Source organism: Acinetobacter sp. UBA3461 (genome assembly GCF_002381195.1).
Classification (GTDB): domain Bacteria; phylum Pseudomonadota; class Gammaproteobacteria; order Pseudomonadales; family Moraxellaceae; genus Acinetobacter; species Acinetobacter schindleri.
The window spans coordinates 18,356-76,026 of record NZ_DFRO01000022.1; the positions used below are offsets into that span (position 1 = coordinate 18,356).

Annotated in this window: 55 protein-coding genes and 1 riboswitch (1 of these 56 cut by a window edge); of the genes, 30 read left to right on the forward strand and 25 right to left on the reverse strand. The window is 44.1% G+C overall.

Annotated elements, in window-relative coordinates; genetic code table 11:
• Positions 1–1,881 (forward strand): DNA topoisomerase IV subunit A (parC, locus tag B3D47_RS04410; RefSeq protein ID WP_286860156.1); only part of this gene is annotated, 1,881 nt, incomplete at its 5' end.
• Positions 1,882–2,030: 149 nt separating this feature from the next.
• On the forward strand, positions 2,031–3,707 hold the full coding sequence (locus B3D47_RS04415) for an AMP-binding protein (protein WP_103799957.1): 1,677 nt from the start codon (positions 2,031–2,033) through the stop codon (positions 3,705–3,707).
• A gap of 51 nt (positions 3,708–3,758) precedes the next feature.
• Here the strand turns inward: B3D47_RS04415 and B3D47_RS04420 are convergent, their stop codons facing one another.
• Positions 3,759–4,157, reverse strand: a complete 399-nt coding sequence (locus B3D47_RS04420; RefSeq protein WP_286860158.1) for a hypothetical protein — start codon at positions 4,155–4,157, stop codon at positions 3,759–3,761.
• 99 nt (positions 4,158–4,256) lie between these two features.
• Between B3D47_RS04420 and B3D47_RS04425 the strand changes: the two genes are divergently transcribed.
• Positions 4,257–4,655 (forward strand): MAPEG family protein, encoded by a 399-nt coding sequence (locus B3D47_RS04425; protein ID WP_286860159.1) that lies wholly within the window; start codon positions 4,257–4,259, stop codon positions 4,653–4,655.
• A 120-nt stretch (positions 4,656–4,775) separates the two neighbouring features.
• A complete protein-coding gene (gene ppa, locus B3D47_RS04430; protein WP_004896422.1) occupies positions 4,776–5,312 on the forward strand; it encodes an inorganic diphosphatase in 537 nt (178 codons plus the stop codon).
• A 99-nt stretch (positions 5,313–5,411) separates the two neighbouring features.
• On the opposite strand, the gene B3D47_RS04435 is transcribed toward ppa, so the two are convergent.
• Entirely contained in the window at positions 5,412–6,737 is a 1,326-nt protein-coding gene (locus tag B3D47_RS04435) for an OprD family outer membrane porin (RefSeq protein WP_286860162.1), read from the reverse strand.
• A gap of 506 nt (positions 6,738–7,243) precedes the next feature.
• On the opposite strand from B3D47_RS04435, the gene B3D47_RS04440 reads away from it, so the two are divergent.
• From B3D47_RS04440 to B3D47_RS04450, 3 genes are all read left to right on the forward strand, one after another.
• A complete protein-coding gene (locus tag B3D47_RS04440; RefSeq protein ID WP_253170152.1) occupies positions 7,244–7,561 on the forward strand; it encodes a TorF family putative porin in 318 nt (105 codons plus the stop codon).
• Between the two features lie 143 nt (positions 7,562–7,704).
• The gene (locus B3D47_RS04445) at positions 7,705–8,007 is read left to right on the forward strand and encodes a hypothetical protein (RefSeq protein ID WP_286860165.1); all 303 of its coding nucleotides are present in this window, start codon (positions 7,705–7,707) and stop codon (positions 8,005–8,007) included.
• 372 nt (positions 8,008–8,379) lie between these two features.
• A complete protein-coding gene (locus B3D47_RS04450; RefSeq protein ID WP_286860167.1) occupies positions 8,380–9,159 on the forward strand; it encodes a TorF family putative porin in 780 nt (259 codons plus the stop codon).
• A 59-nt stretch (positions 9,160–9,218) separates the two neighbouring features.
• On the opposite strand, the gene B3D47_RS04455 is transcribed toward B3D47_RS04450, so the two are convergent.
• Together B3D47_RS04455 and B3D47_RS04460 are read right to left on the reverse strand one after the other, a co-directional pair.
• Positions 9,219–10,706 carry a YifB family Mg chelatase-like AAA ATPase gene (locus B3D47_RS04455; RefSeq protein ID WP_286860168.1) on the reverse strand — a complete coding sequence of 496 codons (1,488 nt, stop codon included), beginning with the start codon at positions 10,704–10,706 and terminating at the stop codon, positions 9,219–9,221.
• A gap of 64 nt (positions 10,707–10,770) precedes the next feature.
• Entirely contained in the window at positions 10,771–10,998 is a 228-nt protein-coding gene (locus B3D47_RS04460; RefSeq protein ID WP_004810171.1) for an accessory factor UbiK family protein, read from the reverse strand.
• 276 nt (positions 10,999–11,274) lie between these two features.
• Here B3D47_RS04460 and glnK point away from each other — a divergent pair, with 276 nt between their 5' ends.
• The 7 genes from glnK to B3D47_RS04495 all read left to right on the forward strand — a co-directional run bounded on the left by glnK (position 11,275) and on the right by B3D47_RS04495 (position 17,406).
• The gene (gene glnK, locus B3D47_RS04465) at positions 11,275–11,613 is read left to right on the forward strand and encodes a P-II family nitrogen regulator (protein WP_004281042.1); all 339 of its coding nucleotides are present in this window, start codon (positions 11,275–11,277) and stop codon (positions 11,611–11,613) included.
• A 59-nt stretch (positions 11,614–11,672) separates the two neighbouring features.
• On the forward strand, positions 11,673–13,082 hold the full coding sequence (locus tag B3D47_RS04470) for an ammonium transporter (RefSeq protein WP_286860170.1): 1,410 nt from the start codon (positions 11,673–11,675) through the stop codon (positions 13,080–13,082).
• Positions 13,083–13,221: 139 nt separating this feature from the next.
• Positions 13,222–13,689, forward strand: coding sequence for a transcriptional regulator NrdR (nrdR, locus tag B3D47_RS04475; RefSeq protein WP_004810168.1), 468 nt, complete (start codon positions 13,222–13,224; stop codon positions 13,687–13,689).
• Between the two features lie 2 nt (positions 13,690–13,691).
• Positions 13,692–14,780, forward strand: a complete 1,089-nt coding sequence (gene ribD / locus B3D47_RS04480; protein ID WP_286860172.1) for a bifunctional diaminohydroxyphosphoribosylaminopyrimidine deaminase/5-amino-6-(5-phosphoribosylamino)uracil reductase RibD — start codon at positions 13,692–13,694, stop codon at positions 14,778–14,780.
• The gene (locus B3D47_RS04485) at positions 14,777–16,069 is read left to right on the forward strand and encodes a DNA adenine methylase (protein ID WP_005223533.1); all 1,293 of its coding nucleotides are present in this window, start codon (positions 14,777–14,779) and stop codon (positions 16,067–16,069) included. The genes ribD and B3D47_RS04485 overlap by 4 nt, the downstream gene beginning before the upstream one ends.
• A gap of 22 nt (positions 16,070–16,091) precedes the next feature.
• Positions 16,092–16,751: a riboflavin synthase gene (locus B3D47_RS04490; RefSeq protein ID WP_286860174.1), complete on the forward strand. Its 660-nt coding sequence runs from the start codon at positions 16,092–16,094 to the stop codon at positions 16,749–16,751.
• Between the two features lie 109 nt (positions 16,752–16,860).
• Entirely contained in the window at positions 16,861–17,406 is a 546-nt protein-coding gene (locus B3D47_RS04495; RefSeq protein ID WP_286860176.1) for a VTT domain-containing protein, read from the forward strand.
• A 60-nt stretch (positions 17,407–17,466) separates the two neighbouring features.
• On the opposite strand, the gene blhA is transcribed toward B3D47_RS04495, so the two are convergent.
• The 3 genes from blhA to B3D47_RS04510 are packed head-to-tail and all read right to left on the reverse strand — an operon-like array spanning position 17,467 to position 19,935.
• Positions 17,467–18,057 (reverse strand): cell division protein BlhA, encoded by a 591-nt coding sequence (blhA, locus tag B3D47_RS04500; protein WP_286860178.1) that lies wholly within the window; start codon positions 18,055–18,057, stop codon positions 17,467–17,469.
• Between the two features lie 29 nt (positions 18,058–18,086).
• Positions 18,087–18,494: a DNA polymerase III subunit chi gene (locus B3D47_RS04505; RefSeq protein ID WP_005223527.1), complete on the reverse strand. Its 408-nt coding sequence runs from the start codon at positions 18,492–18,494 to the stop codon at positions 18,087–18,089.
• Positions 18,487–19,935: a leucyl aminopeptidase gene (locus tag B3D47_RS04510; RefSeq protein WP_286860181.1), complete on the reverse strand. Its 1,449-nt coding sequence runs from the start codon at positions 19,933–19,935 to the stop codon at positions 18,487–18,489. The genes B3D47_RS04505 and B3D47_RS04510 overlap by 8 nt, the downstream gene beginning before the upstream one ends.
• A gap of 162 nt (positions 19,936–20,097) precedes the next feature.
• Here B3D47_RS04510 and lptF point away from each other — a divergent pair, with 162 nt between their 5' ends.
• The 4 genes from lptF to B3D47_RS04530 all read left to right on the forward strand — a co-directional run bounded on the left by lptF (position 20,098) and on the right by B3D47_RS04530 (position 25,140).
• Positions 20,098–21,198, forward strand: coding sequence for an LPS export ABC transporter permease LptF (lptF, locus tag B3D47_RS04515; RefSeq protein ID WP_163164647.1), 1,101 nt, complete (start codon positions 20,098–20,100; stop codon positions 21,196–21,198).
• Positions 21,199–21,200: 2 nt separating this feature from the next.
• Entirely contained in the window at positions 21,201–22,271 is a 1,071-nt protein-coding gene (lptG, locus tag B3D47_RS04520; RefSeq protein WP_004810149.1) for an LPS export ABC transporter permease LptG, read from the forward strand.
• Between the two features lie 124 nt (positions 22,272–22,395).
• Positions 22,396–23,946 (forward strand): 2,3-bisphosphoglycerate-independent phosphoglycerate mutase, encoded by a 1,551-nt coding sequence (gpmI, locus tag B3D47_RS04525; protein ID WP_008306856.1) that lies wholly within the window; start codon positions 22,396–22,398, stop codon positions 23,944–23,946.
• A gap of 21 nt (positions 23,947–23,967) precedes the next feature.
• Positions 23,968–25,140, forward strand: a complete 1,173-nt coding sequence (locus B3D47_RS04530; protein WP_286860184.1) for a S41 family peptidase — start codon at positions 23,968–23,970, stop codon at positions 25,138–25,140.
• A 26-nt stretch (positions 25,141–25,166) separates the two neighbouring features.
• Here the strand turns inward: B3D47_RS04530 and B3D47_RS04535 are convergent, their stop codons facing one another.
• Genes B3D47_RS04535 through B3D47_RS04545 form a run of 3 tightly spaced genes read right to left on the reverse strand, consistent with a single transcriptional unit; the run spans position 25,167 to position 28,860 of the window.
• Positions 25,167–26,585 carry a sigma-54-dependent transcriptional regulator gene (locus B3D47_RS04535; protein WP_286860186.1) on the reverse strand — a complete coding sequence of 473 codons (1,419 nt, stop codon included), beginning with the start codon at positions 26,583–26,585 and terminating at the stop codon, positions 25,167–25,169.
• 24 nt (positions 26,586–26,609) lie between these two features.
• A complete protein-coding gene (locus B3D47_RS04540) occupies positions 26,610–28,175 on the reverse strand; it encodes a two-component system sensor histidine kinase NtrB (RefSeq protein WP_004896392.1) in 1,566 nt (521 codons plus the stop codon).
• A gap of 49 nt (positions 28,176–28,224) precedes the next feature.
• Positions 28,225–28,860 (reverse strand): response regulator transcription factor GacA, encoded by a 636-nt coding sequence (locus B3D47_RS04545; protein WP_004896390.1) that lies wholly within the window; start codon positions 28,858–28,860, stop codon positions 28,225–28,227.
• Positions 28,861–29,080: 220 nt separating this feature from the next.
• On the opposite strand from B3D47_RS04545, the gene B3D47_RS04550 reads away from it, so the two are divergent.
• Positions 29,081–30,136 carry a serine hydrolase gene (locus tag B3D47_RS04550; protein WP_286860189.1) on the forward strand — a complete coding sequence of 352 codons (1,056 nt, stop codon included), beginning with the start codon at positions 29,081–29,083 and terminating at the stop codon, positions 30,134–30,136.
• A 64-nt stretch (positions 30,137–30,200) separates the two neighbouring features.
• Here the strand turns inward: B3D47_RS04550 and thrC are convergent, their stop codons facing one another.
• From thrC to xerD, 4 genes are all read right to left on the reverse strand, one after another.
• On the reverse strand, positions 30,201–31,340 hold the full coding sequence (thrC, locus tag B3D47_RS04555) for a threonine synthase (RefSeq protein WP_004810136.1): 1,140 nt from the start codon (positions 31,338–31,340) through the stop codon (positions 30,201–30,203).
• 56 nt (positions 31,341–31,396) lie between these two features.
• Positions 31,397–32,701, reverse strand: a complete 1,305-nt coding sequence (locus tag B3D47_RS04560) for a homoserine dehydrogenase (protein WP_004810134.1) — start codon at positions 32,699–32,701, stop codon at positions 31,397–31,399.
• Positions 32,702–32,828: 127 nt separating this feature from the next.
• A complete protein-coding gene (locus B3D47_RS04565) occupies positions 32,829–33,644 on the reverse strand; it encodes a DsbC family protein (protein WP_004810132.1) in 816 nt (271 codons plus the stop codon).
• A 121-nt stretch (positions 33,645–33,765) separates the two neighbouring features.
• Positions 33,766–34,683, reverse strand: a complete 918-nt coding sequence (gene xerD, locus B3D47_RS04570; protein ID WP_286860191.1) for a site-specific tyrosine recombinase XerD — start codon at positions 34,681–34,683, stop codon at positions 33,766–33,768.
• Between the two features lie 174 nt (positions 34,684–34,857).
• On the opposite strand from xerD, the gene B3D47_RS04575 reads away from it, so the two are divergent.
• From B3D47_RS04575 to ftsW, 5 genes are all read left to right on the forward strand, one after another.
• The gene (locus B3D47_RS04575) at positions 34,858–35,118 is read left to right on the forward strand and encodes a FeoA family protein (protein ID WP_004810128.1); all 261 of its coding nucleotides are present in this window, start codon (positions 34,858–34,860) and stop codon (positions 35,116–35,118) included.
• Positions 35,115–36,971: a ferrous iron transporter B gene (feoB, locus tag B3D47_RS04580; protein WP_273798366.1), complete on the forward strand. Its 1,857-nt coding sequence runs from the start codon at positions 35,115–35,117 to the stop codon at positions 36,969–36,971. Before B3D47_RS04575 ends, feoB begins: the two co-directional genes overlap by 4 nt.
• Before the next feature lie 36 nt (positions 36,972–37,007).
• Positions 37,008–37,259 carry a DUF6587 family protein gene (locus B3D47_RS04585; protein ID WP_004896377.1) on the forward strand — a complete coding sequence of 84 codons (252 nt, stop codon included), beginning with the start codon at positions 37,008–37,010 and terminating at the stop codon, positions 37,257–37,259.
• Positions 37,260–37,422: 163 nt separating this feature from the next.
• Entirely contained in the window at positions 37,423–38,769 is a 1,347-nt protein-coding gene (gene murD / locus B3D47_RS04590; RefSeq protein WP_286860195.1) for a UDP-N-acetylmuramoyl-L-alanine--D-glutamate ligase, read from the forward strand.
• Between the two features lie 20 nt (positions 38,770–38,789).
• The gene (gene ftsW, locus B3D47_RS04595) at positions 38,790–39,986 is read left to right on the forward strand and encodes a putative lipid II flippase FtsW (protein WP_004810120.1); all 1,197 of its coding nucleotides are present in this window, start codon (positions 38,790–38,792) and stop codon (positions 39,984–39,986) included.
• Here ftsW and B3D47_RS04600 read toward each other — a convergent pair.
• From B3D47_RS04600 to B3D47_RS04630, 7 genes are all read right to left on the reverse strand, one after another.
• Positions 39,975–40,235 (reverse strand): zinc ribbon domain-containing protein, encoded by a 261-nt coding sequence (locus tag B3D47_RS04600; protein ID WP_163164661.1) that lies wholly within the window; start codon positions 40,233–40,235, stop codon positions 39,975–39,977. The genes ftsW and B3D47_RS04600 overlap by 12 nt on opposite strands.
• Positions 40,236–40,284: 49 nt before the next feature.
• The gene (gene gluQRS, locus B3D47_RS04605; RefSeq protein ID WP_286860201.1) at positions 40,285–41,232 is read right to left on the reverse strand and encodes a tRNA glutamyl-Q(34) synthetase GluQRS; all 948 of its coding nucleotides are present in this window, start codon (positions 41,230–41,232) and stop codon (positions 40,285–40,287) included.
• A gap of 2 nt (positions 41,233–41,234) precedes the next feature.
• Entirely contained in the window at positions 41,235–41,762 is a 528-nt protein-coding gene (gene dksA / locus B3D47_RS04610) for an RNA polymerase-binding protein DksA (RefSeq protein WP_004810113.1), read from the reverse strand.
• Positions 41,763–41,972: 210 nt separating this feature from the next.
• Positions 41,973–42,785, reverse strand: a complete 813-nt coding sequence (gene cpdA / locus B3D47_RS04615) for a 3',5'-cyclic-AMP phosphodiesterase (protein WP_286860203.1) — start codon at positions 42,783–42,785, stop codon at positions 41,973–41,975.
• A gap of 5 nt (positions 42,786–42,790) precedes the next feature.
• Positions 42,791–43,414 carry an NUDIX domain-containing protein gene (locus B3D47_RS04620; RefSeq protein WP_071319769.1) on the reverse strand — a complete coding sequence of 208 codons (624 nt, stop codon included), beginning with the start codon at positions 43,412–43,414 and terminating at the stop codon, positions 42,791–42,793.
• A gap of 75 nt (positions 43,415–43,489) precedes the next feature.
• On the reverse strand, positions 43,490–45,385 hold the full coding sequence (gene thiC / locus B3D47_RS04625; protein ID WP_286860206.1) for a phosphomethylpyrimidine synthase ThiC: 1,896 nt from the start codon (positions 45,383–45,385) through the stop codon (positions 43,490–43,492).
• 86 nt (positions 45,386–45,471) lie between these two features.
• Positions 45,472–45,602, reverse strand: a riboswitch (TPP riboswitch).
• A 92-nt stretch (positions 45,603–45,694) separates the two neighbouring features.
• Positions 45,695–46,735: a hypothetical protein gene (locus tag B3D47_RS04630; RefSeq protein ID WP_004896362.1), complete on the reverse strand. Its 1,041-nt coding sequence runs from the start codon at positions 46,733–46,735 to the stop codon at positions 45,695–45,697.
• A gap of 292 nt (positions 46,736–47,027) precedes the next feature.
• Here B3D47_RS04630 and B3D47_RS04635 point away from each other — a divergent pair, with 292 nt between their 5' ends.
• The 3 genes from B3D47_RS04635 to B3D47_RS04645 all read left to right on the forward strand — a co-directional run bounded on the left by B3D47_RS04635 (position 47,028) and on the right by B3D47_RS04645 (position 51,151).
• Positions 47,028–48,371: a TolC family outer membrane protein gene (locus B3D47_RS04635; RefSeq protein WP_286860210.1), complete on the forward strand. Its 1,344-nt coding sequence runs from the start codon at positions 47,028–47,030 to the stop codon at positions 48,369–48,371.
• A gap of 484 nt (positions 48,372–48,855) precedes the next feature.
• Positions 48,856–50,193 carry a glycosyltransferase gene (locus B3D47_RS04640; protein WP_286860212.1) on the forward strand — a complete coding sequence of 446 codons (1,338 nt, stop codon included), beginning with the start codon at positions 48,856–48,858 and terminating at the stop codon, positions 50,191–50,193.
• A gap of 1 nt (position 50,194) precedes the next feature.
• Positions 50,195–51,151, forward strand: a complete 957-nt coding sequence (locus B3D47_RS04645; RefSeq protein ID WP_286860214.1) for a hypothetical protein — start codon at positions 50,195–50,197, stop codon at positions 51,149–51,151.
• Positions 51,152–51,238: 87 nt separating this feature from the next.
• Here B3D47_RS04645 and B3D47_RS04650 read toward each other — a convergent pair whose 3' ends face one another.
• Positions 51,239–53,041, reverse strand: a complete 1,803-nt coding sequence (locus B3D47_RS04650) for an ABC transporter ATP-binding protein (RefSeq protein ID WP_180184945.1) — start codon at positions 53,039–53,041, stop codon at positions 51,239–51,241.
• A gap of 150 nt (positions 53,042–53,191) precedes the next feature.
• Here B3D47_RS04650 and B3D47_RS04655 point away from each other — a divergent pair, with 150 nt between their 5' ends.
• Complete coding sequence (locus B3D47_RS04655) at positions 53,192–53,815, forward strand: alpha-ketoglutarate-dependent dioxygenase AlkB family protein (protein WP_286860216.1); 624 nt, start codon at positions 53,192–53,194, stop codon at positions 53,813–53,815.
• A gap of 94 nt (positions 53,816–53,909) precedes the next feature.
• Here the strand turns inward: B3D47_RS04655 and ruvX are convergent, their stop codons facing one another.
• From ruvX to recN, 3 genes are all read right to left on the reverse strand, one after another.
• Positions 53,910–54,353 carry a Holliday junction resolvase RuvX gene (ruvX, locus tag B3D47_RS04660; protein ID WP_004810094.1) on the reverse strand — a complete coding sequence of 148 codons (444 nt, stop codon included), beginning with the start codon at positions 54,351–54,353 and terminating at the stop codon, positions 53,910–53,912.
• Positions 54,346–54,900, reverse strand: a complete 555-nt coding sequence (locus B3D47_RS04665) for a YqgE/AlgH family protein (protein WP_004810091.1) — start codon at positions 54,898–54,900, stop codon at positions 54,346–54,348. The genes ruvX and B3D47_RS04665 overlap by 8 nt, the downstream gene beginning before the upstream one ends.
• A gap of 115 nt (positions 54,901–55,015) precedes the next feature.
• The gene (gene recN, locus B3D47_RS04670) at positions 55,016–56,677 is read right to left on the reverse strand and encodes a DNA repair protein RecN (RefSeq protein ID WP_286860218.1); all 1,662 of its coding nucleotides are present in this window, start codon (positions 56,675–56,677) and stop codon (positions 55,016–55,018) included.
• Positions 56,678–57,095: 418 nt separating this feature from the next.
• Between recN and B3D47_RS04675 the strand changes: the two genes are divergently transcribed.
• Together B3D47_RS04675 and rlmB are read left to right on the forward strand one after the other, a co-directional pair.
• Positions 57,096–57,419 (forward strand): pyrimidine/purine nucleoside phosphorylase, encoded by a 324-nt coding sequence (locus tag B3D47_RS04675; RefSeq protein WP_004810087.1) that lies wholly within the window; start codon positions 57,096–57,098, stop codon positions 57,417–57,419.
• 152 nt (positions 57,420–57,571) lie between these two features.
• A protein-coding gene (rlmB, locus tag B3D47_RS04680; protein ID WP_004810085.1) for a 23S rRNA (guanosine(2251)-2'-O)-methyltransferase RlmB crosses the window boundary here: on the forward strand, positions 57,572–57,671 show its start. 650 nt of this gene lie beyond the right edge of the window; only the first 100 of its 750 coding nucleotides appear in the window; its start codon is at positions 57,572–57,574; its stop codon lies beyond the right edge, outside the window.

Below are 57,671 nucleotides of genomic sequence, written 5' to 3' on the forward strand. Positions count from 1 at the left end.
GATGATCCAAAGTCTTTCGCGGCGATGCGATATACCGAAGCCAAACTGTCACAATATAGTGAATTACTGCTTTCCGAGTTGGGTCAAGGCACCTGTGACTGGCAGGACAACTTCGACGGTTCGATGAAAGAGCCAGTCAATCTGCCGGCACGCGTACCGAACATCTTGTTGAATGGTACCACGGGTATTGCTGTGGGTATGGCAACCGATATTCCACCACATAACCTGCGTGAAGTGGTCAAAGGTACAATTGCACTGATTCGCAATCCGAACCTGACCGATGTCAAAGTAGCTGAATATATTCCGGGACCGGACTTACCAACCAAAGCAGAAATTATTACTCCACCGACTGAATTGCTGAAAATGCAAACGACAGGTCGTGGTAGTTACCGTATGCGTGCCGTATATACGGTTGAAAAAAACGAGATCGTGATTACTGAATTGCCCTATCAGGTGTCTGGTTCCAAAATCATTACCCAGATTGCAGACCAGATGCAGGCGAAGAAACTGCCTTTAGTCACAGATGTGCGTGATGAATCCGATCATGAAAATCCGACCCGTCTGGTCATTGTGTTGCGTTCAAATCGTATCGATGCTGAATCGGTAATGAGTCATCTGTTCGCAACCACCGATCTTGAATCCAGCTATCGCGTCAATATGAATATGATTGGTGCGGATGGTCGACCGCAGGTGAAATCGATCCGTCGTATTTTGCTGGAATGGATTGAAATCCGTAAGACCACTGTGACCCGTCGTCTGCAATTCCATCTGAATAAAATCGAGAAACGCTTACATATTTTGGGTGGCTTGATCATTGCCTACTTGAATATTGATGAAGTGATTCAGATCATCCGTGAAGAAGATCAGCCTAAACCGGTACTGATGCAACGATTTGGTATTGATGAAATTCAGGCAGAAGCCATTTTAGAACTCAAGTTGCGTCATTTGGCCAAGCTTGAAGAAATGGAAATGCGCCGTGAGCAGGAAGAGTTAGAAGCCAAGGCAGCTGAAATCCGTGAGCAACTGGCCAATCCAGAATCTTTAAAGAATTTGATCATCAATGAACTCAAAGATGATGCCAAGAAATTTGGCGATGATCGCCGTTCTCCAATCGTAGAGCGTGCCGAAGCTGCGGCAATTGATGAAACTGAAATGCTGCCTGCTGATCCGGTGACCGTGGTCTTATCTGAAGCTGGCTGGATCCGCTGTGCCAAAGGTCATGAAGTGGATGCCGAAAACCTGAACTTCCGTGCAGGGGATCAGTACTTGAGTCATGCCCAAGGCAAATCTAATCAGCGTGTTTATGTACTGGATGATACGGGGCGCAGTTATGCCTTGGCCATCAACAGTCTGCCGTCTGCGCGAGGATTAGGTGAACCACTGAGTTCAAAACTTTCTCCTGCAAGTGGCGTCGGCTTTAAACAGGTTCTGGTTGCCGAAGATGAGGCAGAAATCCTGGCAATCAGCAGCAAAGGTTATGGTTTCAAGACTCAAGCCAAGCAGCTGGATACCAATGCCAAGGCGGGCAAGGCATTCCTGACTGTGCCGGAAGGTGCGCATGCAATGAATCTGCAGCCACTTGAAGACAAAACTCATCTGGCATTGCTCAGTTCTGCAGGTCGTCTATTAATTGTTGATTTGACTGAATTACCTGTGTTGAATAAAGGCAAAGGTAATAAATTGATACAACTTGAAGATAAAGATCAAATTTTATCCATGACAGTCTTGAGTTTAGATGAAATAATTCAAGTGCTTGCAGGACAACAGCAAATAAAATTAAAAGGGGATGATCTGCAAAAGTACATCGGCAAACGCGGTTCGAAAGGACAGCTTTTACCACGCGGATATCAAAAAGCAAATAAACTGTTGATTCAAAGATAAGACTAGCATCCATCAATCGAAATACGTTATATATGAACAACGATTCGACAAGATGGATGCATTATTGCGCATAAACAAGTTAAAAAATTAGCGCAATATTGAAAAAAACAGTTGAGATTCTAAGGATTATGATTGGAGAGAATGGCATTATGGAAAAGATTTGGTTCGCTGAATACGAGAAAACAGGGATTCCACACACTGTAGAACTGCCACCAGAAAACACTTCATTAGTTGATATTTTTGAGCGTAATTTCCAGAAGTTTGGCTCACGTGATGCCTTTATCTTTATGGATAAAGTAATGACGTTTAATGAGCTGGAAGAAGCTAGTCGTAAATTTGCAACATATTTACAGAGCTTGGGGCTTGCAAAAGGTACACGCGTGGCAGTCATGATGCCAAACGTGTTGCAATATCCGGTCGTGGCATTGGGCGTATTCCGTGCTGGTCTGGTATTGGTCAATGTAAATCCACTTTATACTTCACGTGAACTTGAGCATCAGTTAAATGACTCTGGTACAGAAGTACTGGTTATCATTGAAAACTTCGCTTCTGTATACCAGGCAATTATTGGCAAAACCCCAGTCAAGCACGTCGTTGTTGCTTCTGTAGGTGATATGCTGGGTGCACTGAAAGGTACGCTAGTTAATTTTGTGCTACGTTCTGTACGTAAACAGATTCCAGCATGGGATATTCCAGGTCACATCAAGTTCAATGCTGCGCTGAACAAAGTCAGCCCAACGAACTATAAACGTCCTGAACTGACTTTAAGTGATACTGCTGTACTGCAATATACTGGTGGTACGACAGGTGTTTCTAAAGGTGCTGAACTGACACATCGCAACCTGGTTGCAAACATGCTGCAATGTGATGGTATTTTCCAGAGCAAATTCGGTGCACAAGACGGCCAGCCAGATGACCGTATTTTCTGTGCTCTACCGTTGTACCATATCTTTGCATTCATGGTGTGTGCACTGTACGGTATGTATAAAGGTCAAGCCAACGTTCTGATTCCAAATCCGCGTGATCTGCCTGCGGTAATTAAAGAATTACGTAAATACCAGCCAACGTTCTTCCCTGCAGTGAATACTTTATTCAATGCATTGATCAATAATGAAGACTTCAAACAGCTAGATCACAGTCGTCTGAAAATGGCGATGGGTGGTGGTATGGCGGTGCTGCCTTCTACTGCAGAAGCATGGAAGAAAGTTACAGGCACTAACATCATCGAAGGCTATGGTTTGTCAGAAACTTCTCCGGTTGCAACTGCAAACCCGCCTGCATCTGAAGAATTTAGCGGCACCATTGGTATTCCATTGCCGTTGACTGAAGTTGCAATTTTAGATGACGATGGCAATGAAGTACCATTGGGCGAGCAGGGCGAGATTTCGATCCGTGGTCCTCAGGTGATGAAGGGTTACTGGAACCGTCAGGATGAAACTGACAAAGTCATGATTAATGGTTACTTTCGTACCGGTGATATCGGTGTGATGAACGATCGTGGTTATGTGAAGATTGTAGACCGTAAAAAAGACATGATTCTGGTATCTGGTTTCAACGTTTATCCTTCAGAGATTGAAGAAATCGTTGCGAAACATCCAAAAGTGCTGGAAGTGGCTGCTATTGGTGTACCAGATGAGAAATCAGGTGAAGTGCCTAAACTGTTCGTGGTGAAAAAAGATCCATCTTTAACAACTGAAGAAGTTCTGGCATTCGCAAAAGAAAATCTGACAGGTTACAAGCGTCCGCGTTATGTAGAATTCCTGGATGAATTGCCAAAATCTAACGTAGGTAAAATCCTGCGTAAAGATCTACGTAAAACAGCTTAAAAGCTGTGTAAAAAAAGCGCCTTTGATAGGCGCTTTTTTTATGGAATCTTTTTAAAGTTGGGCAGATTTATTCTTTTCCATCCACCAGCGGTCGAAGTAGCGACGACCAACGCCTACAATCCCGACGAAGATAAACAGGCTAATGAAGTGACGGTTGAAGCCAGGGCGGTAGAACTCGCCATAGCTGAGCACATTATCAATCAGGCAATATACTAAAATAATCGTCAGCCAATGCCACAGGGTATAGCGCTTGATGCCCACTGCATAAAAGGCAATCCATAACATCACAAAGGTGAACAGAGCTGACCAGATATTCATATTGGCAGCGATGACACTGAGTAAAAATGCCACGATCGGCAATACAATTTTCAGGACGCGATCCACTTGCAGCTGATGTTGACGCTGGCGTTCCAGTACATCCAACATTTCTTTTTGATCGGGACTGATCATCGTGAATCCTTATGTGGTTGCTAAAACACCCTATTTAACAAAATTTATTCACGAAATGCCATGCTATGATACAGATAAAATTTTCATGAGAAAAATCAGATGCAGAGCATTAGTGGGATCATTTATCTCATTTTAGCGGCTTGTCTGCTACCTTATGTGTTTACCATGATTGCTAAAAAAGCTGGAGGCTTTAAGGCTAAAGATAACCAGAATCCGCGTGATTTTTTAGAACAGTCTACCGGTGTTGCAAAACGTGCTAATGCTGTTCAGCAGAACAGTTTTGAAAGCTTGCCGCTGTTTATTGCAGCTGTCCTGATGGCTGAATATCTGGTCATGCCGCAAAGTCTGATTATGACTTTTGGTATTGGTTATCTGATTTTCCGGGTGCTGTACGGTATTTGCTATCTGGCAAACTGGGCGACATTGCGTTCCATCATGTGGTTGCTTTCCATGTTGTGTCCGATTGCGTTATTGCTACTGATCATCAAATTAATTTAGGTCAGTCCAGCCATCAATCGCCTGATTGATTGTTCGATATTTTTAAACCGAAAAAAATCTGCAAAAACCGTTATAATTGTCGCGGTTTTTAAAAGATTTAACTTGTTAAAGAGTGATGCTATGAGCTACAGCAATATCCCAGCGGGTAAAGATGCACCAAATGACATCTATGTAATTATTGAAATTCCTGCAAACGCAGCACCAATCAAATACGAAATCGACAAAGATTCTGATGCGCTATTTGTAGACCGTTTCATGGGTACAGCAATGTTCTACCCAGCGAACTATGGTTATGTTCCAAATACTTTATCTCTAGATGGCGACCCTTTAGACGTATTGGTTGTGACGCCACACCCAGTAGAGCCGGGTTCTGTTATTCGCTGCCGTCCTGTGGGCAAACTGAACATGGAAGATGACGGTGGTGTTGATGCGAAACTGGTTGCGGTTCCACATGAAAAATTGACACCGATCTATAAAGATGTTCAAGAATATACTGATCTTCCTCCATTATTGATCAGCCAGATCGAACACTTCTTCCAGCACTACAAAGACTTGGAACCAGGTAAATGGGTTAAGTTAAGTGGTTGGGAAGGTGCAGATGTTGCGAAACAAGAAGTACTAGACTCAATTGCTGCTTATGCAGAAGCAAACAAATAATTGCTTTGCTTTTCCATTTAAGTCTTTAAACTTTTAAAGCTTAAATAAAAAAACCTGCACAATGTGCAGGTTTTTTTGATTTAAAGCATCGTCAGGACATTAGAATAATTTCACCGGGATGTCTAACCAGATACGCCATTCATTTGTTGAGCTGATAGCATTACTTACATAGTTGCCAGAAGCATTATTGTAAGTATCACTTGCGCGCAAGTATGAGTGACGTAAGCGTAAGTTTGCATCTTTGAATGCACCAGATTGAACCGTATATTTCACTTGGTTAAAGAATTCATGTTCTTCAGCTTGGTCGATAATTTGTGCTGGATTATTTATTTCGGCTACATCAATATCCCAACCATAAACGAATGCTGTTGTCCAGTTTAGACCTGGAAGACCATGGTTTTTAAAATTATAGTTGTACTGTAAGCCAACAGATTTTTCATCGTTACCCTTAAAGTCGGATAAGTATGAGTTTGGTACATAAATGCTTTGTAGACCATCTGCGTTGTAAGCATAGTCGTAACCTATGTTGCCCGCATTATCTTGGTATGCAAGCATCAAATTGTGTGCATCTCTGTTATAGCTTGCAGATACACCCCAAATTGAGTTAGTCAATTCTTCAGTTGCACTGCGTGGATCAGTGGTTGCTGCTCCAACTTTCCATTTAGTATTGTAACCCATTGCCTCTAAAGTTACGGTCGCACCATTTGCTGTAGGAAAGCTGTAATTTACATTCCCATAGTGACGATCTAATTTATCTTTAACGTCTACCCCATAATAAGAGGCATTAACTTGGTCGTTAAACTTGTATTTCGCGCCCCAGAAAATAGCACTGTCCAAATTTTGTTGGTCTGAGCTGATATCATTAGACCATTGATTTTTAGTGAATTTACCACCGATTAACGTCAAGTCTTTAATTTCGTTACTTTCAATATAAAGACCAGTGTAGTACTCAGGGGTTAAACGAGCAGTATTACTTGCAATTACTGGAATTTCAGATACTTGCGTACCATATTTAGCCGTTGTGTTTGATACGCGTGCTTTGACATAAGCACCTCCACGTGCCCAATGATCATAGGCATCTTTAGTTCCATCGGCATTATCTTGACTATGCGTTGGGATCATTTGGTTACCAGTATGCCCATTTTTACCGAGTTTAAATGAAGCATCACCAATGATACCTGCACCAAAACCAACAATACCTTTGGTAAAGCCAGAATCTAGATTAATTATTGCTGTTTGAGCTGCAGAGCTTGTATCATCAACACCATTTTTTTTATCACGGCTTAAGTAACCCGTACGGAATAGAACTGTGCCTTCAGCATCTTCTACAAAGCCTTTTGCTTCACTTTGTTCGCTTGCATAAGCTGTAGAGATCAGAGCAGCTTGTACCAATACTGCTAATGTAACTTTCTTTGCGTTTAACATGGGGAGAGAGCCTCATATATGTTTTTTTGTACTGCATCTGCCTAAAGCACACGCAGAAATTAACCAAATTGTATAATTAATCTGATAAAAAATATCGTTTTTATGACATTCTTTAAACTAAAGTTGAGTTTTTTTAACCTATTATTCACAATCACGCTATAGTTTTTAATACTATTTTTTCCCATAAGGTAAAATTAATATTGAAAACAATAAGATAAAAATAAAGTTTTTATAATGTAATATTTTTAATAATGAAGAGCATGTTTCAGAGCTCATATTGATTTTTTTTAATTTGATGTTATGTAAGGTTAAAACTGATTAAAAGATTCTATAAGCTGTTTTGTCCACTTTAACAATGCTTTAAATTTTTCCTTTATACTGCAATTTACTATTTAGAATAGTTCACAGTCATCCATTTTCATTTTTAAACCTTTTGGTAAAACTTTATTATTCACGTTTTTCATATTCTTGCCCCCTTTATTTAAACGTGGTAAATGAGAACGTATATGTCTCAGCTGCCGAAACTCGGTTTGCTTGTGCTGCTTGTTAGCATGACTTCAGATACTTTTGCTGAAGATACCCAAAATCTATCTAGGGGTGAACTTAGCGCAATTATTGGTGTCGTGAACAAGTATATTTATCGTGGTGGTGAGAAAAGTGATGATCCATCGGTACAGTTTGGACTGGAATATACACACAACAGCGGGATATTCCTGGGCTATTGGGGCTCAACCTTAAATTATGATTCTTCTGATGCAAATCAGGATCATGGTTTTGAGCATGACTTTTATATTGGTTATGGCCGAGCGCTGAATGAGAACTGAAGCTACTAATCCTAGATCGTATCTTATTACTATCAAAATGATGGGACAGTTTATAGTAAAGATGGCCCAGATAAGCGCGTACTACTGATTTTGAGATACTGAATGACGTGTTTTATAACGACCTGAGCTTAGATTTAGATGTTATGCTGACAGATGTTAACTATGCAAATGCAGAAGATGTTTATCTCAGTGCAGCTTATAGCTATCCATTACCGCAAAACTTTAACCTGAATACGTCAGTAGGTGCTTCCCTGTATAACGCTAGCGGTGATGATCAACTGATTCAGACCACAGAAAGCTTTATTTTTAATGAAACACGGATTGGACTAAGTAAAACAGTCGCAAAACGAATTGAATTAAGTCTGGACTATGTCTATGGCGGCAAAGGTTGTGATGAAATAGATTTTGATAATCATATTGTCGTAGGTGCAAACTTTAATTTCTAGGTTTTGCTGAAATAGTGATTGCAAGGTGTGTCATATTGATTAAATATTATGCACCTTTTTTATGCATAAAAATTTATCTATATAAAATATAGCTTCAAAAAGTAGCAAGTTGTAAGCGAATATTTAGACATGCAGTGGAATAGCGCAAGTACTTTATTTTTCAGTTTTTTCTTAATTTTATCGTTTAACCTAAACCAATTTAAATTTTAATTTTTAATATATATGATTGAAATCAAATATTTATATAAATAAAAAAACTTTTATAGCTAATTTGAATTTTCCTTTTTATGGGTTGGCATAGCTATTGCAAAGCCTAAGTTGAGTTTAAAAACACAACTAAAAACGTCTGCGGACGGTTGGGGGAATCTAACAATGAAATTCACTTTAAAAGCTTTAGCAGTTGCAGCAGTAGCTTCAGCATCCAGTTTTACTTTTGCAGATGAGCCTACATCTCCGCACTCAGTATCTGGCAATATCGGTGTGTTATCGAGCTATAACTTGCGTGGTATTACAAATACACCTGAAAATAAAAATGCCACAATTAATGGTGGTATAGATTATAACCATGCTTCAGGTTTTTATGCTGGATGGTGGGGATCAACTTTAAGATATTCTGCAGGTACAGATCTTTTTGAAAATGCAGCAGGTGAATTAGTAGAAGTTGAAACAGGGGAAGTCACTAATGCTTTCGAAAATGATTTCTATGCAGGCTATAGCGGTTCAATCAATGATGACTGGGGTTATACAGCAGGTTTAACGTACTATTATTACTATGATATTGGTAATTCTGGATCAAACGGTTTTGAAACCATGTTGGGTTTGACCTATAAAGATTTAGGTATCACTGCGCAAACATTACTTGAAGATCTTGATTGGGGTAATGCAGGTGATACTTATCTAAAAGCATCTTATAGCTATGCTTTACCTAAAGATTTTAGTTTAGATACAGCACTTGGTTTATATCTATATGATAAGAATGGACCAATTGAAGCTGCTGATACATTTAGTTTCCGCCACTTTGATATCGGTTTGAGTAAAGCACTTGCTGATACTGGCGTGACTGCAAGCATGAACTATATTTTAGGTGGTTATGACCGTAATGATATAAAACAAAAAAATAAAGTTGTCCTAGGTCTAGGTTACAGCTTCTAATTATTTAATAGAAAAAAGGCGACAAATGTCGCCTTTTTTTATTTTTATTGTCCAATCGTTTAGCTTTGCTGACCTCGATAAGATAAAGCTTCCGATAAATGCTGAGGCTGAATTTCTGAATTCTCAGCTAAATCAGCTATGCTTCGTGCTACTCGTAATACCCGATGATAAGCACGGGCAGATAAATTTAACTTTTGTTGGGCAAGTTCAAACATTTTACTGGTCTGAGCATTTAGTGGCGCAAATTGCTCTAATTCTTTTGGGGTTAATGCCATATTCAGCTTGTTCTGTCTTTGTATTTGCAGTTCGTAGGCAGTTATCACACGCTCCCTAACGGTTGCAGAAGCTTCCACCGGTTGTGTAGATTGTAATTCATGAGCTTGCAGAGGAGGCACATCGATATGCAGGTCAATCCGATCCAGTAATGGCCCAGAAATCCGGTTCTGATAACGCTTGATCATTTCTGGAGAACACTGGCAGCGAATATCCTGATTAAAGGCATAACCACAAGGGCAGGGATTCATCGCTGCAACCAGCTGAAAGTTGGCTGGGAAAGTAATTTGTCGAGAGGCACGCGAAATCACAATTTCCTTGGATTCCAAAGGTTGACGCAATACTTCAAGAACTTTCCTGTCAAATTCCGGCAGTTCGTCGAGAAATAACACACCTAGATGTGCCAGCGTAATTTCACCTGGTTTAGGATGCGATCCTCCACCGACCAGGGCAACTGCAGACGCGGTATGATGTGGCGCGCGGAAAGGACGCTGTCCAAAAGTATGACTATTATTGGCAATAGAATAAATACTGGCGACTTCAAGATTTTCTTCAGTATTGAGAGGCGGCAAGATACTGGCTAGCCGCGAAGCCAGTAAAGTTTTACCGGTTCCAGGAGGTCCTCTAAATAATAAAGAATGTCCACCTGCAGCAGCAATTTCCAAAGCCCGTCTTGGGCGCAGCTGGCCTTTGACATCGGCTAAATCAAAGCGAGAATCTGAGTGATTCACCTGTGGTCGGGCTTGCATCTGGGCTAAAGGTGCGAGTCTATTTAAATGATCACAAACTTCTTTTAGATAAGCAGCGGCAAATACCCGAAAATCAGGTAACTGACAGGCTTCCTGAGCATTTTCTTTAGGTAGAATCAGTTCATGCTGCGATTGTTGACAGGCAATCGCAATACTAAGCGTACCAGTGATGGGGCGGAGTTGACCATCTAAAGCAAGTTCACCAATGAATTCCATTCCATCAGTACAGTTTTCAGGTAATTGCCCTGATGCCATCAGAATCCCTAAAGCAATTGGCAGATCTAAACGTGAACCGTCTTTGGGCAGGTCAGCAGGAGCCAGGTTAATAGTTAAGCGTTTGGTCGGGAACTGGTAGCCACTATTCAAAATAGCAGAACGAACCCGATCCTTACTTTCCCGAACCGCCGCTTCGGGCAGTCCAACAATAGTTAAGGAGGGCATTCCCTGACTAACATGAACTTCAACTTCTATTAAAGGGGCATGTAGTCCCAGCAATCCCCGGGTATGAATTTTAGCAAAAGACATTTATTGTTCCATTTTGGTGCGTTATTATTGTTCATTATTTGTCTTTTATGCACTTCACTGGTGCTTATTTTTTGTTCGATATCTTTTCTTCAAGTGATTCGACTTGTTTGAGCAACTCATTTAAACGCTGATTGGCCTGATTTAAGGCTGTACGCTGACGTTCAATTTCCTCTTTTGAAACTAGATCCATTTTACTTACTGCTTCGTTTAATAAAGCCCGAAGATTATGTTCCAGATCTTTTTTTGGTTCTTCGATTTGCTGCAAGATGGCTTGTAATAAAGTTTCAATCATTGTGTGGTCCATAGAGATGGAAATAAGCGCACAGTTTAACACCGCAGGAATCAAGACTATAGTATTTCAGACAAAATATGGGATTAATCGATAATTATTATCATAAAAGACCACATAAAAATGACTAAAATTTGAAGATTCAAAAGATTTATAAGTATAAAATAATGTTCAGGGAAACCGCATGTCGAGCTTTCTAATTTCCCCCGACCTTAGAAATCTTGGCATGAAATTTGAACATAAAACCTTACTGGTGAAATAAGCCGAAGGAAAACAAACATGAAGCTCGTAACTGCAATTGTAAAACCTTTCAAATTAGACGATGTACGTGAAGCATTGTCTGAAATTGGCGTTCAAGGCATCACTGTGACTGAAGTCAAAGGCTTCGGTCGTCAAAAAGGCCATACTGAACTTTATCGTGGCGCTGAATATGTTGTTGATTTTTTGCCAAAAGTCAAAATTGAAATCGCGATCAGCGACGAAATGGTTGACGCGGTAATCGAGTCAATTACGCGTGTAGCAAGCACAGGCAAAATTGGTGACGGAAAAATTTTCGTAACAAATCTGGAACAGGTCATCCGTATTCGTACAGGTGAAACAGGTGCAGACGCCGTTTAATTTGGCACAAAGTTTGCTGAGTAGCGAATAACTCACAAAAACTTGGTTGGGGGATACGAATGAAAAAAATACTACTCGCGTTGGGTCTGTCCAGCGCACTTTTGGGCGGTTCTGTTGCCTGGGCTGAAGAAGCCGCATCAGCAGCCGTTCCTACCGAGGAAGTTGCTTTGGTTGATGCAACTGCAACTCCAGATACTACAGAAGTTACTGCTGTGGAAGCAGTAGAAACAGCGCCGGTTGAAGAAGCGGCAGCTGCAGAAGAAGAAGCCACACTCGATACAGGTGACTCTGCCTGGATTTTAACGTCAACAGCCCTAGTTTTACTCATGACCATTCCAGGTTTAGCCCTGTTCTATGGTGGTATGGTACGTAAGAAAAACGTACTGAGTACTATGGCACATAGCTTTGTAGCAGCCGCAGTAGTCAGTATTGTCTGGGTCGTGATTGGTTATACCCTGGCATTTAGTGAAGGTAATGCCTTTATCGGTAGCCTGGATAAATTTATGCTGTCCGGTATTACGACTGAAGCGCTGTCAGGCACCATTCCCGAAATCCTGTTCGTCATTTTCCAAATGACTTTTGCGATTATTACGGTTGCCATCATTAGCGGTTCTATTGCTGAACGTATGAAGTTTGGTGCTTTCATCGCATTCATCACACTTTGGGTGATTCTAGTTTATGCGCCAATTACTCACTGGGTATGGGGCGGCGGCTGGTTAGGCAGTGATGGTGCACTGGACTTCGCTGGTGGTACAGTCGTACACATTAACTCAGGTGTTGCAGGTCTGGTTGCAGCTTACATGCTGGGTTCGCGTATGGGGCTAGGACGCGAATCTATGGCACCACACAATCTGACACTTACTGTAGTCGGTGCAAGCTTACTATGGGTGGGCTGGTTCGGTTTCAACGGTGGTTCAGCATTGGGTGCAAACGGTTCAGCAGGTTATGCACTCGTGGTTACACAAGTGGCAGCAGCAGCAGCAACAATCTCTTGGTTAATTACTGAAAAAATTGCACGTGGTAAAGCATCTGTATTAGGTGGTGCATCGGGTGCGGTTGCAGGTCTGGTGGTGATTACTCCAGCAGCTGGTTTCGTGACTGTAGGTGGTGCCTTAGCGATGGGTCTCATCGGTGGTGTAGTATGTTTCTGGGGTATTACTGCACTGAAACGTATGCTTAAGGCTGATGACTCTCTAGATGCTTTTGGTCTGCATGGTGTAGGTGGTATTGTCGGTGCGATTCTGACTGCATTCTTTGCCAGCGAATTTATCATGGGCGACGGTGCACCAACCAATGTAATGCATCAATTATGGGTACAAATTGAAGGGGTACTGGCAACAATCGCTTACTCTGCAATCTTGACCTTTATTATCCTGAAAGTGATCGATCTGATCATTGGTATCCGTGTTTCTTCTGATGATGAACGCATGGGTCTGGACTTGAGCCAACACGGCGAACGTGTCGAATAATCTGCTAAAACAATAATCAATATATTGTGTGAAACAGCCCGTCAGGGCTGTTTTTTTTCTATATATTGCGTAAAACTCTACAAACTTCAGAATTTTTGCTACACTCGGAAATCATCAGGATTTGTTCAATTAAACCGCTATGCATTGCCCATTTTGCAATACACCAGACAGTAAAGTGATCGATTCACGCCTGGCCGCTGAAGGTTGCCAGATTCGCCGTCGTCGTGAATGTGTCAGTTGTAATGAACGCTTTACCACCTTTGAAAGTTATGAAGTGGTGATGCCGCGGGTCATCAAATCCGATGGCAAGAATGAACCCTTTGATGAAGCCAAATTACGCCGCTCACTGATGCATGCCTTACAGAAACGTCCAGTGACACAAGAACAGATTGAAACGGTGCTCAGTGATATTCAGCTTCAAATTCGCCGTCTGGGTGAACGTGATGTCAAGTCACGTACCATTGGTGAAATCGTGATGCAATCTCTATTCGCATTGGATCATGTGGCTTATGTGCGTTTTGCTTCGGTCTATCAGGACTTTCAGGATGTTGAAGCCTTTCGTCGTCAGATCGAACAGATGCAGCAACGCGGCGAATTACAAGAATAAGCATGATTGAAATAACTCAAGATCAAATCTGGATGCGCCGTGCCATCGAACTGGCACGTCAGGGCCAGTATTCCACCAAACCGAATCCAAACGTTGGCTGTGTCATAGTTAAAGATGGCGTAGTAGTGGGCGAAGGTTTTCATCCCAAAGCGGGTCAGCCACATGCTGAAGTCTTTGCAATGCGTCAGGCCGGTGAGCAGGCCCAAGGTGCAACCGCTTATGTGACTTTGGAACCCTGTGCGCATTATGGGCGGACCCCGCCTTGTGCCAAAGGTCTGGTTGAAGCTGGCGTAGTTAAAGTCGTCGTGGCTTGTCCTGATCCAAATCCACTGGTCGCCGGAAAAGGTGTACAGATCCTGAAAGATGCTGGTATCGACGTTGAAGTGGGCATCTGTGAAGATGAAGCATATCCACTCAATTATGGTTTTCTGAAAGCTATGGCGACTGGGATGCCTTATGTACGTGTGAAAATTGCATCGAGTTTAGATGGTCGTACAGCCATGGCTTCGGGTGAATCGAAATGGATTACCGGTATAGAGGCTCGACAAGATGTCCAGCACTGGCGTGCGATTTCTGGCGCAGTGATTACCGGGATTGAAACAGTATTAGCCGATGATTGCCAGCTCAATGTCCGTAGCCTGAAAGGCGTTGATGACATCAGCAGGATTGTTCAGCCAAAACGGATTATTCTGGATCGCCAAGGTCGTTTGCCACTTACTGCCAAGATTTTGGAAAATCCAGAAACGGTGATGGTGATGGGACCTTATCGTCAGGAACTGGCCGATCTCGGTGTGATCCAGCTTGAGATTCAGCCTTTAAAAGAATTATTACAGTACCTGGTTCAGCAGCATCAGATTTATGACGTGCTGGTTGAGGCAGGAGCGACTTTATCTAGCGCATTTTTACAGGAAAAATTGGTGGATGAACTCATCAGTTATGTTGCACCGACTCTATTGGGGCAAACTGCGCGTAGTATGTTTAATGCAGAATTCAGCCAAATGGCAGAACAACTTCGATTCAAATTGCAGGACGTGACCCGTTTGGGTGATGACGTGCGCTTCAGGTTAATTCCTTCTCAAGAGACACTATGAATCCAGAGTCTACGGTTTACCACAAACGTCGCCATGCGGCACGTACCACAGATGAATATCTTTTCCATCAGCTGGTTCCTTATCTGGGGAACAAACGCCGTTTACTACATTTAATTCTGGAAGCACTTGAGAGCACGGGAACCCTAAAACGTGAAGATGGCCGTGCGCCGATTTTTGCCGATTTTTTTGCAGGTTCGGGGGTGGTTTCACGTCTGGCCCGTCAGAATGGCTATCGGGTGATTGCCAATGACTGGGAACCGTATAGTCATGCACTCAATCATGCAGTTTTAGCTTGTACTGAAGCACCTGCCTTTAAAGAGCTCGGTGGCTATCAGAAAGCGATTGATTATCTGAACCGTTTACCAGAAGTCAAAGGCTGGGTGACACATAATCTGTGTCCGCGCAATGATGAAATTTATGATCCGACCCGTGACCGTTTATTCTTCAAACGCCGTAATGGCATGCGTATTGATGCGATACGCCAGCAGATTGCCACTTGGCAAGCCCAAGGCGCAATTGATGATGTGGAAATGAGTGCTTTATTGGCACCACTTCTATATTCAGCCAGTTTTGTCAGCAATACTTCAGGCGTATTTAAGAGCTTTCATCATGGCTGGGGCGGTAAAACCCAGACCGCGCTGGAACGCATTGAATCGCTGCTTTGGTTAACACCAAGCCGTTTCTGTGAGGATAACAAGCATAAAGGTCCTGCAGCTGAAATGTGGTGTGTCGATGCCCAACATCTGGCGAATCAGATGAGTGGCTTTGAAGTGGATGTTGCTTATCTCGATCCACCATATAACCAGCATGCCTATAGCAGTAACTATCATGTGTTGAATGCTTTAACCCTCTGGGATCAGGTGGATCTGCCGACACCCGATACCAAAGGTTTTAAGAGCGGGATTGACCGTGCTTGGCGTAAAGAGCGCCCAAGTCAGTACAACTCGTCCAAGCATGCCAAGGAAGCCTATGAAACCTTGTTGGCAACCATCAATGCACGTTTTATTCTGACCAGTTATTCAACCGATGGTAATATCAGTGCGACAGATCTGTTACAAGCCAATCTGAAACGTGGCCGTGTGACCTTGCTAACTCAAGATGTGCCACGTTACCGTGTCAGCAAACAGCGCCAGTCCGAGCGTGCACGTGTACTGGAATTTATTGTGATTACCGACACGCATGCCAAGTCTGGGCCACCGATCCGTCAATTGTTAGGTCAGTTACACCATTATGCAGAACTGGGTGGTGTCGATACGACCAGTGTGAGCACGCAGCTAGCTCTCTGGTAAAAGCATAAAAAAGGAATAGAAAATGTTTACAGGTATTATTGAAAGCCTCGGTAAGGTCGAAAGCCTGCAAAATGTCGGCGGCGATGTACGCTTACGTATTCAGACTGATCTGGATATGACCGATGTCCATCTGGGCGATTCAATTGCCACCAATGGTATTTGCCTGACTGTAATTGACTGGGGCGATAACTGGTATGCTGCAGACGTGTCTCGAGAAAGTTTAAATCGAACCACACTCGGTAACTGGAAAGCGGGTCAACCTGTAAATGTTGAAAAAGCCATGCTGCCAACCACACGCTTTGGCGGGCATATTGTTTCTGGTCATGTCGACGCGGTGGGCGAAATCACGGTAGTGCGTTCCGATGCCCGTTCCATCTATTTTGAAGTGACAGCACCTGCTGAAATTGCCAAGTATCTGGCAGAGAAAGGTTCAGTCACAGTAGATGGTATCAGCCTGACCATTAACCATCTGCGTGGCAATATTCTCAGTTTAAACCTGATTCCGCATACCGCTGAACGAACCAATATTGAGACCTGGAAAGTCGGGACCAGAGTCAATCTGGAAGTCGATGTGCTGGCACGTTATATCGAGCGTTTGTTGCTGGGTGACAAGGCAGCTGAAACCACACCACAGTCGAAAATCAGTATGGATTTTTTAGCTGAAAATGGCTTTTTAAAATAACCAAACTGCTTAAATACTCAACAGTCTAATTGAAAAATTAGACTGTTTTTTTATTTTTCGGGATAATCCTGACTTCACTTTACGATTTTAACCCCAGCGGACAGGTCGAATGCTTGATTTCTTACTAAACCTGGAACAGTCTTTGCCGATATTGCTTGAGCAATATGGGGTGTGGATCTATGCCATTTTATTCCTGGTGATTTTTGCAGAAACGGGATCTGTATTTTGCTTTTTCCTGCCGGGAGATAGCCTGTTAATCGCAGTTGGTGCGCTCTGTTCTAGTAGCGATTTGATTACGCTGCATTCTATGGGATTACTGCTATTTACTGCGGCAGTGCTGGGCTATACCGTCAATTATTACACTGGCAAAGTGTTAGGCTTAAAATATTTCAATCAACATTCGCGTTTCTTCAAACCCGAATATTTGACCAAGACCAATCATTATTTTATGAAGCATGGCGGCAAAACCATCTTGATGGCACGTTTCATTCCTTTTGTACGTTCTTTTGCTCCATTTGCTGCCGGTTCGGGCCATATGAGTTTTATGACTTTTACGCTTTATAATCTGGCTGGAGGCGTATTGTGGATTGTAAGCTTACTGGGCATAGGTTATATGGCAGGTAATGCCGCCTTTATGCTGGCAGATTTTTTCTAGATGTGAATAAATAGAAAAGCCCACTTTTGTGGGCTTTTCTAGGCTTATTTTTTAAGTGAATTAACGCTTTTGCAGAATGTAATCAATTTCTTCACGGGCTGCAGCACGTAAGCGGTTACGCAGCTGTACCAAAGTTTCCTCGATCGCAGTTTCGGCTTCAAGTTCCAGACGTAATCGGGTACTTTCCAGTTCTGACAGAATCTCAGTATCATCAATTTTGATTTGGGCGGAATTTAAAATCCGATTTTGCTCAAAACGTGCCGCATAATTCAGGACTTCAGCATTCAGGCTGTCCCGTAATAGTTCTAGGGTACGTGTCTGCTCTGCATATTTACGTTCTTCATCCAGCTTCATCTGCTCGATATACGCCTGCTCCTGAGCACGCTTATCAGCCAGCGCTTTTTCAAGGGCCTGCTGTTTACGAATCCGTGCTTCTTCAATCAGTTCCGCTTTGCGTTGTACATAGGCAGCCTCAATTTTACGCTCGGATTCTTTTTGCAATTGCTGGTCATGTGCCAGCCATTCCTGCAATGACGTCTCTGGCTGAAGTACGTCGCAGATACGCGCGAGGTCATCAATAAAGGTCTGACGCACAGCTTCAGGCACATTTAACCAGCGCTGTTTGAAATCTGGACCAACATTTAATGCCACGGGCATCTCCTTATGAGGTTTAAGTAAGGCTACAGTTTATAAGTTTTCGGCTCAATACCCAGTCGACGGTATTGCTTAAACTTCTCGCGGCCGAGTTGCTTGGCCGTTTCGTTGTTTTCAATAATCTCAATAATGTGACTAAATTTAGCGTAAGGTTCAAGTGCTTCAGGATTAAAATTAAAGATAATCCAGTCTTGTTGCTCAGGCAAGCTTGCAGAGATACAGACACTGGCCTGTGGCTGGTCAATACCATGCGGGATGAAAGCGGTAGGATCAAACGTCCACAGATGTTCATCCAGCTGTTGCTGCAAGTCAGCATCGCCACAGAGTAACCAGATCCGTTCCGGCTGGCGCAGAATCTTGCGGCATAAACGGCAGGTACTTTCGACCTGCCGTTCAGGGCTTTTTTCAAATAAATAAAAGCTGACTTTAGCCATTCTTTTGAACACGGTTCGCCAGGAATTGCATTAATAATGGCACTGGACGACCTGTTGCACCTTTATTGGTGCCTGAATTCCAGGCTGTACCTGCGATATCTAGGTGTGCCCAGCGGTAGTCACGGGTGAAACGCTGCAGGAAGCAAGCTGCAGTCACAGAGCCGGCCTTAGGACCACCAATGTTGGCAATATCTGCAAATGGAGAATCCAGCTGCTCCTGATAGTCATCCAATACTGGCATACGCCATACACGGTCAAATGAAGTTTGACCAGCAGCTTCGAGTTCAGCGGCCAGTTCATCATCCGGCGTGAACATGCCAGTCAGGACTGAACCCAGTGCAACCACACAGGCCCCGGTCAAAGTTGCAATATCAATCACGAGAGCAGGGTTAAAGCGTTTTACGTAAGTTAAAGTATCGCAAAGTACCAGACGACCTTCTGCATCAGTATTCAGAATTTCAACCGTTTGACCGCTCATCGTGGTGACAATATCGCCTGGACGGGTTGCTTTGCCAGATGGCATGTTTTCAGCAGCGGCAATGGTACCCACAACATGAATATCTAAACCAGATTCGCATAATGCACGCATGGTACCCAGCACTGAAGCTGCACCACACATATCGTATTTCATTTCGTCCATGCCAGCACCTGGTTTCAGGGAAATACCGCCGGTATCAAAGGTAATCCCTTTACCGACTAAAACGACGGGTGCTTCACTACGTTCTGCATGATATTCGATGGTAATGATACGTCCTGGACGGTCTGAACCTTTGCTCACTGCCAGGAAAGAGTGCATTCCCAGATCAGCCATTTGCTGTTCATCCAGTACATTCACTTTAAGCAGTTTTGGATATTCAGCCGCTAAAGCCAGGGCCTGTTCCGCCAGGTATTCCGGGAAACAAATATTGCCTGGACGGTTACCCAAGTCACGTGCTAAGTTTTGGCCGGTTTGCACTGCCTGAAGCAATTGCAGCTGTTCTGCAGTTACTGGACTGTCAGTTGCAATCAGGTTGATTTGCTCAAGTACAAATTCATTTTTCTTGGATTTGAATTCATCAAAGGCATACGCAGCCTGGGTCAGCAATAGTGCAAAAACGTTATGAAATTGGGCTGGCAGAGCAGAAATGTCTACGCTGATCTGCTGGAATTTTTTCTGTGCTGCTTTTACGATAGTTTGCGCAACTTTCGCCAGTTTGCCCGGCTGTAGTTCAGCAGTCTTGCCCAAGCCAACCAGACAGGCGTTGGCACTCGCTGGAACATTACCAACTAATGCCAGGGTTTCATTTAAACCTGCTTTATATTGTGTCGCTGTGGTGATTTCTTCGAACTTGTTAATCTGATAAGTGGCAGCTGACTGCTGAAGTTGCTCAGAATCCACAAGAATTAACAGATATTGGCTGGATGCATTCTCTTGGAATGACGTATTAATTGTCAGTTTCATATGCGTTTATTTAAGCCTTATAAAATTTGCAACCATTAAACCATTGAAACAATTTCCTGAACAGGGTTTCAATGTTCAACTCAAGTATCGGTTTTATATTTTTAAGCTTAACATTCGGGTAAACTATGACAAGTTTTTACCCTGTATTCTGGAAGATTTAATTTGATTATTCGGCGTTATCTGGTCAAGCAAGTTGTATCAACATCCTTGGTTGTGATTGCCTTATTGACCTTGATCATGATGGGTGGTCGACTGATCAAGTACTTCGGTGTGGCAGCACAAGGACGTCTGGATGCAGGCATTCTGTTCAGTATTATTGGTTATCGTTTGCCTGAATTCCTGACCCTGATTTTACCTTTAGGTTTCTTTATTGGTCTGATGCTGGTATTTGGCCGGCTCTATGTCGATCATGAAATGGCAGTCATGAATGGTAGCGGGGTCAGTCGCAATCAGCTGGCACGATTACTCATTCCGATGACTTTGGTATTTCTAGTCGTTCAGGCATTTTTAATGCTCTGGGCGGCACCGTGGGGTATTCGTCAGTTTGAAGCATTGACCAATGAGCAGGCAGTACGGACGGGTTTTGATCTGGTAAGGCCGAAAGAATTTATTTCCTCGGGACCCTATACCATCTATGCAGGTGATCTGTCGGAAGACCGTAAAAACCTGAAAGATATCTTTTTCTATCAACGTGCAGAACGTGAAGGCAAACCAGATGTCATGATTCTGGCGCAAGAAGCGACCCGTGTAGAAGTGGCAGGGGACACCGCCAATGTGGTGGATCTGGTCAATGGTCGGCGTTATGAAATTTTTGCCGGCATGCCGAAATATACCCAAGCGGAATTCGAGACTTATCGTCTGCGTCTGGAAAATGATAAAGAAGCCAAGTTTGAAAGTGCTGAGGTTGAAGCGTTGCCGACTTCGAAACTCTGGGAAAACCGCGATGATCCTGTGGTCGCCAGTGAGCTCGGTTGGCGAGTATTTGTACCATTTGCGATTATTGCGGCGCTGATGCTGGCCAATGCCTTGTCTGAAGTGAGTCCACGTCAGGGGCGCTATCTTAAACTGTTTCCAGCACTCTTGATCTTTGCCAGCCTGATTGTGGCTTTAATGGCAGTAAAAACGCGCGTCAGTAAAGAGGAAATGGGGATCTGGGCTTATCCAATGGTCCTGATTTTCTATGGTATTGCTGCGGCTCTATTTGCACGTAAGCAAAAGCTGGCGCCGAAAATCAAGAAACAGATTCAACGAGCGAGGTTTTAATCATGCTGGCACGTCGTATCGTTGCAAAACATGTGACCGGAACCACTGCACTTGCTATGCTCGGTGCAACAGCCGTATTGGCCGGTCTACAGGTATTATTTACTTACTTGGGTGAACTGGGTTCATTAAAAGAAGGCTACGGTGCCTGGCAGGCATTAAAATATGTGCTATGGGGCGCGCCAAATTATCTGTATGAAATCCTACCAATCTCTGCACTGATTGGTGCTGTTCTCGGCTTAGGTACACTCGCTTCTAACAGTGAGTTGATTGTGATGCGTTCGGTTGGGGTCAGCCTGTGGCGGATTGTCGGCTGGGTAATTCGTTCGGCATTACTCCTGGTGATTTTATCTTTTGCTTTAAGTGAATGGGTAATTCCGTATACCAATGAGCAGGCCAAAGCGGTAAAGAGCTACAACAAGCCTGTAAAAATTGGTGAGGTTAAAGGCTACTGGACCCGTGAAGGTCAGCGTTTTATCTATATTGACTATGCTAATGCCAAAGGCGAGCTAAAAAATGTACAGATGCTGGACTTTGATGAAGATTATCGTCTGCGCGGTACGCTAAAAGCCGAGCAGGGTGATTTTATCAAGGATGGTGCATGGACTCTACAGAATACGCAGGAAATGAATATTCTGCAGAATGGTAATGCCACGCTGATAACACATTCCGAACAGCCGCTGGCCTTAGCGCTGCAACCGAAGTATGTGCATATGGTGACCATTGACCCGGAGGATCTATCGCCTAGTCAACTGGTCAGTTTCATGAGCTATATGCATGAGTATAGCCAGGTACCAAAGACCTATGAACTGGCTTTCTGGCAGAAAGTCGGCTCGCCATTTGCTCTGATTGCATTGGTGGTGATTGCCTGTTCCTTTATTTTTGGACCGCTACGTCAACAATCCATGGGCTTTCGCCTGGTGATTGCATTATTTGCAGGTTTAGGCTTCTTCTATCTGCAGGACTTCTTGGGTTATGCGAGTTTAGTCTATGCACCGTCGCCAGCATGGTTTGTGTTTATTCCAATTATCATCATGTTTGCAATTGGTGGTTATCTACTGCATCGGGCACGCTAAGCCACAAGAAAATAGAAGAAATCAATCGCAGTGAGAGGCTTAAACCATGGTGTAGTCATGGCCTCTCACTGCAAAATTAGTTAAAATAGAACGATTAATTCGTAAACGAACAAGAGTATTCATTATGACGGATGCAACTGCTGGCAAAATCCCTCACGTATTGGTAATTATGGATGGTGTGGGTCATCGCGAAGCGGTCGAAGACAATGCGTTTTTAGCGGCTAAACGACCTCATTTAACTGCTATGCAGGAAAAGCATCCGCATGGTTTGATCTCTGGTTCTGGTGAAGATGTCGGCCTGCCTGATGGTCAGATGGGTAACTCTGAAGTCGGTCATATGAACCTGGGTGCTGGCCGTGTGTTATATCAGGACTTCACTCGTATTACCAAAGACATCCGTACCGGTGCGTTCTTTGAGCATGAAGTACTGATTGATGCGGTAGAAAAAGCCAAAGCATCAAATGGTGCCGTACACATTCTGGGCCTGTTATCTGAAGGTGGTGTGCACTCACATGAAGACCATATCGTCGCGATGGCAGAGCTGGCATTAAAACGTGGTGCCAAAGTCTATCTGCATGCTTTCCTGGATGGCCGTGATACGCCGCCGAAAAGTGCACAACCATCATTGGAAAAATTAGATGCTGTTTTTGCTCAATATCCAGGTCAAGGCCGTATTGCCACCATGATTGGCCGTTACTTTGCCATGGATCGTGACAACCGTTGGGATCGCGTGGAACAGGCGTATCGTTTGCTGACTGAAGGTGAAGCAGTTCGTACGGCAGCCACTGCAGTAGAAGGCCTGGAACAGGCATATGCAGCAGATGAGTCTGATGAATTCGTGAAAGCGACCCGTATCGGTGATGTGGCTGCGATTCAGGATGGTGACAGCGTAGTCTTCATGAATTTCCGTGCGGATCGTGCGCGTGAATTAACACGTGCTTTTGTTGAGAAAGATTTTACTGGTTTTGAACGCAAAGTTGTGCCAAATCTGGCGAAATACGTGATGTTGACCCGTTATCAGGCAACAATCGATGCGCCTGTAGCATATATGCCAGAAGCGCTGGTGAACTCGATTGGCGAATATTTATCAGACCTGGGCAAAACCCAATTACGTATCGCAGAAACTGAGAAATATGCACACGTGACTTTCTTCTTCAGCGGTGGTCGTGAAGATGAATATCCAGGTGAAAAACGTATCCTGATTCCATCTCCAAATGTAGCAACTTATGACCTAAAACCGGAAATGAGTGCATACGAAGTGACCGATGAACTGGTTGCAGCGATCAACTCAGGTGAGTTTGACCTGTTGGTGGTGAACTATGCCAATGGCGATATGGTCGGTCATACCGGCGTATTTGATGCAGCAGTCAAAGCAGTGGAAGCAGTGGATACTTGCTTAGGTCGTGTTTATGAAGCAGTGATGGCGCAAAAAGGCCATATGATTATTACTGCAGACCATGGTAATGTTGAGCAGATGCAAGACTATCAAAGTGGTCAGGTGCATACCCAACATACGACTGAACTGGTCCCGTTTATTTATGTGGGTCCAACTTCGGCAACGATTGCAGAAGGCGGTGTACTGGCGGACGTGGCGCCAACATTGTTAAGTCTGATGCAACTTCCGGTGCCAGCAGAAATGCAGGGCCGTAACTTAATTGAGCTGAACGCTTCATAAAAAATATCAATAGGATAAAGAATGGCAAAATCACAGCAGAAGTCAGTTTTACTCGCAAGCTTACTGATGTGTTTGAGCCATTCGGCATGGAGTGCTGGGTCTCAGGGTCCAGCACTCGATGATATGGTCATGGACCAGCAAACCTATAGCGAAATTCCGGTTTCTTCGATTCAGGAATTCGTGCAGATTTATGGCATTGTCAAAGATAATTATATTCAAGATAAAAATGACGATGCATTATTCCAACAGGCAATTCGTGGTCTGGTCGGTGGTTTAGACCGCTATTCCCGTTATCTTTCTCCAGAAGACTTTAAACAGCTCCGTCAATATACCGAAGGCGATCTAGCCAGTATCGATTTTGACCTGCAGTTTAATCCGCAATTGAAGCAGTGGATGGTACAGGGACTCAGTCCAGATGCCGACTCTGCCAAGCAGGGACTGCGTAATGGCGTGACAGTTTACAAGATTGATGATCAGATCTTAAATACGCTGAAGCGCGAGCAGGTTCGGGATTTGCTCAGTGGCGCGATAGGCTCTACTTTAAGCATTCAGCTTTCTGCGCAAAGTGCGCCGGTGACGCTGGTTCGTAATATTAAAGTAGATACCGAGATTAAATCGACCTTACATAATAATCAGGTGCTGGTCTTGCAGGTCAAGGTCTTCCAGCAGGACACAGCCAACGAAATTAAACGAATTATTGACAGCTATTCTGGTCAACGTTTAAAAGCCGTGTTATTTGATTTACGTAATAATCCGGGTGGTCTGCTTTCGGCAGCGGTAGAGTCTGCGGATCTATTCCTGAATCAGGGCATTATTGTCTCGACCAAAAGCCGGGCAGAAGGGGATCAGCAGTTTCAGGCTTTACCAGGATTTGAATTTCAGAATCTGAAAATTGGAATCTTGATTAATAACCGTTCTGCCTCTGCAGCCGAAGTCTTTACCGCTGCCTTGAAAGAGCATAACCGTGCCTGGGTGGTCGGTGAAAAAAGCTATGGTAAAGGTGTGGTGCAGAAACTGTTTCCTCTTAGCAATGGGGCGGCGTTACAGATGACGGTATCGCAATATTTCAGCCCCAGTGGTCAGCGTATTGAGGGTCTTGGTGTGCAGCCTCACCTCAGTTATCCGCTTGGCGTTGAGATGAGGGAAGAAAGTTATCTGGATCACATCACTGAATTATTGCTTTTACAAAAATAATGAAGGGGGCATAGCCCCCTCATCAATCATTCTTCTTCATCGGTATCGAGCCCAAATTTCTTCAGACGATAACGCAGCGAGCGAAAAGACATGCCCAACTTTTTTGCGGCAAGCGTACGGTTCCAGTGAGTCAGATTCAATGCATTTAGCAAAATTTCTTTCTCGATTTTCTCCATATACAGTTCAAGACCTTCTTCAGGCAGTTTTTTCGGTACGATAAAAGTGTCAGTAGTGTTACTCGACTCGGATGCTATATTCGATGTGATTTCGGAAGTCACAAAACTCTGGCGTAAAGGTGCAGTTTGCAAATGCTGGATATCAATTGTGTCTTCATCGCTGAGGGTAATAGCTCGCTCGATGATATTACGCAATTCCCGGACATTTCCTGGATAGTATTGAGTCAGTAACTGCTCTTTGCTACGTTCAGTCAGGCGTTTCACAGGGATTTGCCATTCCTGACAGATCTTCTGAATAAAGTGTTCAGCCAGCAGCAGAATGTCATTACCACGCTCACGTAATGGTGGCAACACCAGATCCATCACATGAATGCGGAAGAATAAATCCTGACGGAATCTACCTTGCTGTACCTGTGCTTCCAGGTCCTGATGACTGGCGCTGATGACGCGAAAATCTACATCAATTTCGATATCTGAACCTAAAGGGCGAATCCGTTTTTCCTGTACTGCACGCAGTAGTTTGACCTGCATACTGAGTGGAAGCTCTGCGATTTCATCCAGAAATAAACTGCCGCCATGTGCAGACTGGATCAGCCCCTGTTTGTCCTGCATGGCGCCAGTAAAGCTGCCTTTCTTGTGCCCGAACAGCTCACTTTCCATCAGTTCAGCTGGAATCGCACCACAGTTAATGGCAATAAAGGGACCTTCACTCCGGTTACTGAGGCGATGAACCAGATTTGCCACCACTTCCTTTCCAGTTCCAGATTCACCGGTAATAAATACAGGAGCTTGAGAGCGGGCAATTTTATGCAAGGTCGTACGTAATTGCTGAATCGGCTTGGACTGACCAATCAGCATTTTATATTCTAGGGTATCTTGCTGATTGGATTGGTAATCTACTGGCTTATTTAGTGCTTTTTGCAGTAACTGTTCCAGATGTTTCTGATTGATCGGCTTACTGACAAAGTCAAAGGCACCTGCTTTAAGGGCAGCAATGGCAATATCCATATTGCCATAGGCAGTTAACACAGCAACCGGTAGGGAAGGATGATGCTCACTGATAAATTCTAGGAGCTGCAAGCCATTGCCATCAGGTAGATTCAAGTCCGTAAGGCAGGCATCATACTGATGATCTGCCAGGCGTTTTTTAGCATCCTCCAGACGATGGGCGATATGCGTGCGGATTCCCATACGCATGAGCGACATCTGCATGAGCGTACAGAGATCTTCCTCATCATCGACCAATAGTACCAGTGGTTGTTGTTCCACACTCTTTCCCCTTAAGTTCAAAAATTAAACAGTGATGCGCTGGCAGCTAATCCGGAAGCAGGCACCCTGTTCTTGTTGTATATAATTCAGCTGGGCCTGATTGGCCTCACAGAAACTGTGGGATAAATATAGCCCTAGTCCTGTACCATTAATTGAAGTGCTGAAAAATGGCTTAAACAGCAGACTCTGATCGGCAGGCGCAACACCCTGACCAAAATCCCGTACATCAATCCAGACTTTATGTTCATAAGGATGAACTTTTAATTCTACATAGCCTACGGCTGGATCGTTATGCCGCACGGCATTACGCAATAAATTGACCAATACTTGACGTAGCTGGGCTTCATCAAACTGGATATCCAGTCGCATATCAATATTCAGCTTAATCTGATCAGCAATATCAGCCAAATCCTCATGGATACATTGTGGAATAAATTCATTCAGCTGAATAGATACTGGATGAGTCTCTTTATTCTTCACCATATTCAGCGTGTCTTCAATAATCCGGTTGATTCGTGTTGCCTGCTTGCTGATCATGCCATGCAACACCTGCTGCTGGTCCTGTTCACAGCCAGGTAACAGATCATTGGCTTGAACAATCGCTGCAAGCGGATTACGAATCTCATGGGCAATACTGGCAGAAAGTTGCCCGAGTGCCGCCAGTTTTAATTGCTGGACTTGTTGATTAAGTTTTCGCGCATCTTGCAGCACCAGCAACATTAAAGTTTGATGCGGTACAATCAGTTTTTGTACCTGAACATGAATATTGAAACGGCTTTGCTGGGATTCAAACTGAAAGCGTTCGCCATTTTCCAGATCTTCAAAGCGGATCAGCTCAAACAGATCTGGTTGTGACTGGTACAATGGAAACGTGTCATGTGCATACATTTGCTGGATGCCAAGCAAGTGGCAGGCAGCAGGATTACTCAGCACCACATGACAGTTTTCATCGAGAACCAGATAACCAGTCTCAATCTGTTCCAGAATATAACGGTTAATATTTTGTAGACGATAAAGTTCCATGGACTGGGAAAAATTGACATTTTCCAAGATCTGGAAACGTCGGACTGCAATTTGCCCGATGCCATAGACCACAAAAAACATGAAAGCCAATATGGCGCTATTGCCGATATTACCCAGAGAGGAAAGGGTAAACAGGCTGGTGATGAAATGCTGGTAAATCACACTGATGACCGCAATCAAGGTAATCACCAGCGCTTTTTGTGCATTCAGTAAAATGGAAGCGGCAAAGATAGTAATCACGAATAGCATACTGAGCTGTAGATTGGTGCCATTTGTGGCCAAGGTCAGCAGGCTGAGTGCACAGACATCGACAATAAAAATACCGGTCAGCTGTTGCTGAACAAATTTCTTAAAATACTTCAGAACAAAAAGCTGGATCAAGGCGATAGCAATGAAGCTACTCAGTACATAATGATACAGCTTGGGATATTCTAAATCGCTGGTGTGTTCAGGATAAGTGAGCACGAAAATCAGCAGTAAACCAGTACTGATGATCAGGCGGTATGCCGCATACCAGGTGCCCAGCAGATATTGATTAAGCTCTGAATAAGAAGATCGCTGGGACATAGAACCTTTTTTGTTTTTTTAAGTTTTATTAAATAGAGGGCATGAAATATTAAGGTTTAATCAGACCATAGCGCATTGCTAGATGGGTGAGTTTCACATCGCTGTCGATATTAAGTTTTTCAAAAATACGATAACGATAGGTATTTACAGTCTTAACACTAACAAAAAGTTTATCTGCAATTTCCTGGGCACTAATGCAGTTGACGACCATCATGGCAACCTGCATTTCGCGTTCGGACAGGGAATCAAATGGGGATTGCTGTGTGTCAGATAAATAAGAGCTCGCTAATTGCTCGGCAATATCTGCACTAAAGTATTTGCCGCCCTGCATGACTTTATTAATGGCACGTACCATCTCGGTAACAGGTGCACCTTTGGTGATATAGCCTTTAGCACCTGCTTTGAGTAACAGCGATGGATAAGGTTCTTCAGCAAGGCCGCTGACAGCGACAACTTTAGTATCTGGGGCTGTCTGTAGCAGTCGACGCGTGGTTTCAACACCACCAATGCCCGGCATATTCACATCCAGGAGCACTACATTCGGATGATGCTGACGTACCAGAGTAATTGCTTCTTCACCAGATTCAGCTTGTCCAATGACCTGAACATCAGTGTGGTCTTCAAGCATTCTACAGATGCCAGTACGCACCAATTCATGGTCATCTACAACTAAAACTGTGATCACGTATACTCTCCCTCAGATGAAAAATCATTTTTTTTGTTACACAACGCAAAATAAGCTTGCAATGAAACTACAAAATTAGCAATCCTACAGACATGTCATATTGAACTGTATCACGCAGTGTAGAGATCAATAATTGTTCTGCATTGTGGTAAATGTAATGTAAGCCATATTAGAGGTAATACGCAAATCAATCTTACCTCGTAAGTTGGGTGAAGGAATAGTGAAGAAAACACATAAGTCTTTGATGCATGTACTGGGTCTGTCGCTGGCAGTCAGCATGAGTACGACGACGAGTTTTGCTGAAATTATCATGAATTCGTCAGCAGCGGCCCCTCAGTCTAGCCTGAGCTGGTCTTCTGAACAGGCCAACCAGTTCTTGAGTGATGGATCGGATGCCGATGATGAGCCTTCTCCGCTTGGCTCTACGACAGTCACCACGACCATCCGTAGTCAGAATGGTCAAGCAGTACAAGAACCTGCCAGAACTGTACAGATTCTGGATACCAAGACCTATGGCACGCAGCCATCTGTCAATGCGCGTTCAGCGCTGGTAATGGACGCGCAGACCGGTGAAGTGCTGTATAGCAAGAACAGTAATACAGCAGTGCCGATTGCATCGATTACCAAGCTGATGACAGCAGTGGTAATCTCTGATGCGCGTTTAAACATGAATGAAAAAATCACACTACAACAGGGTGATTTTTCATGTTCAGGTTGTAAGAGTTCAAGCTCGACGTTACGTGTCGGAGATACGATGAATCGTGCTGAAGCTTTATTGTTTGCACTGATGAAATCTGAAAACCCGGCTGCAGCAGCGTTGGCACGTACCTATCCAGGTGGTCGTAGTGCTTTTATTTCTGCCATGAATAGTAAAGCCAAAGCATTGGGTATGAATTCAAGTAAATTTCTGGAATCTACCGGATTGCATCCGGGCAATAAGTCATCTGCAAGAGACTTGGGGATTCTGGTAAACACCGCTTCGCAATACGGCTTGATCCGACAGTTCTCAACCACAGCAAGTTATGACTTTAACTTGGGTTACCGTGTGTTGAAATCGAATAACACCAATGCGCTGGTACGTAATGGTGGCTGGAATATTAATATTTCTAAAACCGGTTTCATCAATGAAGCTGGACGTTGTGTAGTGATGCATACCACCTTAAATAACCGTCCAGTAGTCGTAGTGTTGCTTGGAGCAGATTCATCTGCTGCACGTACCAATGATGCAACACGTCTCATGACTTGGGTGTCTAGTTTGCCGAAACAGCGTGTTTAAGCTTTTATAAAATATTTAAGTCATAAAAAAGCCCTGCAGATGCAGGGCTTTTTGATTCTGTCTCTTACATATTAGACAGAATAGAATCGCGTACTTGATCCAATGTTGCATCGATCGACAGCATTACTGCATCAGAACATTGTTTGATTGCAGTATCTGGGTCTTTCAAACCATTACCTGTCACAGTACAAACAATCACTGACCCTTCAGCAATCTTGCCAGCTTTGATGTCACGAATTGCACCGCCGATAGACGCTGCAGAAGCAGGTTCTACGAATACACCTTCGTACATAGAAAGTAGACGTTGTGCTTCCAGAATTTCAGCATCAGTCAGTTCGTCGAACCAACCTTGAGAATCACGAACCACAGCTTTGGCATGGTTCCAGCTTTGTGGATTACCAATACGGATTGCAGTTGCCACAGTTTCAGGATTTTCCACTGGCGCACCACGTAGGAATGGTGCAGCACCAGCCGCCTGGTAACCGACCATTGTCGGAAGGCCTTCAGGTTTAGGACCAGTGAACGCATCAGTTGCAGGGTCATAAACCACTTGCTCAAACTGATCAGCAGGTTGGTTGGCAACGGCTTCGGTATAACCCATCCAGTGTGCAGTGATGTTACCTGCGTTACCGACAGGTAGGCAGTGGTAGTCAGGTGCACGACCCAGCTCATCTACGATTTCGTAAGCAATGGTTTTTTGACCTTGCAAACGGTATGGGTTGATTGAGTTCACAATCGTCACAGGTGCTTTATCAGCGATTTCTTTCACCAGACGCATACCATCGTCAAAGTTACCGCGGATTTGCATGGTGATCGCGCCATACATCATCGCTTGTGCCATTTTACCCATGGCAATTTTGCCTTCAGGAATTAACACAAACGCTTTCATGCCTGCACGTGCAGCATAGGCAGCAGCAGCAGCAGAAGTGTTACCTGTAGAGGCACAGATAATCGCTTTTGAGCCTTCTTCAGCGGCTTTGGTCACCGCCATGGTCATACCACGGTCTTTAAATGAACCAGTCGGGTTTAAGCCCTCGTACTTCACATAAATTTCAACATTTTTGCCAATAATGCGCGGAATATTCGCAAGCTTAATCAGTGGTGTATTACCTTCGCCTAGAGAAACAGCAGGGGTAGTTGCAGACACTGGTAAACGGTCGCGATAGCGGTCAACTAAACCAGTATAACGATTGGCATTCGACATGATGATGTTCCAATTGTGTGTAGAGCTTGGTGAGGAGCGTAAACCCCTCAACCCGATTAATTATCAAGCGATTCTAAACGAATTCGCACAATTTCGCCATGAATGACAGGAAGAGCTTGAATTTGCTTTAACGCTTCATCCATTTTCGCTTCCTTGACTGGATCAGTCAGGATCACGATAGGAATAAGGTCTTTTAAGCGAGACTGCTGCATGATGGCATCAATACTAATACCGTTACGGCTCAGAATAGAGGTCACTTCTGCAAGAACGCCGGTTTGATCTTCAGCGTTAATACGGATGTAGTAGCCTGTGGTCATTTCTTCACGAGGAAGAATTGGCAAGTCGCTTAAGCTTTCAAAAGCCAGTTGTGGAATTGTTCCTGCGCCATCCTCAGTGTAAGAGATGTCACGCACGATATCCACCACGTCAGCGACTACAGCAGATGCTGTAGGACCAGCACCAGCGCCAGCACCATAGTACAGTGTAGGGCCAACGGCATTGGCTTGTACCAGGACTGCATTTTTCACGCCATTTACATTGGCGATCAGTTGCTCCTCAGGAATCAGGGTCGGGTGAACACGAAGTTCAATCCCTGTTTCTGTACGACGAGCAATACCGAGGTGTTTAATACGGAAACCTAAGTCTTCAGCATATTTTACATCTTGAGCCGTGATTTTGCTGATGCCTTCGGTGAAGACTTTATCAAATTGCAGCGGGATACCAAATGCAATCGATGCAAGTAAGGTTAGTTTATGTGCGGCATCAATACCTTCAACGTCAAAGGTTGGATCTGCTTCAGCATAACCCAGTTCTTGCGCTTCTTTCAGTACATCTTCAAAAGCACGGCCTTTGTCACGCATTTCAGTCAGGATGAAGTTACCTGTACCGTTAATGATGCCCGCCAGCCAATCAATTTTGTTGGCAGCCAAGCCTTCACGCATGACTTTAATAATCGGGATGCCACCTGCCACCGCTGCCTCGTAAGCAATTTGCACAGCGTTGTCATCAGCAAGTTTGAACAGTTCATTACCGTGTTCAGCGAGCAAAGCCTTGTTCGCAGTCACGACCTGTTTGCCATGCAGGATAGCTTCTTTAATGACTTCATAGGCAGGATGAATACCACCCATCACTTCAACCACAACATCAACATCTGGCTGACGTACGATCTCTAGCAGGTCAGCACTTTGCTTGATGCTGTCATCGAGTTCCAGGTCAGGACGCGGACGACGGGTACCCACATAAGTAATTTGAATTTCACGACCGGTGCGACGTTTAATCTCAGCAGCATTTTGTTTTAATAGTTTAAGGGCACCACCACCCACAGTACCAAGACCGAGGATTGCCAGACGAACTGGTTTCACGTCACACTCCAAATATAAACAGTTTTTTACGAGAGCCTAGATCATAGCTAAAAAAACGCGCTGACTCTAGGGTGATCTCAGAATATCTTTATGTATAACATAAAGTAAAATAACTTATTAAAATGAGTTATTTAAGACGGTCCAAAAGTTCAGCGGTCGACATATAACCACCCAGGTAAACACCTTCTGAACTATAGACACCCGGGGTACCGTTCACACCGATATTCAGACCCATTTGATATTGATCTTTCACAGGATTTTGACAGGTTGCTGGTGTAATTGATCCACCGGCAATGGCAGTATCGAAGGCAGCACGACGGTCGGCACTACACCAGATTGCTTCCATGGCTGGCATATGCTGCTCACCACGTGGCCATGCGATATAACGTACCTCAATGCCTTTATTGTTCATCTCATCCATCTGTTCATGGAATTTATGGCAGTACGGGCAGCTAACATCGGTAAAGACATAGATAATATGCTTGGCTTTGTTGCCTTTGGCAGGGTAAATCAACAGGTCTTCGGCTTTTAGTGCTGCAAAGATTTTCTTATTTACATCGGATTGCAGGGTTTCGCTGACATTGTGCAGCTGTTTGTCACCCAGACGGATCACATCACCTTGAATGATGTATTTACCATCACTAGTCGCATAGACAGACGACATGCCTTCCAAGCTAACCCAGAACAGATTGGGTACTTCAGTGGTTTTAACGCCAGTGATTTTTGCCTTAATACCAGCCTTTTTGAAGTGACCTTCCAGGGTTGAGATCAGACGTTGCTGAGCATTACGTTCTGATACGGTAGATGCTTCACCCGTCGCTGGTGCACTTGCAGTTAAAGTATCTGACTTTTTATCGTTTTGATTAGAGTTGGAGCAAGCAGTAAGACTGAAACCTGCAGCAAGCATACATGCGATAAACAGACTGGAGCGGGCAAATGTCATGGATAACCCTTTTTGTTCTTAGATAAAAATAGATGCCTAGCATAACAAAAAAATAGTTTGCAGGTTGAACTTCTCTGTACACGTGGTCAGTTCAGTTCAGTTCAGTTCAGTTCAGTTCAGTTCAGGCCCGTGGATGATGTGACGCATGCAGCTGCTGCATACGGACTTGTGCCACGTGGGTATAAATTTGGGTGGTCGACAGGTCACTATGTCCCAATAGCATCTGCACGACACGTAGATCTGCACCATGATTCAACAGGTGGGTGGCAAAGGCATGACGCAAGGTATGGGGGGAAAGCTCTGCCTGGACACCGGCCTGTAGTGCGTAACGCTTGATCGCATACCAGAAATTCTGTCGGCTCATGATGCCACCATGCTGGGTCAGGAACAGATAGTCGGTTGCTGTCTTGTACAATTGCGGACGTGCTTCATTCAGATATTTCTCGATCCATTCGCAGGCGACCTGCCCCATGGGTACTAATCGTTCTTTGTTGCCTTTACCTACGATACGCAGATAACCCTGTTTTAGGTTAATCAGTTCCAGTCGCAGGTTGAGTAGTTCTGTTACACGTAATCCACAGGCATAGAGCACTTCCAGCATCGCCCGATCACGTAAACCCAAGGCAATATTGATATCCGGTGCATTGATCAATGCTTCAACATCGGCTTCGGAAAGGTCTTTGGGCAGGGCACGTCCCAGTTTTGGTGTCTTGTGTGCAGCAACCGGATTGTCATTTCTCAGCTTTTGCTCACGCAAGAATTTATAAAATGAGCGCAGGGCGGACAAACAGCGTGCAATTGAACGTGGACTTTTTTGCTGTTTGGTCAGCTCAATCAATACATCCGAGATATCATCATGATCCCATTCTGGTAAGGCTTTAGTTAGGCAACTACTGCATTGAATTAAATCAGATAAATAGGCATTCCGCGTATGAGGACTCACGGTTTGTGCAATCAGATAGTCACGATAGCCATGCAGAAACTGGGCATTTTCCGGAATCTGGACAGGAGCGGGAATACGGGGTTTTTTATTCAACATAGGGTGAAAGAATCTGATCTAAAAAAGCGATAATGAGTATTGATATTCTCCAATGTAGTTTAATTTTATTACAGTGTCGATGTGATATAAGCTAAATCGGTTTGTAATTAATCTTATTTGTTAATTATTCTCATTTGTTTGTATACTGTACAAAATAGTTTAGGAATTTTCGCGGTGCGTTTGTCGGATTTGAAAGTGAAGCAAACAGCTATCATTCGAAAGGTTAATCGAACTACTGATGGCGAGGGCGCTCAACACGATGTCGTGGCGAGTCGCCTGGAAACGTTGGGTTTTGTGCCTGGCACAGAAGTGCAGGTCATTACCAAAGGTATTTTTGGTGGGGATCCGATTTTAATTCAGGTCGGTTTTACCCGTTTTGCCCTGCGTAAGTCAGAGGCAGCCAAAATTGAAATTGAAGCTGGAGTGTCGGCATGAGTGATGCCTTACGTATTGCCCTTGTCGGTAACCCTAACTGTGGTAAAACCTCATTATTCAACCATTTAACAGGTACACGTCAAAAAGTCGGCAACTATGCCGGAGTGACAGTAGAACGTAAAGTCGGTCACTTTACTTTGCCATCGGGCAAGGCTGTGCGTGTACTGGATTTACCGGGGACTTATAGTCTGGATGCTACCAGTCCGGATGAAGCGATTACCCGTGATGTTGTACAGGGCAAAATTGCAGATGAAGAACAGCAGGATGCATTCCTGTGTGTGGTCGATGCCACCAATCTAAAACTGCATCTCGGTCTGGTTCTGGAAATGATCCAGCTCGGCCGTCCGGTGTTACTCGTTCTGAACATGATGGATGAAGCACGCCGTCGTGGGATGCAGATCAATACCCAGAAATTGTCCGAGCGTTTAGGTGTACCCGTTGCTGAAACGGTTGCGGTGCGCAAGTCAGGTGTTGAAAACCTGATGAATGCACTGGATCAGGGAAAATATGCTGTTCCAGAGACTGAAATGACTGGCTTAAGCGGTGACAGTCATCACAAAGTTGAAAGTATCCTGAAAGATGTGGTGAACTTTGTAGATCAGGAAGACAAGCGTACCGATTTTCTGGATAAAATTTTCCTGCATCCGGTACTCGGTCTGCTTAGCCTGGCGGTGATGATGTTTGTGATCTTCCAGGCGGTATTTGCCTGGGCGGCACCCTTCATGGATGGGATTGAAACCTTCTTCGGCTGGCTCGGTGAGGTAGTCGGAGACAACATTGCACATCCTTTGCTGAATAGTCTGCTCGTAGATGGGATTATTGCCGGTGCCGGTGGCGTTGTGGTGTTCCTGCCACAGATTCTGATCCTGTTCTTCTTTATCTTGGTATTGGAAGAATCCGGTTATCTGCCACGTGCTGCATTCCTGCTAGATAAATTGATGTACAAAGCCGGTCTTTCTGGTCGTGCCTTCATTCCATTGTTGTCAAGCTTTGCCTGTGCAATTCCGGGCATCATGGCGTCACGTACTATTAGTGATCCACGTGACCGTTTGACCACAATTTTTGTAGCACCCTTGATGACCTGTTCGGCTCGTCTGCCGGTATATGCATTGCTGATTGCTGCATTCATTCCATCACAGTCGGTCTGGGGTATTTTTAACCTGCAAGGCCTGGTGCTGTTTGCTCTATATATGGCGGGCATTCTAAGTGCACTGATTGTTTCGTTTGTGTTGAAGTTTTTCAGCAAAGACAAATCAGAACATATGCTGCTAATGGAACTACCAAGTTATCGTTTTCCAGATATCAAGAACGTCTGGATTGGTCTGCTGGATCGCGGCAAGATCTTCTTGAAGCGTGTGGGTGGCATCATCTTCGCATTGTCGATTCTGTTGTGGTTCCTGTGTACCTTCCCGCAACCGCCTGAAGGGGCTACGTTGCCAGATATTGATTATTCTTTTGCCGGGATGATTGGTCATTTTATCCAGCCGATCTTTGCACCATTGGGCTTTAACTGGCAGATCTGTATTGCCCTGATTCCGGCAATGGCAGCTCGTGAAGTGGTCGTGGCTGCACTGGGTACAGTTTATGCCTTGTCAGCAGTTGATGAAGATGCGATGTCTGAAGGGCTTGCAGCTTTAATTAGCGGTGGCGGTGACTTAGGCTGGACACTGGCAACCGGTTTATCGTTACTGGTCTGGTTTATCTATGCGCCGCACTGTCTGGCAACTTTGGCAACAGTAAAACGTGAAACAGGTTCATGGAAAACTGTGGGCTTTATGACAGTTTATCTGTTTGGTCTGGCATATATCATGTCATTCCTGACTTATCAGATTGCTTCACACTATTTCGGTTAATACTGACTGAAACAGCACAGTGAAGGGGAGATTGAGATGATTGAAATTCTGATTGTGACGGCACTGGTGCTTTGGAGTGCAGTGGTGGTATTTAAGAAGGTATTTCCGAATACTTCACGCTCGGTCTTCCTGAAGCTGTCCAATGCTTGTGAAGCCCAAGGCTGGCATAAGCTGGCGAAATGGTTAAAACCTGCGATGGCGAGTGGCTGTGGAGGCAATTGTGCCTGTCCGGCATCCGAGCAGCCAGCAGAGAAAAAACCTGCTCAGCAAGCAGTGAAGTGGAAATAGTTTTCCAGCAAACTTAAAAGTGAAAAAGCCATCATGTTTATGATGGCTTTTTTTTATGCAATATACAAAAAAATCTGCAGAAAGATGAAACAGAAAAAGCATTCAAAACGGCAAAGTGCTAACATTTCAAAAGTTTCAAATTAGACCAGAACATGAGGCAAAAATGTTAATACAACGTGGTGGACTTAAGGTCGTTGCAGGACTTGGAATTTCAGGTGTTGCAGCAGTCAATTTCTTACATAACAAGGGCTATCGCGTTGCAGTAACAGACTCTAGGGCAAATCCACCGGGGCATGACCAGATTCCTGCCGAAGTACAAACCAGCTTTGGTAAATTTGACCAAGAATTATTACTCTCAGCAGAAGAAATCATCATCAGTCCGGGGCTTGATCCGAAACTTCCTGAAATTCAGGCAGCGATTGCCAAAGGTATTCCGGTGGTGAGTGAAATCCAGATTCTGCGCCGTTCTACCGATAAACCCATTGTTGCGATTACCGGTTCAAATGCCAAAAGTACCGTCACCACATTAATTGGTTTGATGGCTGCGGATGCGGGTAAGAAAGTGGCCGTTGGTGGCAACCTTGGCCGTCCTGCGCTGGATCTGACCAAAGATGATCCTGAACTTTATATTTTAGAGCTTTCAAGTTTTCAGCTGGAAACCACATCGAATCTGAAGGCTGAAGTGGCAGTCGTGCTGAATATGAGTGAAGACCATCTGGATCGTCATGGCGATATGATGGGCTACCACACAGCAAAACACCGTATTTTCCAAGGCGTCAAAAAAGTGGTGTATAACCGCGATGATTCACTGACTCGTCCACTGGTTCCGGATGCAACGCCAATGCAAAGCTTTGGTTTAAATGCACCTGATATAAACCAGTACGGCGTGTTACGTGACACGGATGGCACGATCTGGTTAGCGCGTGGACGCGAACGTTTATTGAAAAGTTCTGAGATGTATATTCAAGGCACGCACAATGTCGCGAATGCTTTGGCATGTTTGGCTTTAGGGGAAGCAATTGGCTTGCCAGTAGACAGCATGCTGGAAACACTAAAAACCTTCAAAGGGCTGGAGCATCGCTGTGAATTTGTCAAAGAATTCAATGGCGTGCGTTATTATAACGATTCTAAAGGTACCAATATCGGTGCGACTCTGGCCGCTTTAGACGGTCTAGGTGCGGCGATTGAAGCACAAGGTGGGAAAGTTGCAATCATTCTCGGTGGCGAGGGTAAAGGCCAGGACTTCTCTGCTTTACGTAATTCACTGTCTAAATATGCGAAGGTAGCAGTGTTGATTGGTGTAGATCGTCCAATCATTGAGGCAGCAATTGAAGGAACCACGACACTTGTGCATGCGGAAAGCCTGCAGGAAGCAGTAGAAATCTGCCAGAGCAATACCCAGCCACATGATGTCGTGCTATTGTCTCCGGCATGTGCAAGTTTTGATATGTTCTCAGGCTATCCTGAGCGTGGCCGTCAGTTCGTTGCGTATGTCAACGCACTTAATTAAGAACAACAAGGATTCGTGATATGGCTGAGTTTGCTCAGACTGCGATCAATAAAATTACTCAAATCTACGAGCAGTGGCTACCCAAGTTACCCGCTGAAGTTAATCCACGTAATGTGCTGATTTTCTGTGTATTGGCTTTGCTGTGTATTGGTTCAATCATGGTGGCATCGGCTTCGATGCCGTATGCAGAACGAATTAATGGCAATGCCTTTCACTACATTACCCGACATGCCATCTCGATCGGGGCTGGGGCAGCAGTCGCCTATGCTACTTATAAGATTCCTTTAAATCGCTGGTTTAACAGTACTTTCTTTTTATGGTTTGTGACCATTCTGCTGCTATTGGCAGTATTGCTGGTCGGTACTGAAGTCAATGGTTCCAAGCGCTGGATTCGTCTTGCTGGCTTTACCTTACAGGCTTCCGAAGTAGCGAAGGTAATGATGGCAATCTTCACTGCAGACTACGTAGTGCGCCGTGCTGAAGAGGTACGCAACAAGATTTCCGGTTTGGGACGCTTAAGTATCATCATGGGGGCAACCATCCTGTTGGTCATGCTTGAGCCGGACTTGGGGGCAACCGTAGTCATCACGCTAACCATGCTTGGAGTGTTCTTCCTGGCGGGTGCGCCGTGGAACCAGTTTGGTCTGGCTTTCGGCGTCATTATTGGCGCGTTGATCGCTGCAATTGCTTTTGAGCCATATCGTCTGCAGCGTTTCCTGTCTTTCTCGAATCCTTGGGAAGATCCGCTGGGCACGGGTTATCAGCTATCTAATGCGCTCATGGCTTTTGGTCGTGGAGAATGGACGGGTGTCGGTCTGGGACACAGTATTCAGAAAATGTCTTACCTACCTGAAGCGCATACCGATTTTATGCTGGCAATTCTGGGTGAGGAATTCGGTTTTCTGGGCATTGCGATCGTTCTGATTCTGTCTTTCAGCATGATTGTCTGCTGTATTCGCATTGGTCATCGTGCCCTGAAAAACCATTACCTGCGTGCTGGTTATCTGGCATATGGCATTAGTATTATTTTCCTGTTACAGGTTTTGGTGAATGCAGGCATGAACATGGGCATGCTGCCAACCAAGGGTTTGACCCTGCCATTTATCAGTTATGGTGGTTCTTCGCTGATTATGTGTGCCATGATGATCAGCCTGATTCTCAAGATTGATGCCACGACTCGTGAAAGTAATCCAAGCCGTGAGGAATCAAGCTTCTAGATTAGACTGATGGTTCGAGTCAGGCTGGGCATGGTCGAGAACTGTGCTTGGCATGACCGTACCGCAGTGATTACAGCGCACAAAAGCATCCTTGGCTTTCGACAGGGGAATCAAGGGAATAAAGAATAAGGAAAAATAATTACGCTGCTGTCTCAGTTCGTAACCGGCTCGGGTTCGGCACACTGGACACAAGAACTGACTTTTCTCAATGACTTTGGTTTTCGGTCCAACACCAAAAATAAAAAACATAGACTGACTTCCACCTGAATTTTTCTTTAGCTTAAGCCAAAACAGCTCTTTATAAATAGTAGCCTTGTAGCTCAGTTGTGTGTGGAATCCGTTCGATATTCCATTGTGCCACCGCCTGTTTCAGCATTTTTTCCGGAGTATCCAGTTCAACTTCAGCCTGGTGCAAAGCTTTAAGTACCTGTTTTAATAATTGCGGCGCCTGAGTTAAATCCAGTGCTTGCGCCAGATTCTGTTTAGAGAGTTTCTGACCCTGATTATTCATTGCGAGTGGCAGGTGCATATACTGCAGACGAGGGTAGCCGAGCATTTGCCCTATATAAATCTGACGTTCGGTATTATCCAGCAGGTCCGCGCCACGTACCACATGAGTTATGCCTTGCAGGTAATCATCCACCACGACTGCCAGCTGATAGTTAATGATGCTATCACGGCGCTTCAGGACAAAATCTCCCAGATCATGCTTAAGATTAGAGCAATGATGACCTTGCAACGGATCATCAAAACAGATTTCGACATCTTCAACTTTTAAGCGAATGGCCTGATGTTCGAAAGCTAAGCCTAAATCACGGCAGGTATCCTGATAGATATGATTGGAACCGAGCATCTTGCGCGTACATTGACAGGCATAGACCAGACCCTGCTGACGTAGCTGTTCAATCACAGCATCATAAATGTCTAGGCGGTCTTTTTGAAAAATGATTTCGGCATCAGGATCGAAACCAAAGGCATCCATGGCACGAAGAATATGATCTTCACTGCCAGGATAAATGCGGGGAATGTCGGTGTCTTCAATACGAACCAGCCATTGACCCTGATGGGCACGGGCATCACAGTAACTGGCGACTGCGGTAATGAGGGAACCAAAATGTAAAGGGCCGGTTGGCGATGGCGCAAACCGACCTGAGTAGCGAGTTAGCGAAACATCGTTTCGCCGCTGCGCATGAGGAGCATGCTCCGCAAGGGAGCTGTGCTCGGCTGAGGAATTCTCAACAGTCACGATTAACCGTTATTTTGCTTCTCTTTGATTTCAGCAAGAGTCTTACAGTCAATACATAAAGTCGCAGTTGGACGAGCTTCCAGACGACGCAGACCGATTTCGATACCACAGGTTTCACAGAAACCGTAGTCATCATTTTTGATTGCTTCAATAGACTGTTCGATTTTGCGGATCAGTTTACGTTCACGATCACGGGTACGTAGTTCAATCGCAAATTCTTCTTCTTGTGTTGCACGGTCGTTTACATCTGGAAGTGCCGTATTTTCGTCTTGCATGGTATTCAGCGTACGGTCAACTTCAGTCATCAACTCAGCTTTCCAGGCCAGCAGAATCTGGCGGAAGTGTTCAAGCTGACCCTCAGACATGTATTCTTCATTTTTTTTCGGTTGATAAGGTTCGATACCAAATAAGCTAGCAGTAGAACCACCTTCAGTCGTTTTTGGCTTAGATTTGCGCACACGTTTTGTAGCTTTTTCATCTACCACATCAGTTTGTTCATCTAAGACTTGATTTTGGTTGTCATTCGCCATTTAGGGCATTCCTCATCATATGCGTAGGTAACTACGCAAAAAATATGGTGATATGCAAATTTTTATCCACCCTGAAGAAGGATTATCCTCCTATGGGGGTCGTCATCATATAGACTTTTTATGCGTTTTGATAGTCTTTGATGGCGGGATTGTAGATATCACGTTTCCTTTAAGAGCAATAAAGTAAAGCAAAAAAAACAAATTGAAAAGTTAATAACCTGAAATTTCAGTATTAATTTTAGCTTGCTTTAAAACCACCCTTTGAATGTAAGTCTGGTACTCACCATTGTCTTTTAATTGTAATACGCGATAGCCGGGCTGCGCTTGGTCTAAGGCAAAATTTTCGCTCAAGGGTTTGAACTGTACACTGGTTGAAGGAGTGGACAGATAGCGCACGCCCTGCCATTCATTTTCAGAATCCTGATGCACATGTCCAAATAGCACCATTTTGACATTGGTATGCCGTGCAATCACATCTTTCAATGCTTCTGAATTTTTCAGCCGATGCTGGTCAATCCAGTGTGATTGCATCGCAAAAGGATGATGATGACAGGCCACGATCACATACTGCTTGCTATGCTCAAGCAATAACTGTTCCAGCTGATCCAGCTGTTTTTGTTCTACCCAGCCATCGACCCGACCTTTTACAGCACTGTTGAGTAGAATTAAAGTCCAGCAACCAAAGCTAATCGAATGCGCTTCATCACTATTTTTATAAAAAGGGAAAATAGCCAGATAATCATCATGATTACCTGGAATCTGATAATGCGGCACATTCCAGGCCTGCATAAATTGTAAGTAACGTTGATAGGTAGATTCTGCTGCAACCTGGGCCAGATCTCCGGTATGTACCACCGCATCAATATGCGGAAAACGCTGCTGAATGTCGTGTACGACCTCTAAAAAGCTCTGCTCCGGATTCATGCGGGCAAATTCAAGCTCAGGCTGGTCCATCAGATGCGTGTCTGAAATCTGGATGAGCGTCCAGACTTTTTCAGATGCAGGAGTAGAGGTCTGTGTCATCTGATCTACTCCTTTGGATAGGCTGTTGAGATATGTTGCTGTAACCATTGTAATGCCATAATGACGGGCGCATTTTTGAGACGGTTATAACGGAATAATTCTGGAAGGTGGGCATAATCAAAAATATGCAGCTGGATATTTTCCCCTTCATCCGGCATGCCATGTACACCGCCATGTTCAGGCAGCTCTGCCTGAGCCACATAAAGGTGGAACAGTTCAGAGCAGGCACCCGCTGAAGGATAGAAACTATACAGATGTTGCAGCTCCTGGATTTCACAGCCAGATTCTTCCAGTGCTTCACGACGGATGCAGTGCTCTGGAGATTCATCACCATCTAAAACCCCGGCAATGATTTCCAGCTGCCATGGGGAATCGGTATCATCCAGTGCACCAATACGGAACTGCTCGATCAGGGCAAATTTTTGTTGTTGGTCATTATAAATCAGCACCCCAGCTGCAGGACGCCGCGCAATCAGTTCACGCTGAATCGGAGGAATATATTTATTGCTCTCAAAAAGACGATGACTCAGCTGCACTTTTTCGACTTTCACGAATCCTTGATACAGATATTCGCGCTGTTGCAGGTCGACATCATTATAGTTATAGGACGCTTGCTGAATAATCTTCATAAATCAGAAAAGGATGAAAACATTTATTTCATCCTATCTGAGTTTTTAGCAAAAACAACTGATTTTCAGTGGGAATTAGACTTTGTGATATAAATTTCGACCACTTTCAATGAAGCTGGTTTTCATGCTGTTAAGACCTGCTTCAACCTCTGGATCGAGCTCTGCTGCCTGCTGTGCATTTTTCTGATTATTCGCATAATCCCGCACATTCTGGGTGATCTTCATCGAACAGAATTTCGGACCGCACATCGAACAGAAATGCGCTGACTTATGTGCCTCTTTCGGCATGGTCTCATCATGCATGCTGCGCGCCGTATCCGGGTCCAGACTCAGGTTAAACTGATCTTCCCAACGGAACTCAAAACGGGCTTTGGACAGGGCATTGTCACGTGCCTGTGCACCCGGATGGCCTTTGGCCAGATCCGCTGCATGTGCGGCAATCTTGTAGGTGATGATACCGTCTTTCACATCCTTTTTGTTTGGCAGACCCAAATGTTCTTTTGGCGTCACATAACACAGCATCGCGGTGCCATACCAGCCGATCATCGCGGCACCAATGGCAGAAGTAATATGGTCATAGCCCGGTGCAATATCGGTAGTTAAAGGTCCTAAGGTGTAGAAAGGTGCTTCTTTACAGACTTCCAGTTGCAGATCCATATTTTCCTTGATCATATGCATTGGCACATGGCCTGGACCTTCGATCATCACCTGTACATCATGTTCCCAGGCACGATGGGTCAGTTCACCTAAAGTACGTAGCTCGGAGAATTGCGCTTCATCATTGGCATCCTGAATACAGCCCGGACGCAGACCATCACCCAGACTGAATGAGACATCATAGGCTTTCATGATTTCACAGATTTCATCAAAGTGCGTGTACAGGAAGTTTTCCTGATGATGGGCCAGACACCACTGCGCCATGATTGAACCACCACGGGATACAATCCCGGTTAGACGGTTCGCAGTTAGTGGGACATAACGTAATAACACGCCAGCATGAATCGTAAAGTAATCCACGCCCTGTTCGGCCTGCTCAATCAGGGTATCTTTAAAGATTTCCCAGGTCAGGTCTTCGGCTACACCATTCACTTTTTCCAGCGCTTGATAAATTGGCACAGTACCGATTGGCACAGGGGAGTTACGGATAATCCATTCGCGGGTTTCATGAATATTCTGACCTGTAGACAAATCCATAATCGTGTCAGCACCCCAGCGGGTTGCCCAGGTCATTTTTGAAACTTCTTCTTCAATCGATGAACCCAGTGCCGAGTTACCGATGTTGGCATTAATCTTGACCAGGAAATTACGCCCGATGATCATCGGTTCGCATTCAGGGTGGTTGATATTGGCTGGAATAATGGCACGACCCGCTGCAACTTCCTGACGCACGAATTCTGGTGTGATTTCAGTCAGGTTTTTCGCACCAAAGTTCTGTCCGGCATGCTGGCGCATATCGACACCTTCACGCTGGCGCAGATTTTCACGAATGGCGATGTATTCCATTTCCGGTGTAATAATGCCTTGCTTGGCATAGTGCATCTGGCTGAGATTGTGACCGCGTTTGGCACGACGGGGTTTTTGAATATGCGCAAAGCGGATATTGGCAGTACGGATATCGCGTAGGCGCTGGCGACCAAATTCGGAACTTAAGTCTTCTAGTACTTCGCTATCACCACGCTGTTCAATCCAGCTTTCGCGTACATGCGGCAGACCTTTGTTCAGGTCAATCGTGATTGCAGGATCGGTATAAGCACCAGACGTGTCATACACCATTAAAGGTAGATTTTTTTCACCGCCTAAACCTGTGGGAGTATCTGTCAGTGAGATTTCACGCATTGGCACCTGAATATCAGGGCGTGAACCTTGAATATAGACTTTGCGGGAAGCTGGTAAAATACGGGTGAGATCTCGAGCTTCCTGCTCATGATGAGCATCGGTTGCGGGAGTGGAGAGATTCGTTAATTGGTTCATGGCAATGATCCTTAGAATGACATCAACGAATCAAGCACGACCAAAAACGCAGGCGGATCTATCTTATAGATAGAAAGAGGGCTTTAAGTTTTTAGAGGCTTGATTCCTACGCAGGTCTTAACCTGATCAGGTTCAACGGTACTCACCATCAAATTGCACTCTAAAAGGCTATTTTGGTGATCTCAGCGAGTGATTACTCGCGCTCCGTCAAGCTCAGGCGATCATATAATAGTTAGGGAATAAAAAGTAGACGTGATTCGCTACTTTCTAGCAGAAATATGCAGTAAAGATTTCAGGGAAACAGGGTTGTTATAAACAGATGGCGTCCCTGAAACAGTCTTTTTTATAGTCTTGGGCTGGCATCTGAATTCCGGAATAATGGGCAATCTGTTCCCAGGCTGAACGGTTCTGATATTCGCTGTCAAGCACCTGTTTGCGCTGCTCTTCATTCATATCCAGAAATTCTAGAAAGCGTTGTGCCTTGGAAGTGATACCACCTTCATTTCCTTTAGACAGACCGATAATGGTTTCCAGATGGCTATGATCAACGGCATAACGATCCCGGTAATCCTGGGAAATTGGCGCACTATTCATGCCATGAAACAGGAAGTAGCTGTATTGCTGTAGCAGATATTCAGCATCCTTTTGGTAAGGGCTTTGCGGAAAACGCTTGAGATAATCCTCCCAATCCAGAATACGCGCAGCAATTTCAGCAGGTTCAATCATTAAGCGTTGTTGCGTGAATACCGGTTCAAGATTCTGCTGAGACAAGGTTTCAATAAAAGCACGTTCTGCTGCCGGGAGATAAGGTGCAAAGATACGAGCCAAATATTCAGGACTACGACGATAAGTCAGTTGCTGTTCCCCTTGCTCCACCACTTCGACATATGCTTGTCCCTTATGTTTAAGCAGGTACTGGTCACGGGCAGTCAGTTCAACAAAATGACTTTGCTGAATGGTCGGATGTTGAGCCATTTCCAGCGCATATTGTTCAAATGCACGTTGCTGGGCTGGTGTTCTTTCAACTTTCAGGAAACGGCTATACATGGCATTGGCATGACGCATCAGGTTTTTTTGCTGTTTATGCTCTAACAGTGGCAGACACACTTTAAGATTCTGATTGATCTGCTCAAGTGCAAAAGTTGTGCGCTGGTCATCAATTTCAGCCATCTGTTTTTCAATATTCTGGCACATCAGGCTAAAATCTTGAGTTGCAGTATTTTTCTTGACACTAGTTTCAGCAGGCTCAATTTCGACCTGCGGCTGTTTGGGCTGCTGACAGGCAAGCATCAGCAACAGCAGCAGGGCAAGGCAGCTGGCAACTAAAATTGAGGAAAAACGTGTAGACACTATAACTCTATGCTCTGATACAAATAATGAATAACAGCGGGGAATGCGCCTATTGTATACATCTTGTGCCAACAGACTGTTTAGTATTGTGAAGCTGTTTGTTAAGCTGTTGTCATCGACTCAAAAATGTGAATCAATATAGGATAAATTCACTTATTTGAATTAAAAAATTAATAAAAATCATACGTAAGTTTAGGAATAGACAAGTAATATTTGTATCACTTTAAGATTCAAGCATTTGGCTATATTTTGTTATGTATGACGATGCAGCAGTTAGGGATTCACATTATAAATGAAGATAAAATTCATCCTTAGTGCCAGCCTATTGTGTTTAAGTTCTGCCGTATGGGCACTGGACTTGGTTGAGGCGTATGAGCGTGCCAAACAAAATGATCCAAACTGGCAGGCCAATGTACTGCAATATGAAGCCGACCAGCTGAATCTTGGAATTGCCAGCGGCAATTTACTTCCAACTGTAAGCCTGTCGGGAAATGTGACCCGAAAAAACCAGTCGACTGATAATTCTGGAACACAAGGCTTGCCTGCGGAATTTGGGGAATTACAGGGTTCAAGTACAACCACCCGACAGATTGCTGTGACTGCGCGTCAACCTTTGTTTCGCTGGGATGCCTGGCAGGGATACAAGCAGGTCAAAACCTCAGTAGAACTGAGTGAAGTCAATTTGCGTCTGCAGAAGCAGCAGCATATTTTGCAGGTAGCGGAAGCTTATTTTAATGTATTACGTCAGCAATCCCTGACCGGTGCTTATTTGCAGGAAGAGCAGGCGCTGGCTGAACAGTTGCGCATGATGAATGCCAAACTCAAAGAAGGTCTGGTCGCACGCAGTGATGTCAGCGAAGCCAATGCCCAATATCAGAGTGCCCAAGCTAACCGAATCGCTACCCAAGTACAGTTGGTGTTGGCACAGGAGCAACTGGCGCAGTTAATTGGTCCTTATCAGGACAATCTGGCGGTCCTACGCAATGATTTCCAGTTCCAGAAACCATTACCAGCCAATATCCAGTCCTGGACCGAACTGGCACAAACTCAGAACCTGGAAATTCTACAGGCTCGTCTGCAAAAGCGTTATTCCGAAGATGCCAAACGTGTTGAAGAAGCAGCACGCTATCCGCAAGTTGAAGCAGTGGCAACTTATGGTTATCTGAAACAGATGCCAGAAACCGTTTTATCTTCCAATGGAGACTTTGATCAGGTCGGAGTAGAGGTCAACTGGAATCTGTTTAGCGGTGGCCGTACCAGTAAGAATATCCAAAAAGCAGGGGTGCTGGTGCAGCGTAGCGATGCCCAGCTGGATGCTGCGATGCGTAAAGCCAATACCGATGTGAAGCAGTCTTATCTACAGGTGGAAACAGATGAAGCCAAGCTGAATGCCCGCAAGGCGGCAATGGAATCAGCAGAAACTGTTTCCCAAGCATCCCGAGCACAATATCAGGAAGGGCTGAAAGCTATGGTAGATGTGCTGCTGGCACAGCGTAATGCTTTTTCTGCCAAAACTGATTATCTGAATGCTAAGTATGATTACCTGATTCATGTGCTGCGGTTGCAGGCCTCAGTAGGGCAGCTCAATGAACAGCAGCTAGCGGAAATGAATGCCTGGCTAGTAGAATATAACTAAAATCTAGCAAGCTCTTTTGAATAGATTGCCACCCTACTTTCATTATTGTAATGCTTTAGGACTGGGGGGATTTCTCTCTAATACGGTTCGATGCAGCGTTAATTTTCCAGATAAATAAAGCTGTAAAGAGAAGTCAATTTATAGTAAATTTTTATTATAAATTAACAAAAATGAAATCCTAATTATTTGTTTAAGATAGTGAATCATTTAAATGTTAATAATTTTTAAGCAATAAACTAATGCAAAAGTTACAAAAAATATATTTTTTAATAAAAAAATAATACAAAAAAGCGTACAATTGTGCGAAATGTGATCTAATCTCCCTTGAAAGTGTGAAGTAGTTCTTGAATTCACGCAGGCATATTTAATGCAACAGATATTGATATAAGAAAATATCCGCATTTCTTCTGATCACATAATTAATTCTATTTAGGATGGTTTAGGCATCCTATTAAGCAAATTCACGCATTGAAGAAAAAAATCTATGATCATAGATGAAAATAAAAAAGCAGGGTCTGGGCTTTACTTTACTGTACAGCTTAAGTTCGTTGTAGCATTTATTGGTGCCTGCTTCTGGGCAGGATTTTCAATATGGATCGCTCAAGATTGGATAGATGATCTGAGTAATTATATTGGTCAATTTGCGGCTATTTTTTTCGTATATGGTATAGCTATTATTCCTGGTTTTATGAATTCATTTGCAGCTTTTAGTCTGCTGATGGATCGAAGACCGAAGCGAGAACCTTTACCCGTTTATCCTGGGATTACAATGCTGGTTGCTGCCTATAATGAAGCTGCCTCAATTAAAGATACACTGGTCAGTATTGCTCTGCAAAAATATCCAGGACCATTACAAGTAATTGTTATCAATGATGGCTCCCAAGATAATACATCAGATATTGTTCGACAGGCTGAAGCCAAATATCCTTGGCTAGCCTTGCTGGATTTAAAGAAAAATGCAGGTAAAGCCAATGCATTAAATCAAGGTTTAAAAATTGCTGAGCATGATCTTATCATTACTGTTGATGCTGACTCTTACTTACATAAAGTGGCATTAATTAATATTGTTGAGCGTTACAAGTTAGATCCCCCTAATACACGTGCTGTGGCTGGTAAGATTCTGGTGCGTAATTCTCGTGAGAATATGCTTACCAAAGTGCAGGAATGGGATTATTTTCTGGGCATCGCTGCTACTAAACGTTTGCAATCTTTATATCAAGGAACCCTAGTTGCTCAAGGTGCTTTTTCTATTTATGACCGTGATGCATTAATTGAGGTGGGAGGATGGCCTGAATGTGTAGGTGAGGATATTGTGCTGACCTGGGCTTTATTAAAAGCAGGCTATCGTGTTGGGCATTGTGAGGACGCCTGTTTATTTACCAATGCACCCATGACTCTTAAAGTCTTTGTCAAACAACGTCAGCGTTGGGCGCGTGGTATGATCGAAGCCTTTATTAAACATCCCGCTATTTTAATTAAACCAAGATTGTCTACATTTTTTATTCATTGGAATTTATTTTTTCCCTGGTTAGATATTGCTTTTACTTTTGGCTTTATCCCGGGGCTCATCTTGGCATGCTTTGGACACTATTGGATCGTTGGGATTATGACTCTTGCACTATTGCCACTGGCATTCCTACTTGGTCTACTTAATTACAAGATTGAGCGGAGCATGTTCAAAGATTTAGATCTCAAAGTAAGAAAAAATTTTGTTGGTTTCTTACTGTATGTGCTGACCTATAGTTTTTTGCTACAACCCGCCAGTATTTTAGGATATCTGGATGAAGTCTTCAGAACAAGAAAAACCTGGGGGACAAAATAAAATGAGAAGTTATAAAATCTGTCTGTATGGTGTTGCTTTAATCATTAGTATGACGAGTACCAGTAATTATGCAGATGTATTACAAGAACAGCAAACTGAAAAAGAGCATGCGGCTGGAACTGAATTCTTTTTCAGTGACGATAGTGAAGGTTTTCAGACTCGTAAATTATCAGCAGAATTTTTGCCCCAATATGAAGATGCCGATCATTATTTAGGGGTACGTGGCAGTGCTTATCAATATAGAGCTGATGACTGGAAAAAAGATGGTCAGAAGATCTCATTTATTGGACGTGATATTGAATCTGCTACCGCTAATGGCTGGGTTTTAGAAGCGGGGCTATTCGAGCAAGGTGATCATACTTTATTAGCCTTCGATGGTAGTTATCGTACGCTTCTTGCAGAAAAGACAGCTATTGAAGTTTTTGCTAACCGAGATTGGGTTGAAACCCAAGCTGCTTTAGAACATGGAACACATTTTACTTTTGTGGGTGCTGCACTGGATCAAGGTCTGGGAGATCATGTCACCGTAGTAGGAGTAGCGGGTTCACAGCTCTTTTCAGATGATAACCGCCGTGATCATGGACGAGTTAGGCTTATCTATCAGCCTTCACTTGACCTAGGCCTGACATTGCAAGCCCGATATCGCACTTATCGCAGTAGTGAGACGGATGTAGGGGGTGAGTACTTCAATCCGAAAGATTATCAAGAAAGCATGTTTGCTATTGGCTGGCGTAAACGTATTTCCGGATGGACCACCGGTATTACTGCCGGGCTGGGCCGTGAAAAAATTAATGATGATGCTAGTCAGAACACACGATTATTTGAATTGAACTTGCAAAGTCCTGTACGTAGTGAGCAGTTTTTGCGCCTGAATGCTGGATATAACCGCAGTGCTTCTTTCTATGGGCCAGATTATAACTATCGTTATGTTCGAGGTGAGTGGATTTTACGCTTTTAGGCAAATTGAACTGGTTCGCTGAATAGCGGTCTATTAGGCCGCTTTTTTTTAGATCTATGTTTGAGGGAATAGAACTTTTTCAGCTTCTTAACTATGTGTTTCCTCTTCTGAATCCTCCTCAAAGGTCTTGGCAATCTTTTCGATATTGAGGCTCTTTGCCATCGCGTCAAAGATTTGCTTATACACGCCGTCCTGATGATAAAGCTGATCATGCTCGCCATGTTCAGCAATCGCGCCTTCTTTCATCACGTAGGTATAATCCGCATCAATAATCTGCGACAGGCTATGCGAGATAATAATCACGGTACGACCTTGCTTGATCTGATCCAGACTCTGCTTAATCTGTTCAGCAGCAATGGCATCCAGGCTGGCAGTCGGTTCATCCAGAAAAATAATCGGCGGATTTTTCAGGAACATGCGTGCCAAGGCAATGCGCTGCTGCTGTCCACCAGAAAGCTGCAAGGCATCGGAATCATAACCATTGGGCAACTGTAAGATCTGTTCATGAATCGAAGCTTTCTGCGCAGCTTCAATGACATCTTGCATACTGGCACTGGTCTTGCCATAACGGATATTGTCAAAAATCGTACCCTGGAAAATATGATTTTTCTGTAGAACCAAGCCAATATGGTCACGTAAATACTGGGTGTCATAATCCTGAAGATCAATACCATCCAAGGTGATCTTGCCTTGCTGTGGTTCATAAAATTTATCCAGTAAACTAATCAAAGTGGATTTACCCGCACCAGATAAACCGACCAGCGCAGTGATCTTGTTAGGGCGGATTTCCATATTGATATCTTTCAGCGCATGGTGTCCATTCGGATAATAGAATTCGACATGGCTCAGCTGAAATTTACCCTGAACAGATGGCTTCTGCTGTCCACTGGATTCAATTTCATGATCTGCTTCCAGAATATTAAAGAAGCTCTCGGAATAGATCATGGCATCATTGACTTCATCATAAATCCGGTGCAACGAACGGATTGGTGCCGAGACATTATTAAACAACAACACGTGATACATGATCATGCCAATACTCATCTGACCAGCAAGTACAAAATAAGCGGTCAAAATAATAATAAGGACGATGCCAATCTGCTCAATAAAGGTTTTCAGACCATCAAACAGAAAACTGGTTTGACGGGTTTTCATCTGATTATCGGTCAGTTCACGCTGTAGGCCGAGCTGCTTTTCGGACTCAATCGACTCACGGTTAAAGGATTTAATTACGGTTATCGAGTTAATAATACTGAGAATACCCTGACTCTTTTTCTCGCGACCATCTCTTAAACTACGGCGCCAGCCGCCCAGTTTTTGTGCCTGTTTGTAGGTCAGCCAGAAGTAAATTGGTACAATCGCCGTGGCTACCATCCCCACATAAATATTGGCATAGTACATCAGGCCTAAAGCTACAATCGCGCTGGTAAATAGTGGCAGGATATCAATAAAGAAGATCTGCACCAGACGCGTCAGTGAGCCAATGCCACGGTCAATACGGGTTTGCAATTTACCGGCCTGGTTATTGTCCTGATTAAAAAAAGCCAATCGATAGGTCAGAAACTTTTCAATAATGCCTTGTGCCAGATCCTGAGATACAAAAATTCGCAACTTTTCCCCATAGAATTTTTGTCCAAACTGCACAAAAGCATTAATCACTTCTTTCACCAGCAAGATCGCTGAAATGGTAATCAGGATATGCCAGCCCTCATTCAGTCCTTCACCTGCTTCAAGCAGCTTATTGATACTGTCGACCGCATATTGCAAAGTGATCGCGTTGACCTGAGCGGTAAATGAACCGATCAGGGTCAATATCAGGGTCGCAATCACCAGCAGCCGGTAAGGACGGACAAAGGGACGCAGCTTGTGAAAGAGTTGCCAAAGATCCATGCAGTATTATTTTTATTGTGAAAGTTAAAACAAGTTTATGCCCCTGAATGATCATTCACAAGAAGCTGATTTGTATTGATTTGTGCAATTTTAGTTGTGTGCAGAAAGCGAAACTGACAGGATAAAAGCTCTAAAGAGAATGAAACTGACATGACACTGGATTTATTTTCACCTCAGTCTCAAACCAATCTTTTGCCCTGTGACGGGGTGGTAGAAGACTATGGTCTGATTTTGAATGGAGAGCAAAGTCAGAAATATCTCGACTATTTTTTGCAGCATCTGGCTTGGGAGCAGGACGAGGTTTTTCTCTTTGGCAAGCATCATGTTACTGCCCGTAAAATTGCCTGGTATGGTGATGCAAATTACCAATATCATTATTCGGGCAGCTTGAAGAAAGCCCATATCTGGCAGCCAGCATTATTGAGATTGAAACAGCATATTCAACAGCGGGTAGGTCATCCCTTTAATTCCTGTCTGGCCAACCTGTATGAACATGGTCAGCAGGGCATGGGCTGGCATAGTGATAATGAAGCCAGCTTGATGTCAAAACGGCATGAAACTGTCATTGCTTCTTTAAGTTTTGGTGCTACCCGCAAAATGCGTTTTAAGCATAACTATACTGGGAATCTGGTAGAGTTGCTGCTTCAAAGTGGGCAGCTGATTGTGATGCGTGGGCAAACCCAGCAGTTCTGGAAACATCAAATTACCAAGACCACAAAGGTCATTACGCCACGGATCAATCTGACCTTTCGCTATTTTTATCCCGAAAATTAGAAATATAGAAGGAGCAATATTATATGCGTATTTATTTAAGATTTCTTGTTTCACCTATCCATTAAAAAAAGCATCCATCTGGATGCTTTTTATTTTAAGGATTCACTCCGACCGGATGCCGATACCAGCTTTCAATAAATAACGCTGCTGCAATACTGTCAGCAGCTAACTTTTTAGCCCGGCCTTGAGTCTGATAACTCTCTAATTCATCCCGCGCTTCACGTGTAGTGAGACGTTCATCGACCATCAAGGTTTCAATATTGGTTTGATGACGTAAACGGCGGGCAAATTTGCGTGCACGCGCAGAAAGTTCAGATTCTGTATCATCCATATTCAGCGGCAGGCCGACTAAAAATAAAGTCGGTTGATATTGCTTGACGATTTTCAGTAATGTATCCCAGTTGGGAATTCCATCTTTCATCGGGAACAAGGCAAGAGGATTGGCACTTTCAATCAGGGATTGTCCAACCGCCATGCCCATTTTTTGTGTACCAAAGTCAAACGCCATAATCATCTGTGGCGCGTTTACATCAGGCATGTCCAATCTCAGAAGACAACCAGTTTCGATCTACGCCCATCTTTTTGTAGGCAGCATCCCAACGGTCGTCATAAGGTAAATTAAAAATTAAATCCATATCTGATTCACAGATCAGCCACTCACCTTTAGCAATTTCTTTTTCCAACTGGCCTTTACCCCAGCTAGCATAGCCAAGTGCAATCTGGTAACGTCCGACACCTTGGTTGTGGGCGATGGCATCTAGAATGTCCTTGGATGTGGTGATACAGACATTTTCACCAACAGCAATTGAAGAATGCCAGGTAGGCTGACCAGTGTGCAGCACAAAACCAGCTTCAGGTCGCAATGGGCCACCTTGCAACACTTCATGAGGATTGACATTATCTGCTTCGATTTCAAGATCATTCAATAATTCTTTAATCTGAATGCCTGCAGGTCGATTAATAATGATGCCTTGCGCTCCATCTTCGTCATGTCGTGCGAGATAAATGACCGTGTTGGCAAAAAAATCGTCACGCATTTCTGGTGGAGCAATCAGACAACGGTGTGTCAAATATTGTTTGTTCACCGAAAAGCTTCTCCTTAAAATCAATTTCTTGGCAAAGAAATCGTGTGATCTTCACCTTTAACTTACTAGAGCTTTGTTAATTCACCAACAGTTTTTTGTGAGCATTGTAATATTTTTAAACATGCTGAAACTTTAACTGACGTAACTGACGCGCGTGTTGCAGTGTTGTTTCATTAATTTCCACGCCGCCTGTCATTCGTGCAAGCTCTTGAATACGTTCATCTTCTTCTAGATCAAGAATTGTGCTGCTAGCCGGATCGGTTTGCTGCTTTTTCACCAGCAGATGTTGATCAGACTGTGCTGCAACCTGTGCCTGATGGGTGATACACAGAATTTGTACATGCTGCGCCAGATCGGCCAACAGACGTCCCACAATTTCTGCCGTACCCCCACTAATGCCGACATCAATCTCATCAAAGACCAGAACTTCAGCTTCAGTTTTTTCAGCATTCATCACTTGCATTACCAGTGCAATACGGGACAGTTCACCACCGGATGCCACACGTGCCAGCGGCTGTGCCGGAATACCTTTATTGGCAGTAAATAACAACTGAATAAAGCTCAAGCCTTCACTGTTTGGTTCATCGAGCGGTTCAAATTTAAATTCAAAATAGGCCTCTGGCAGGGCAAGCTGTTTGACCTGTTCCGTCAGTTGTTTTGCCAATGGACCAGCTGCTTCACGACGAATCTCATCCAGATGCCGTGCTTTGGTCAGAAACTCCTGATAATACAACTCGACTTGTTCCGCCAGTGTTTCTGGATCTTCGAGCTGATGCAATTGCGCTAGTTCAGCCTGCCAGGTTTCATACTCTTCCTTCAATAATTCGGGTTGGGTACGGTATTTACGTGCCAGCCGGTGAAACACTTCAAGTTGTGAATTCAGCTCTTCCATACGTTCAGGATCAAAACTTTGACGATCCATAAAATGACGCAGGTTGGCTGTAGCATCTTCAATTTCACTCTGCGCATTGAGCAAAGAAGTGTGGATTTCAGAAAGCTGCTCACTACGACCAGCATGGGATTCTACACGACGCAGGATAGAGGAAAGCTCCTGATTAATATTCTGTTCCGCTTCATCCAGGCCATTCAGACTATAGACACAGTCCTGCATGATCGCTTCATGATGAGAGAGACGATCAAATTCCTGTTCAATTTCCTGATAATCAATCTGTACTACATCTTCAAGTTCTTCGAGCTGCAGTTCCAGTGTTTCCATGCGCTGTTTACGGGTGGCTTGAGCATCAAGTGCTGCCTGATGCTGGCGGATATTTTTATGCCAGATACTGTATGCATCACGAACTGCCTGGGCGGGCTCATAAAAATTATAATAACGGTCCAACCAGTGTTTCGGGTAAGGCGGCTCCAGTAGCTGTTGCTGGCTGTGCTGGCTATACAGTTGTACCAGCAAACGGCCAATTTCTTTCAGTTCAGACAGACTGCTAGGACGGCCATTAATCCATGCCTTGCTACGTCCCGTAGCAAAAATCACCCGACGTAGATGGATTTCACCTGACTCATCATCTAGTTCATGCTCTTTAAGCCAAAGCGCTTCGGGACTATTGTCCTGATAACTGAAGGTTGCTGTCACATCGGCTTTTTCTGAACCATAGCGCACATAGTTGGTGTCGGTGCGTTCACCCAGACAGGCCGAGAGGGCGTCCAGCAACAAAGACTTACCAGCGCCGGTCTCGCCGGTGAGCACGTTAAAACCTTGATGAATATCAATGGCCAGGTGGTCAGCTAAGGCAAAGTTGATCAGAGTTAAATGTGTCAGCATACACGCATCCAAGCTGCGAAAAGTTTGATTGAAATCAAGTAGGATCTGATATGCATCAGATCATGTATGTCATTATAAATCAGGATGAAACCCTTTGATTCTATCTTATATTATGGTCAATGATACAAGCAGATTTTGTAGTATTGTCAGTATGCACGACTAAAGCAGGTCAATCTTCCCACAAAATTAATTACTCCCTACAGTTCAACGAATCCTACTAAATTTGATTTTGCATTGCAGAATTGTTCATCCTTTTTTAAATCACTTTATTTTATATATTTACTTATTGAATATATGTACAAAATATATACAGAAAATTTTAAGCTGAGCTAGGCAAACTTCGATTGATTAGTTAGGAATGCGCATTTAAACTACAGCCATTCCAATATTATAAAACCCGTGCTCTGGAGATAAACGGATGTCAGCTCAGTTTGACCATGTTTCAGTACTTAAGAAATCAAATGTATATTTTGGCGGTCTGTGCATCAGCCATGTGGTTCAGTTTGAAGATGGTACGAAAAAAACCCTGGGAGTCATTCTACCGACTGAAACCCCACTTACATTTGAAACACATGTGCCTGAGCGTATGGAAATCATTTCCGGTGAGTGCCGTGTGCAGATTGCAGATAGCGAAGAAAGCGAACTGTTCCGTGCTGGCCAGTCTTTCTATGTGCCAGGCAATAGCCGTTTTAAAATCGAAACTGATGATGTATTAGATTACGTTTGTCATTTTGAAGGCTGATTTTATTATTTCATCTCCCTAACCGGACTGAAGCTGATCAGGAAATTTTCTGCCGAATCGGTTAAACTTAATTTATACAGAAATCCTGTGAAGCTGGCTTTGCAGGATTTTTCTTTTGCAGCATATTTCCCAAATTAATTTAGAGGTTGTTCATGGCTAAACCTGAGTATTTTTATGGCGTACATTCAGTTGAGTCATTACTGGAGCTTGAGCCTGAACGCGTCCTGACGCTGTTTACTCTGAAAGGTCGTG

What these genes read in the sequence shown, in the direction of transcription:
- B3D47_RS04415 (WP_103799957.1), top strand. Translation starts at nt 2,031, where the DNA reads ATGGAAAAGATTTGGTTCGCTGAATACGAGAAAACAGGGATTCCACAC.
- B3D47_RS04420 (WP_286860158.1), bottom strand. Translation starts at nt 4,157, where the DNA reads ATGATCAGTCCCGATCAAAAAGAAATGTTGGATGTACTGGAACGCCAG.
- B3D47_RS04425 (WP_286860159.1), top strand. Translation starts at nt 4,257, where the DNA reads ATGCAGAGCATTAGTGGGATCATTTATCTCATTTTAGCGGCTTGTCTG.
- ppa (WP_004896422.1), top strand. Translation starts at nt 4,776, where the DNA reads ATGAGCTACAGCAATATCCCAGCGGGTAAAGATGCACCAAATGACATC.
- B3D47_RS04435 (WP_286860162.1), bottom strand. Translation starts at nt 6,737, where the DNA reads ATGTTAAACGCAAAGAAAGTTACATTAGCAGTATTGGTACAAGCTGCT.
- B3D47_RS04440 (WP_253170152.1), top strand. Translation starts at nt 7,244, where the DNA reads ATGTCTCAGCTGCCGAAACTCGGTTTGCTTGTGCTGCTTGTTAGCATG.
- B3D47_RS04445 (WP_286860165.1), top strand. Translation starts at nt 7,705, where the DNA reads ATGCTGACAGATGTTAACTATGCAAATGCAGAAGATGTTTATCTCAGT.
- B3D47_RS04450 (WP_286860167.1), top strand. Translation starts at nt 8,380, where the DNA reads ATGAAATTCACTTTAAAAGCTTTAGCAGTTGCAGCAGTAGCTTCAGCA.
- B3D47_RS04455 (WP_286860168.1), bottom strand. Translation starts at nt 10,706, where the DNA reads ATGTCTTTTGCTAAAATTCATACCCGGGGATTGCTGGGACTACATGCC.
- B3D47_RS04460 (WP_004810171.1), bottom strand. Translation starts at nt 10,998, where the DNA reads ATGATTGAAACTTTATTACAAGCCATCTTGCAGCAAATCGAAGAACCA.
- glnK (WP_004281042.1), top strand. Translation starts at nt 11,275, where the DNA reads ATGAAGCTCGTAACTGCAATTGTAAAACCTTTCAAATTAGACGATGTA.
- B3D47_RS04470 (WP_286860170.1), top strand. Translation starts at nt 11,673, where the DNA reads ATGAAAAAAATACTACTCGCGTTGGGTCTGTCCAGCGCACTTTTGGGC.
- nrdR (WP_004810168.1), top strand. Translation starts at nt 13,222, where the DNA reads ATGCATTGCCCATTTTGCAATACACCAGACAGTAAAGTGATCGATTCA.
- ribD (WP_286860172.1), top strand. Translation starts at nt 13,692, where the DNA reads ATGATTGAAATAACTCAAGATCAAATCTGGATGCGCCGTGCCATCGAA.
- B3D47_RS04485 (WP_005223533.1), top strand. Translation starts at nt 14,777, where the DNA reads ATGAATCCAGAGTCTACGGTTTACCACAAACGTCGCCATGCGGCACGT.
- B3D47_RS04490 (WP_286860174.1), top strand. Translation starts at nt 16,092, where the DNA reads ATGTTTACAGGTATTATTGAAAGCCTCGGTAAGGTCGAAAGCCTGCAA.
- B3D47_RS04495 (WP_286860176.1), top strand. Translation starts at nt 16,861, where the DNA reads ATGCTTGATTTCTTACTAAACCTGGAACAGTCTTTGCCGATATTGCTT.
- B3D47_RS04505 (WP_005223527.1), bottom strand. Translation starts at nt 18,494, where the DNA reads ATGGCTAAAGTCAGCTTTTATTTATTTGAAAAAAGCCCTGAACGGCAG.
- B3D47_RS04510 (WP_286860181.1), bottom strand. Translation starts at nt 19,935, where the DNA reads ATGAAACTGACAATTAATACGTCATTCCAAGAGAATGCATCCAGCCAA.
- lptG (WP_004810149.1), top strand. Translation starts at nt 21,201, where the DNA reads ATGCTGGCACGTCGTATCGTTGCAAAACATGTGACCGGAACCACTGCA.
- gpmI (WP_008306856.1), top strand. Translation starts at nt 22,396, where the DNA reads ATGACGGATGCAACTGCTGGCAAAATCCCTCACGTATTGGTAATTATG.
- B3D47_RS04530 (WP_286860184.1), top strand. Translation starts at nt 23,968, where the DNA reads ATGGCAAAATCACAGCAGAAGTCAGTTTTACTCGCAAGCTTACTGATG.
- B3D47_RS04540 (WP_004896392.1), bottom strand. Translation starts at nt 28,175, where the DNA reads ATGTCCCAGCGATCTTCTTATTCAGAGCTTAATCAATATCTGCTGGGC.
- thrC (WP_004810136.1), bottom strand. Translation starts at nt 31,340, where the DNA reads ATGTCGAATGCCAATCGTTATACTGGTTTAGTTGACCGCTATCGCGAC.
- B3D47_RS04565 (WP_004810132.1), bottom strand. Translation starts at nt 33,644, where the DNA reads ATGACATTTGCCCGCTCCAGTCTGTTTATCGCATGTATGCTTGCTGCA.
- xerD (WP_286860191.1), bottom strand. Translation starts at nt 34,683, where the DNA reads ATGTTGAATAAAAAACCCCGTATTCCCGCTCCTGTCCAGATTCCGGAA.
- feoB (WP_273798366.1), top strand. Translation starts at nt 35,115, where the DNA reads ATGAGTGATGCCTTACGTATTGCCCTTGTCGGTAACCCTAACTGTGGT.
- B3D47_RS04585 (WP_004896377.1), top strand. Translation starts at nt 37,008, where the DNA reads ATGATTGAAATTCTGATTGTGACGGCACTGGTGCTTTGGAGTGCAGTG.
- murD (WP_286860195.1), top strand. Translation starts at nt 37,423, where the DNA reads ATGTTAATACAACGTGGTGGACTTAAGGTCGTTGCAGGACTTGGAATT.
- ftsW (WP_004810120.1), top strand. Translation starts at nt 38,790, where the DNA reads ATGGCTGAGTTTGCTCAGACTGCGATCAATAAAATTACTCAAATCTAC.
- B3D47_RS04600 (WP_163164661.1), bottom strand. Translation starts at nt 40,235, where the DNA reads ATGTTTTTTATTTTTGGTGTTGGACCGAAAACCAAAGTCATTGAGAAA.
- dksA (WP_004810113.1), bottom strand. Translation starts at nt 41,762, where the DNA reads ATGGCGAATGACAACCAAAATCAAGTCTTAGATGAACAAACTGATGTG.
- cpdA (WP_286860203.1), bottom strand. Translation starts at nt 42,785, where the DNA reads ATGACACAGACCTCTACTCCTGCATCTGAAAAAGTCTGGACGCTCATC.
- B3D47_RS04620 (WP_071319769.1), bottom strand. Translation starts at nt 43,414, where the DNA reads ATGAAGATTATTCAGCAAGCGTCCTATAACTATAATGATGTCGACCTG.
- thiC (WP_286860206.1), bottom strand. Translation starts at nt 45,385, where the DNA reads ATGAACCAATTAACGAATCTCTCCACTCCCGCAACCGATGCTCATCAT.
- B3D47_RS04635 (WP_286860210.1), top strand. Translation starts at nt 47,028, where the DNA reads ATGAAGATAAAATTCATCCTTAGTGCCAGCCTATTGTGTTTAAGTTCT.
- B3D47_RS04640 (WP_286860212.1), top strand. Translation starts at nt 48,856, where the DNA reads ATGATCATAGATGAAAATAAAAAAGCAGGGTCTGGGCTTTACTTTACT.
- B3D47_RS04645 (WP_286860214.1), top strand. Translation starts at nt 50,195, where the DNA reads ATGAGAAGTTATAAAATCTGTCTGTATGGTGTTGCTTTAATCATTAGT.
- B3D47_RS04650 (WP_180184945.1), bottom strand. Translation starts at nt 53,041, where the DNA reads ATGGATCTTTGGCAACTCTTTCACAAGCTGCGTCCCTTTGTCCGTCCT.
- B3D47_RS04655 (WP_286860216.1), top strand. Translation starts at nt 53,192, where the DNA reads ATGACACTGGATTTATTTTCACCTCAGTCTCAAACCAATCTTTTGCCC.
- ruvX (WP_004810094.1), bottom strand. Translation starts at nt 54,353, where the DNA reads ATGCCTGATGTAAACGCGCCACAGATGATTATGGCGTTTGACTTTGGT.
- recN (WP_286860218.1), bottom strand. Translation starts at nt 56,677, where the DNA reads ATGCTGACACATTTAACTCTGATCAACTTTGCCTTAGCTGACCACCTG.
- B3D47_RS04675 (WP_004810087.1), top strand. Translation starts at nt 57,096, where the DNA reads ATGTCAGCTCAGTTTGACCATGTTTCAGTACTTAAGAAATCAAATGTA.